Consider the following 57,671-nt stretch of genomic DNA (forward strand, 5'->3'; position numbering starts at 1 on the left):
GCTTCGGCGTTCTTGACGAAACCGGGCGACTTGCTCTGGACCACCATCACCTGGGGAATCTCGGAGGAGGCCAGGGTGATGTTCATCTTGTCCTCGTAGGACGCGTTGGGCGTCCACGTGATGCTGACGTCCTTGCCGGTGAGCTCCTCGAACTTCTTCTGCACGGCGCCGTCGGCGCCCGGCGGCTGGGCTTCCAGGAACGGCGCCATGATGGTGATCTTCGACGGGTCAGCCGCGGGCGCTTCGCCCCCGCTGCAGGCGGTGAGGGAGAGGGCCGTGGCGGTCACGACGGCGGCCGCGACGCTAAGTCTTCTGCGGATCATGGTTTTTCCTTTTCCACTTCTTTGGGGTCGGTTTGCTTGGTTAGGCGTTGGGATGTGCGGTGGCTAGTGCGGTGGCTAGCGGGGAAGTTCGCTGAGTTCCGAACGGCGGCCAGCCCACCGGGGTGCTCCTGGCGGCCCGATCAGTTCCAGGCACAGCATCACGTTAAGGCTCCATTGGGAGGCCCAGTTGGTGGACAGGCGGGGGAACTCCCGCACCGGCTGCCAGGTGTGCGCCTGCTTGAGGGACTCGGCAAACGGGACATCCAGTCCGTCCTCGGCGTCAGCCAGGAGGATCTCCCAGACCTTCGCGGCGAGCCCTTCGTCCCGGTAGTACCAGGCACCGTAGGCCATCATGCCGCTGGCCATCGAAGGCCAGCTGAAGTGGCCGTCGTCGAGCGTCCCGCCGGTGAGCCGTTGCTTTTCGGCCTCCGGAAGTGCGTAGAAGCGGCCGAAGTCGGCGATCATCCGGCGGAAGCCCTCAAGGTCCAGGGCCTCGGCCACCTCCATCCAGACCTGCGGGGCGCCGAAGGCGATGATCATGTGGAAGCCGCCGGCTGTTCCGGTGAACATGTGGTGCAGGTCCAGGGCGGCGGCGTTGAACTCCAGGGTGGGGCCGGAGAGCAGCCCGTGGGGCATGGCCTCAAGCTGGCCGATGCCCTTGGTGATGCGGTCCCGCCAGCTGGAGTCGCCCGTGCGTTCCCATTCGCTGAACCAGTTCGAGACCAGCGCGGACCAGTCGGGGCCGATCCTGATGTGGGTCCGTTCCGGCGTCCGGTCGTAGAACTCACGCATGGGGTCGAGCCGGTCCAGGGCTTGCTCTGCGTCCCGGACCTCGGAGAGCAGCTCGCCGATCCGTTCGTCGCCGGTGAGGAAGTAGTAGTAGCGGTGCAGCCCGGCCATGCTGATCCGGACTTCCTTGCAGCCGCAGCCCCAGTGCACCACGTTGTGCCGCGAACCGAGCTGCGAATACTCGCCGAAGTGGTGCCGGTCCACTTCGGCGCTGTGCCAAGTCATGGCTTCCGCCAGCCGGTAGGCGCGGGCATCGCCGGTGCGCAGGAAATACTGCCAGAGCCACATGTTGGGGGCAAGCTCGTTGTTTGCCCAGGCGAAGCCGCCAAGGTCGTAGCGCCACTGGTGCCGGTACTGGTCGTAGCTGTGCATGAAGTCGCCGAAGTTCCAGTAGCCGTACCAGCCGCGCTGTTCCACTTCTGCCGTATAGAACTCCAGCAGCCCGTCGAGCCGCCGCTCCAAAGCGGCGGCCGACCCGCCGTCGGACGCTGCAGCAGACCCGGTTGAACCGGTCCCGCCCTCCGGCAATCCCCAAGTGGTTCCTGCGGCGCGGGAGGAATAGTAAAGGTCCGGCGCGCAGACGGCCTGGGCGGGATTTTGGCGTTCGCGGGCAAGGTCCCAGAGCCACTCGTCCGTGGGGCTGGCAGCCAGCAGCTCGAAGCTCACGTGCGACGTGTTCGCTACGCCCTCGGGGTGGAACGCATCTCGTCGAAGCCTTCGTAGGCACTGGGGACGTAGCAGTCGTCGGAGTAGTGGCGCAGGTCCATGGGTTCCACGGATTCGGCCCAGGACCAGGCCGTGAACGTGGCGGTGTCCCCATCCATGCCGCCGACTTCCAGTGCCGCCGGGTATTTCTGCCAGAAGCCGCGCAGGGTGACGGCCACGCCGCCGTCGGGCTCCCCCGCATACAGCAGCCCCTGCGCACGGTGGCCTTTGCCCATCCGGACGGGAAGCAGCCGTGCACTGGTCTGCTTCTCCAGGCGGAAGTAGTCCTCCGACTCCTGCGTGACGCGGAAGTCCGCCCAGACGGCGTTCTGCCGGCCGACGGCGAACAGCGCTTCCGTGCCCGGCGTTTCCGCCACCGGCAGGCCGGCCAGCTGGCGCGCGTAGTCCGGATTGTCGGCGCTGAACGGCCGCGTATAGAGGGACTGCACCGGCTCGGTGTAGACGGCGGTATCTCCGGCGATGCTGACGCGGCGGTTCAGCAGGTCGCCCTGGAGCACGCGGTCCAGTTGCAGGCCGAGACCCTTGATGACGCGGTCCTGGGCGGCATCCTGGAACAGGATGGTCTGAGTGATGTCCAGGGTGGGGCGGCCCGCGAAGAACGTGAGCCGGACAATAAACCGCAGCAGCTCCGTTTCCCGGGAAACGACGGTGCCCTGGACCTTCACCACGGTGCGCACGGCCCCGGGCGTCTCCACTTCCGCGGAAGTGACGGCCACCTGCGCGTCCGGCGCGCCCACCACCAGGCGCAGGCCACGGGCGAGTTCGCGGCCGTCCGGGCCAAGCAGCGGCCCGGTGAGCCTGCTCCCCGAGTTGGCGATGGTTGCGGTGAACACTCCGGTGTCCACCCGGATGCCGTGGGGGCCGGGCGGGCGAGCAGCTCCGTGGCCGGAATGTCGGCCTCCGGCTGCCGGGGGGCCGGCTTCCGGGGGGCGAGGCGTGGCTCGAGCCCTTCGGCGTCCTGCCCTTCAGCCACGACGGCGGCATGTGCTGTCCATTTGATGCTGCCGTCCGGCCAGAAGGCCAGGGGGCGCGCTTCGTGCAGGGTGTCCGCGTCACCAAGGACCATCCGGCCGACGTCACCGGCTGCCAGCTCGCCCTGCGGCCACGGCCGGCCGAAGCTCAGCGCGGTGTCCACGCGGGGTGCCTGTTCAAGCCATTTCATCGGGAGGTCTCCTTTGTCATTTCTTCCAGAACCAGGTAGCTGTACCGGGCGAGGGTGTGGGTGCCGGCGGGCAGGGTGACACCGGTCCGGGAGCGCGGCCGCGGGTGATGGGAGGCCCGGGATCGGCCGGCGTCCGGGCCTGCGTCGTGGCCCGGAGCTTCCTGACCTGCCGCGGCCTGGCCGACGGCGCCCTGAGCTGTGGCACGCTGACCTGTGGCACGCTGAGCTGTGGCACGCTGACCAGGGGTGCCGCCGGCGCCAACAATGTCCGCGGGTGAACCGTTGAGTCCGTCGTCGTCCCTGGCCAGCAGAGTGCGTGCCGGCCGGGCCAGCCGGAAACCGGCCGTTCCGCTGCCCATGTTGACCAGCCAGTGCTGCAGCCGCCCGTCCCGCCAGCGCAACCACGCCGTCGCCGGCCGTCCGGACGGCCGGCAGCGTCCCCGCGCAGGCGTACTCGACCATGGCTGCGAGGGCGGCGCCGTCGTCATGCCCACCCGCACGACCGGTGTCCCCCTCGTGACCCGAGTGCCCGGCGTCGAGCGAGACGGGGAACGAACCGAGCAGGATCATCCGGCCGGCACCGATCCGCCGTTCGGTAGCGAAAGCGAGACCTTCGGCCGGCCCGGCCGTCACGGCGCCCAGCACCTGGGCTCCGGTGACCGCTGCGCTGTCCGCGTTCACGCGGAAGAACGTGCTCATCCGGGTGAGTCCGACGTCGTGCCCCAGGATGGTGCCACACGAACCGGAGCCGGTGGCCGGGAACTGGAACACGGACTCGACGCCGGCGGCATCCTCGAGTCCGTCGAGTGCCGATTCCCCGTGCCAGGTGTGGTCCTCGGTGCGGTCTCCGGTGAGGGGCCCGCACACCCAGGTGCCACCGTCGTGCACCCAATCAAGGATGCGTGCACGGTGGTCGTCCGGGAGGTGACGGACGAACGGAGTGAACAGCACGCGGAATCCGGCCAGCGCCCCCTCAACCGGCAGCAGCGCGCGGCTGGTTCCCGCCCGCACTAGGCCGGCGTGGAACGCGGACACCAGGCTGCGGTAGTCCGTGCCTTCGCCGGATTCCGTGGCCAGGAAGCCCTTGGCGTGGTCCGAATAGTGGAGTGCGACGGCCGGCTGAACGGGCCGGCTGTGCTCCAGCAGCGGGCGGATCCGCGGCAGCAGCTCCCCGATTGCGGCGGCACTTGGGTAGCCAATAGTGGGCTGGCCCCAGCTGCTGACCACAGAGCCGTGGGGCTGCTCGCTGCCGCCGCGGTGCTGGCGGAACAGCCAGAACAGGAAGCCTGCCGAACCCGAGGCGAAATTGGCGAAGGCCTCGGCCTCCACAAAGCCGTGCGGATGCGGGCGCCCATATTGCCGGACGGTTCCGCCGTGACTGGGGCTGGTTTCCATCAGGACGGTTCGCCGCGCTTTGCCGAGTCGCGGGAAATAGTCCAGGTTCATCAGGAACGCGGAGTAGTTGTCTGCCGCGGGGTAGGTGTCGAAGCTGGAGAAATCAAGGTCCGAGTAGAGCGCCGGATTGTCCAGGTCGAAGCCGAAGCCGCTGTTGTGCGTGACCGGGATGCTGCTGTGGGCGCGGATGATGGCCGCCTGCTCCCGGGCAAAGCCGTTGATGGAGGCCTGGCTGAACAACCGGAATTCATTGACTAGTGAGGTGTTGTGCAGGAACGGTGTGGGGCCAGGCATCGGCACCTGGACGAAATTTTGATACGTTTCACTCCAGATCGCGGAAAGCCAGCTCTCGTTGAGGATGGCGACCTCCAGATAGCGCTTTTCCAGCCATTCGGCCCAGAGTTCCGCGCACCCCGCACAGTGGCAGCCGCCGACGTGGGACTTGAATTCGTTGTCCAGTTGCCAGGCGACCACCCGGGAGTCATTTCCGACGGCGGCAGCCAGCGCCTCCGTGACCAGCGCGGCCCGCTCGCGAAAGACGGGGCTGTTGGTGCAGACGTGCTGCCGGGAACCGTGGCCCAGCGGAGTCCCGTCGGCGTTGTGGTGGAGCCGCTCGGGATGGCCGTGCGTCAGCCAGACCGGCGGCGTGACGGTGGGAGTGCAGAGGATTGCGGCCAGGCCATTGGCGTCGAGGACCTGGAGGGCGCGGTGCAGCACGTCCAGGCGGACGTCGTCGCGGTCCGGTTCCAGCGCAGCCCACATGAACTCGCCGATGCGCGCCGTATTCATGCCGAGGTGGCGCATGTGCGCGGCGTCGGCGGCGAAAGTCTCCGCGTCGACGACCTCCGGGTACACGGCGGCGCCGTAGAGGAGGCGTCCGTCTAATAGCTCAGGCAAGCGGGGCTCCAACCGTCGCGGCGGTGCGGTGGGGACGGACAGCGGCGTCGCCGGACGCGCTGGCGCGCCGCCCCTGGACAGCGGCGTCGCCGGCTGAGGCCTCGAATGCCCCGGCCAGGGACTCGTCGTTGGCCGTGAAGAAACGGTCGCACAGCCAGCCGGTCACATACAGCCATGCACCGACGCTGAAGAAAGGAATCAGCCCCGGCAGCGCCTGGCTGGCGAACAGGGCGGCCGCGGTCACGAACAGCAGGATCGCGGTGCCGGCGAGGTGCCGGAGGGCAAACCGGGAGGACATCAGGAGATACTGCGCAAGCGGCAGCTCATAGCGGGCAAACATGGGGAAAAGATGGCAGGCCACAGCCGCCAGGAAGATCGCAGCGACGAACACTCCGGCGGCCATCAGCTGCGGGAGGAGGTCACCGGACCTGGCGAAGTAGTTCCAGTTCAGGGCGAGGGCTGCGCCGGCCAGCATCACGGGGAGCGCCAGGCCATTGCCGCGGGCAAAGTTGCGGCCGTATTCCCTGACAAAAAAGCGGATCAGCGGGGCAGCCTCACCCCGGACCCTGCGGCGCACCAGGATCTGCGCGGCCGCAGTCGCGGGGCCGACGCCAAACACTCCCAGGCCCGCAAGGGTGAAAACGATCCAGAGCAGATTCAGGCACGCAATCCACAGCAGGGTGTCGAAGAATGAATATGCTTTTGCGCTAAAACTTCCTGCCGGCACGCTTGGCCTCCGATCTCTCCATCGTTGCAGAAACGGGGGCCGCAGTGGTCCACGTCACCTAAGTAAGCGGTTTCTCGAAAATCTAGACGCTTTTGACTCGGCGGTCAAGGCGTAATTTGAATCGTTACACAATCCGCGTGGCCGGGTTAGACTGTTGGCGACAGCAGCTTGGAAAGCGCTTACCATGGGTAATAACCGAGACACCCCGGCCTACGCTGATGGCAGAGGTCCAGGGCCCTGTTTGGGCTCATGGGCCCGGCGATTTCCGGCAACAGACACCGACGTCAAGCACCCCGTCCCGGGGACAGAAGAGGAGAGCCATGGGCACCCTGTCCGAGCCCGTCCCGGAAGAACGCAAACTCCCCATAACTTCACCGGCCAGGGTGGCACTTGTTGGGGTCCATGGCTTCGGCACGCACCACCTCCGCAACCTCGAACGGCTGCAGGCCGGCTGCGCCGTCAGCCTGGTGGCGGTGGCGGACCCGAATCCCCCGGCCCCGGGCGACCTCCCCTCCGACACCGCGGTGTTCGGCAACCTCGACGACCTCCTGGCGGCAACCCCGGCACTCGACCTCGTGATCGTAGCCACGCCCATCCAGACGCACGCACCGCTGGCGCTGGCTGCCCTCCCCCACGCCGACCTCTACCTGGAAAAGCCACCGGTCGCTTCGCTGGCCGACTTCAACCGGCTGCAGGACGCCGCCGCCGAAGCCGGACGCAGCGTCCAGATCGGCTTCCAGAGCCTCGGCTCCCACGCGCTGCAGGCGATTGAGGATCTGCTCGCGGCGGGCGAAATCGGCACGCTCCTGGGGATCTCCGCCACCGGGCGCTGGGTGCGGGACCGGGCGTACTTCAAACGTTCACGCTGGGCGGGCAAGCGCAGCCTGGACGGAGTCGACGTCGTGGACGGTGTGGCCACGAATCCGCTGGCGCACGCCATCGCCACGGCCCTGAGGATCGCCGGCGCCCGGACCCTGGACGATCTCGCCTCGGTGGAAACGGACCTCTACCGCGCCAACGACATCGAATCGGACGACACCTCCGTGATCCGCGTCCGCACCGCATCCGGTCTGCCCGTCACATGCGCCCTCACGCTGTGCGCCACCGAATCCGTGGAACCGTACATCACCCTTCAGGGCAGCGAAGGCACCGTAGTGTTCCACTACACCGAAGACCGCCTCAGCGTCAGGACTGCCGACGGCGAGCGCAGCCAGGTCTTCGGCCGGGACGACCTCACCGAGAACCTGCTGGAACACCTCCGCCGGCGCCACTCGCCTGACACGCAGCCCCAGGCTGCACCCCTCATCAGCCCGCTCGCAGACAGCGGCGCGTTCATGCGCGTGCTGGAAGCCATCCGCACCGCCGAGGCTCCGGCACTGATCCCCGCGCAGTACCTCGATTGGGAAGGCGAAGGAGATTCCGCCCACGCCGTGATCACCGGCATCGAAGATGCACTGGAACGCTCGACGGCGGCGCACGCCACGTTCAGCGAGCTTGGCCTGCCCTGGGCACGGCCTGCGGCCGACGCTGCCCGGAAGCCGCGGCTCACTGTCCGGGATGCTGGCCAGCACGCTGGCGAACGCAGCGACGGCGGCCAGCACGACGGCGGCCCGGTGGCCGGTGCGCCAAGCGGCGCCACCACGGTGGCTACCTTGCAGGACGGAGCCGCCATCGCGGCAAGGCTCTCGCCGCGGCCCTACCTGCATCCGGTGCGCACGCTCGGCGGCGTCACCGTCACGGACCACCTGCCGGCGGACCACCCCTGGCACCTCGGCGTGGGCATTGCCCTGCAGGACGTGAACGGCACCAATTTCTGGGGCGGCAAGACCTACACCCGCGCCGCCGGCCGCTACGAAGAGCGGCCGGACCACGGCCGGATCGTGCAGCTCTCCGCAGCCTCGGAGCCCGGGGCACCGGACAGTGACTCCCTCCACCAGGAACTCCGCTGGCAGGCACCGGATGGCAGCGAACTCCTCCGCGAGCGCCGCAACACCCGGTCCACGTGGGTGGACGCCCGCACCTGGCGGCTGGACCTGACCACTGAACTGACCGCCGTCGTCGACGCCTCGCTTGGCGGTCCCGGCTCCAACGGGGCCGCCGGAAGCGGCTACGGTGGATTCTTCTGGCGGCTTCCGGCGTGCGCGGGAGCCGATGTGTTCACGGCCGAGAGGCAGGGTGAAGCCGAAGTCCATGGCTCCGTATCGCCTTGGCTTGCGTGGACGGCGGACTTCCCCGAGGGCCCCGCAAGCTTGGTGTTCGCGGCTCCCGCCGAGGCACCGGATCCCTGGTTCGTCCGGCAGTCCGGCTACCCCGGAGTGGGCCCAGCGCTGGCCTGGGACAGGCCTGTGAACCTTGCCGCAGGGGAAGCTGTGGCACGCGCCTTCTCGGTATGGATCTCGGACGGCAGACTGACTCCGGCTGAAGCTGCGGCATTGGCTGCAGAACGGTGACCGGCCCGCTTTCCGCGGCAGCGCTCCTCACCGACGGGCTGGAATCCTGCCTCACGGCATCACGGCGCCCGCACTTCGGCTGGCAACTGGTGGGCGGGGGAAGCGATCCCTCGGCCAGCTACCAGGGCGCGTACGAACTGCGGCTCAGCGACGCGGCCGGCACGCTGCTTTGGGATTCGGGCGTTGTGCCCTCCGGGGGCCAGCACTTCGTGGCCTCCGGTGGCCCGGACCTCGCGCCGGACACCGACTATCGCTGGTCTGTCCGGGTCCACGACACCGCGGGCCAGCCCGGGCCGTGGTCGGCAGAGCGGGGATTCAGCACCGGCCTGGACGCGCCGGCCTGGGACGCCGAGTGGATCCGCCGCAGACCCGGCGGCCGAGCCCCGCTGGAAGTTCTTGACGGTGCATTGCGCGTTGCGGGCTCACCGTTCCTGCCTCTCCCGTGCCCACCCGTCCGGCACTTCACCGTGGAGGCGCGCCTCCGGCCGGCGATGGGCTGGGCCGGCATGCTCCTGCGCTCCACGGGCGCCGGTACCGGCCTGCTGCTGGAACTGGACACCGTCGGCAATGCGGTTCTGCGGCGCGCTGCCGGGTGGGAGATTCCGGCCGCCGCGGTGCCGCCTACGGAGATCCTCGCCAGCGCCCAGCCGGAGCGTCATACCCGCCCAAACCAGGAACGGCTTCCCGGCAAGGACCCGGTCCCCGGCACCTGGCAGGATCTCAGGGTCACGGACGACGGAGAGTCCATAACGGTCTCCCTCGACGGCGTGGAGCTCTTCACCGTGGCCGAGCCCGCCCCAGCCGGATTCCGCGGAATGCTCGCCCTCCATCAGGGGCCGCGCAGCCAGGCGGAGTACGCCTCGCTCCGGGTCACGAAGGCCCATCCCGCGGATCAGCACGTCCGCCCGGACGGCACAGATGGCCAGGACGGCAAGGCGCCCGTTAGACATCGGCTCCTTGACCACCGGTTCGACGCCGGAACGGACCGGGCCCATGCGTCCCTGGATGACTGGGACCGCACAACTGCCCACCGCCAGCCTGACGAGTGGACGCTGGCGCGCACTGACGTTGAGCTTTCCGGCAAGGTGGTGCGCGCCAGGCTCTTCGCCGCCGCGAGCCACCACGCCGTATTCAGTCTTGACGGCGGGGCCTGCCTGGAGACGTCCTCCTTCGGTTATCCCGGCGAGGGATATTACGACGCCGCCGACGTCACTTCGCTGCTTCAGTCCAACCACAGGCACGTGACTCTCTCCGCCCTGGTCCACTGGTACGGACCGGGCCAGGGCCGGGCAGCGGGAGTTCCCGGGCTGTTGGCCCAGCTCCACGTCGACTACGACGACGGCCGCCGGGAAGTCTTCGGATCGGGTTCCGACTGGCAGGTGGCAGAGGGCCCCTACCGGCAGTCCGGCTACCGCAACGACGAAGGCGATCCGGTGGAACACCAGGACGCCACAGCCCCCGGGGCTCCGGGTGCCGCGGAAACAGCCATATGGGAGCAGGCGACGTCGCTCGGCAGGCACCCGATCGCGGACTTCCCTGCAGTACTCCCCCGCCGGACCTTCCTGGCCAGGACACCGGTCGCTGCGGAACGGCTGCTGACCGCTCGGGACGGCACAGTGGTGGCCGACTTCGGACGGGTGCTGCCCGCCCGGCCGGTGGTGGACTTCGCCGACGGGGAGGCCGGCCGCACCGTGATGATCCGGGCCGGCTACAGCCTCGGGCCGGACGGCCGGGTTGACCGCGGCAAGTCAGCCAGCCAGAACACGGACATGCCCTTCCCCTATACACAGGCCGCCGGCCCGCAGCGTTACCAGGCGGCCGTCCACCTGGGGTTCCGGTACCTCGAAGTGCCCGGCGTTCCGGCGGGCGAAATCGCCGCGGTGGGCGGCGTCGTCGTACATTCCGGGCATGAGCAGGAAGGCCATGGGCAGGAAGGCTCCTTCAGCAGCTCCGATCCGGTGCTTGACGCCGTGTTCGGGCTGCTGCGGGACTCCGCCCTGTACGGCGTGCAGGAGCAGTTCGTGGACACCCCCACCCGCGAAAAGGGCCAGTTCCTGGGCGACGCCGTCAATATCTCGTACGCCACCATGGCACTGTTCGGCGAACGGAACCTCACGGCGCAGGCCTTGCGGGAGTTTGCGTCGTCGGCCACCAGGTACTGGGCAGAGGGCGACGACCACGGCCGCTACAACGCGGTCTACCCCAACGGGGACGGCAAGCGCGACATCCCCGATTTCTCCCTGATGATGCCGGAATGGGTGGAGGACTACCACCGGAACAGCGGCGACACCGCGCTGGTGGAGGAACTGCTGCCGGCCCTCTGCGCCACGGCGGGCTACGTGCTCCGGCACATCCCGGCGGAGGGCCCGACGGCGGGACTCGTCACCCGCCTCGGCGGCGGCTCCGGCCCTTACCTCCACGGGATCGTGGACTGGCCGGCACCGGGGCGGTTCGGCTACGACATGGACTGCGCGGCAAAAACCACTGTCAACGCCCAGGCCGTCTCGGTCCTGGACGCGGTCTCCCGGCTCTGCAAACTGAGCGGCAAGTCCGGACCGGCCGAGGAATACCGCCGCCGGGGCCGCCGGACTGTCCGCGCGATCAACGCCCGGCTGCGCGTGGACGGCGTGATGGTCGATGGCCTGCACGCCGACGGTTCCCCAGCGGCCACGCTTCCCAGCATGCGGGCTCGTTTCCGCTGTCACTGGGATCACGCCGGCTCAATTCGTGCCCGCGGACGGCCGCCGGCTGGCAGCGATGGGGATGCGCCAGGGCCCCATGACGGTGCACCGCCTGGTGCGGGCCCTGCTCGCTGCCGGGCTGGTGGACGAGGTGCTGGACCTGCTCACCAACCCCGGCAACCGGCTGGGCGCGCCTGCTGGAACGCGGGGCGAGCTTCACCTGGGAAGCCTGGAGCTGGATGAGGGCACCGACTACAGCCAGTCGCACGCGTGGTCCACTTCGGTGGTCCGGGAAATCCTCGGACACCTGCTCGGCATCCGGGTTACCGCCGGCGGCGCGGAAGTGTCCATCGGGCCGCCGGCTGCCGGCTCGACCATGCCCGTGGAAGCGTCCCGCTTCAGCGCGGGGTGGTTTCGGCTGACTGGCACCGCGGCGCCGCGGGGATGGAACTCGGCTGCACGGTCCCCGCTGGTGTCCGTGCGGAAGTGGTGCTGCCGGCGGGCCGCTACACGGTGAAGGGCCCGACGCCGGGTGTCGCCGTCGTCGCGACGGCCGAGGCCGTCACGTTCCGGATCCACCCGGGGACCTGGCACTTTCGGCCGGAATGACGCCTCCGGCCGCAGCCATAGGTCAGTCGTTTTAGGCCAGGACTAGCTCAGCCCGCTCTTGAGCTCCTCGATCACCTTCTTCGCAGCTTCCTCCGGGCTGATCCGGCCGAAGTGCACGTCGCTCGAGAACCGGGTGATGATCTCGCCGGCCGGGCTTGAACCGGCCGGGGGCACGCCGGGGAGTCGCCCACTTCGTCCGCAATGTCGTCAATGAAGGAAGCGGTTGCCGCATCCACGGCGCTGAGCTTGGGCGTGATGGCGGCCCGGACCTCAGAATTGCCGGGGATGCCTCGGTCCGCCAGCGCGATCTCTCCGGCTTCGACGCTGTTGGCGAGGAAGTCGATGAACTCCTGGGCTTCCTTGGGGGTGCTTGGTGCGCGAGCTGGCGGACCAGAACTGGGATGCCTTGTAGTACTGCTGGCGGACTTGGCGTTGCCGTCGGTGCTCGGCGGCCGCTTGATTTCCAGCGGCTGTCCGGAGGCCTTGGTCAGGCGCCCAGCTGGTTGGACCACATCCAGCCGAGGGCAAACCTGTTGGTGGCCATGCCTGTCTGGTCCAGCGGAGCGCTTGCCTCCTCGGTGAGGACTGACGCCAGCGGGACGGACTTTGCGTCCCGGAGCTCGCCCTGGAACTCGAAGAAACCCTTGGCGTCGGCTTCATCGAATCCGAGCTTGCCGTCCGAGCTGAACAGCGATTTGCCTGCTGGCGCAGCCAGAGGTTGAAGGATGCGTCACCGGTCACCGGTCCGGAGCCGTATGTGCCGGGCTTTCCCTTGGCCGTGATGTCTGCGGCTGTCTTCTCGTAGTCCTTCCAGGTCCAGGACGTATCGTCCGGCAGGGTGACGCCGCTGGGGACACCAGCGATGGGTTCGTCAGCACCACCAGGGCGTTCATCCCGCAGTGACAGCGAACTGCCCGTCCGGCGTTTTTGCCTGCGTCGGCCGCGCTTTGTCGAACTTGGACAGGTCCACATCCTTCAGGTCCAGGAGGGCGCCGCGCTTGGAGTATTCACCGAGGTACTGCAGGTCCATCTGGATGATGTCCGGGGCCTTCTGCGAGGCCACCTGGGTGGCGAGCTTGTCCCAGTAGCCGGACCAGTCCCCGTATTCGCCTTCGATCTTGACGTTGGGTGCTTGGCCTCGTACGCGTCGATCAGCTTCTGGGTCATCTTGTGCCTGACGTCCGAGCCCCACCAGGTGAAGCGCAATGTCACCGGCCCGCCGGCGTCGGGCTGCGCGCCGCCGCCGCAGCCCGACAGGGTCAGGGCAAGCACGGCCGCAACCGCCGCGATCTTGGGAGTTCGGCATTTCAGGGCGCGCAAAATCATTCGGTGTCCTCTTGACGGCTAGGTTTAATGAAGTGAGAAAACGCTTTCTCGAATACACTAGATGTGCGCCACATCACAGTCAAGGACCCTGGATCATTCAGTGAGAAATCGCTTACTCCAGCCTGCCGGAACACCGGCAGAGGGGCGTAGCCAGTCAGGAAGCCGCGGCCCGCCGTCGTGCGTTCAGCCACAGCAGCACGCCGATGACCGCAGCGGAGAGCATTCCGAGCGCCCCTGTGACCACCAGGCCGGTGCGGACGCCGAATTCTCCGTCAGCCAGCCGGCGAGGAGCCCGCCCAGCGCGTGCCCGCCCAGCAGCAGCGGCAAGTAAAGGGCCATCACCCTGCCCCGGATTTCGGGCCCTGCCTCCATCTGGACCGCTGTTGCCGCGCTTGTCAGGAACAGCAAAGTCATCAGCCCACCACCACAGCATGGCCACGAAGAGGATCAGGTTCGGCATCAGCGCGGCCACCAGCTGCGAGAGCCCGAAGAGGCCACGGCGGCAACAATCCCCTTGCGGCCCAAGGTCCGGAGCCGTGCCGCCAGCAGCGCACCGGCGAGGGCGCCGATGGCACCGACGGTGTTGAACATCCCGAAACCGGCCACGCCGTTGTGCATACCCGTTCCGCAAAGGCGGCCAGCACCACCGGACCGTTCATGCCGAACGCACCGAGGAGGCCGGCCAGCGCAATGGTCAGCAGCAGGACGGCCTGTCCCTGACGTAGCGGAATCCCGCCAGCAGCTGGCCCCGCCCGCGTGCCGCGGGAGTGCCGGCGTGCAGCAGCGCGGGCCGGATGCCGGCGATCATCGCCATGACCAGCAGGCACAGGACGGCGTTGGACGCGAACGCCGCGGCGGAACCGGCCATGGCAATCACCATGCCGCCAACCGCGGGACCGGCCATGGCACCCAGCTGGCCAATGGCGTTGTTGAGGCCGATCGCGGGCCGAAGTCCGGCGTCGCCCACCACTTCGTTGACGAACACCTGGCGGGCAGGACTGTCGATGGCGGACGTCACCCCCAGCGCGATGCAGCTCCCGTAGACGGCCCACACCGTGATGCTTCCGCTGGCATCCCAGGCAGCGAGCCCCACGCAAGCAGCGCGATCACGCACTGGCAGACCATCATGATGCGGCGTTTGGGAAAAATGTCCACGAGGAGGCCGCTGAGCGGGCCCACTATCAGCATGGGCAGGAACTGCAGGGCCACAGCGACGCCCACGGCGGCCGGGCTGCCGGTCAGCTGCAGCACCAGCCAGTCCTGGGCAAGGCGTTGCATCCACACCCCCGTGCTGCTGGCAAACGTCATGCCCATGAACAGCCGGTAGTTGTGCTGCGTCAGCGGGTGATACCAGCGGACCGGGCCGCCGGACGTTCGGAGGGACTCTGCGGACTGGGGGCGGTCGGAAGACACGTCTGACTCAACTCGGTAGTAAGGGGGAACTGCAGAGGAATTCTTAGGCGCGGGTGGAGCGCATTTTGATCGAGGCCGCCGCGAGGATCAGCGTGCCCGGAACCACTACGAAGAGGGCCGCAAGCATCCATACGAACACGACGGCGGCAAAGAGTGCGGCCGCCAGAAGAAGGGAGCCGGTCCAGTCGCGGAGGGACAATGCCTTGGCAGCTTCCAAGGCGGCGGGCCAGGCGCTGGATCCTTTGGCTGCGGTGCCGGTTCCGGCGGCCGGAGCGGCGGAATGGCCGGAAAAATCGGACCACGCTGCCGCGGTGCGAAGGAGCAGGATCCCGGCCGCCACCGCGAGGACCAGCGTTGCGGGAAGGACCACAGCCTGGCCCGGCAGCTGCCCCACCATGGTGAGCAGCAGGTTCAGGACAATCACGACGGCGGCCGCCGCCGTCGTGATTCCCAGTTTCCAGCTGCCCGGCAGGGCGGAGCGGAAGGTGCCCCAAAGGGCACGGAGGGAGTCGTCGCGGCCGGAGAGGTGGCGCTCCAGGTGGGCGATGCCCGCGGCATAGGCGGCGGGGATGGTGACCAGCGGATGGACAGCACCAGCACCAGCACTCCGGCCAGCAGGGTCTCGGAAAACAGGGCGAAGCGGTTTACCGGGATCCGGTCGTCGCGGCCGGAGGCGGGTGTGGTGCTGTCCATGATGCTCATTTTCTGTCGCAGTCTTCCGTCGCCATTAGCCCTTGAGGCCCTGGGTGGAGACGCCTTCAACAATGTAGCGCTGGAATACCAGGAAGAAGATCAGCACCGGGAGGAGTGCCAGGACGGACATGGCGATCATGGCTCCATAATCCGAGCTCTGGGTCTGGTCCACGAAGAGGCGCAGGGCCAGCGGCAGCGGGTACTTTTCCGGGGTGTTCAGGTAGAGCAGCGGGCCCAGGAAGTCGTTCCAGCTCCAGATGAAGGAGAAGATCGACGTCGAAATCAGGGCTGGCTTCATCAGCGGCAGCATGATGGAACAGAAGATCCGGACGTGGCCGGCGCCGTCAATGCGTGCCGCCTCATCCAGTTCGGCCGGCAGGTTGCGCATGAACTGGACCATCAGGAAGACGAAGAACGCGTCCGCGGCCAGGAACTTGCCGATCAGCAGCGGGACGTAGGTGTCCACGAGGCCCAACTGCTGGAAGATGATGTACTGCGGAATGATCACCACGTGGAACGGCAGCAGCAGGGTGGCGATCATCATACCGAAGAGCACGCTGCGGCCCGGGAACTTGATCCGCGCGAATGCGTAGGCCGAGACGCTGGCCGACAGGATGGTGCCCACCACGGCGCCGATTGCGAGGACCAGTGAGTTGGTGAAGAACTGCAGGGTGGACACCCCGCCGATCCCCTCCATCGCCGTGGCGAAGTTGTCGAGGCTGAAGTTGTTGGACCACAGGGAGGTGTTGGTGCCGCCGATTTCGGCATTCGGCTTGAAGGACGAGGCGACCATCCACAGGGCCGGGTAGAGTACGACGGCGGTCAGGGCCAGCGCCACGATGTGGAAGATGACGCTCTTGGCGCGCTTGGCGACCACGGACTCGGACTTCGGGTTGTATTCCGGTGCCGGAGCCTCGGCTGCCGGCTTGACGGGTGTTGCCATGGTTGTCATTTCGAATCACCGCTGTAGTGGACCCAGGACTTGGATGTGCGGAAGAAGATCAGCGTGATGATGCCGACGACGATCACCAGGAGCCAGGCCATCGCCGAGGCGTAGCCCATACGGAAGTCGCTGAAGCCCCGCAGGTACAGGTAGAGGGTGTAGAAGAGGGTGGAGCCGGCCGGGCCGCCTTCACCGTTGGAGATGATGTAGGCCGAGGCGAAGATCTGGAACGCGTGGATGGTTTCCATCAGCAGGTTGAAGAAGATCACCGGGGAAAGCATGGGCCAGGTGATGCTGAAGAACTTGCGCACCGGGCCCGCGCCGTCCATCGAAGCGGCCTCGTAGAGATCGGACGGGATCTGCTTCAGGCCGGCCAGGAAGATCACCATCGGGGCGCCGAACTGCCAGACGGTCAGCAGGATCATCATGGGCATGGTCATCGACGGGTTGCCCACCCAGCCGCCGAGGTTGATGCCGAAGAAGGACAGGCCCTGGTCCACGGGACCGGAATCGCCGAACATGGCCTTCCAGACGATGGCGATGGAGACGCTGGCGCCGATCAGGGAGGGTGCGTAGAACGATGAACGGTAGAAGCCCTGGCCACGTCGCTTGCTGTTGAGGAGCATGGCCACGGCCAGTGCGGCAGCCAGCTTGAGCGGCGTACCGAAGACCACGTAGCTGAGGGTCACGCCCACCGACTGCAGGAACCGCTCGTCCTGGAGCAGGGTGGTGTAGTTGTCCAGCCCGATCCACTTGGGTGGTTCGAAGAGGTTGTAGTTGGTGAAGGACAGGTAGAGCGAGGAGATCATCGGGCCCACGGTGAGGGCGATGAATCCCAGCAGCCAGGGCAGCAGGAAGGTGTAGCCGGCGCGGGCATCCGCTCCCCGCTGCCGCGATTTGCGCGGCAGCGGGGGATCGGACTGCGTCGAACGCCTGCTCAGGGTTGGGCTTTGAGTCACGAGTTCATTCCGTCAGTTGGGGATGTCGGGCAGACAAGACGCTGCTCAGGCGTTCTGCTTGATGAGGTCTTCGGCTTCCTTGAACCAGGCGTCGGCTGCACCGTCAACGGTGAGCTTGCCGTAGTTCAGGTCCGAGCTGATGCGCTTGAACGACGCCTCGAGCGTACCGAAGCCGACAATGGGCGGCTCGGGAGCGTCCTTGAGGTACTTCTCGATGGACTTCTCGTAGTCCACAACAACCTTGTCGGTGCCCTCGAAGGTGGTTCCGTCGCGCTGCTTCTTCGACGCGGGGACGCCGCGGGAGGTCTTGAAGATCTGGCCCACCTCGGGGTCGTTGATCATGAAGTCGATGAAGCGCGCCGATGCGTCCTTGAACTTGGTCTTCGCGCTGGCCACCATGAGCATGGACGGCTTCAGGAACAGGCCCAGGTTGTCCGGATCGTCGGATGGAACGGGAACGATTTTGAGTTCCTTGGCGCCGCTGTCCGCGAGGTAGCCGGCCATGAAGTTGTCCCAGGTGTTTTCGGCGACGGTCACGTTGGAGCCGAACGGGGACTTGGGGGCCAGCTGGGTGGTCCGCTCCTCGGAGACCAGGGCCGGGGTGCCGCGCAGATCTGAAGCCATCTTCCACCAGGTCTTCAGGTCATCCTTGCTGAAGCCGAGCTTGCCGTCTTCGGTGAAGGCCTCGATGTTCTTCTGGCGCAGCCAGATGTTGAACTGCCACCAGATGGAAGTGAAGTCAGTGGAGCCGAAGATAGCGCCGTTGCCCTTGGCGCCGACCTCCTTGAGCCAGGACTTGTATTCGCTGTAGGTCCAGCTGCCGTCCGGTTCGGCTACGCCGAGGGCCTTGAGCTTGGCGGGGTCGTAGTAGACGGCAAAGGCGTTGGTGCTGGTGGGGATGCCGTAGGTCTTGCCCTTGATCTGGCCGGAAGGCAGCAGGGAGGTCTCGAAGCCGGAGGTGTCAATCTTTACCGTGCCCAGGTCCAGGAGCTGGTTGCGCTGTCCGTAGTCGCGCAGGTACGACAGGTCCCACTGCATCACATCGGGGAGGCCGCCACCGGCGGCTTCGGTGGCGCGCTTCTGCCAGTAGCCGGCAAAGTCGGTGAAGTTGCCGTTGACCTTGATATCCGGGTTCTTGGATTCGAACAGGGCGATGGCCTTGCGGGTGCGGGTGGCGCGGTCGTCGTTGCCCCACCAGGTGTAGTTGATGGTGACCGGGTTCGCCGCGGAACCCGTCTGGGACGGCGCCGGCGACCCGCAAGCAGCCAGGGCGGCAGCCGAAACGGTGCCTACTGCCACGGTGGTAAGAAAATTCCTTCTGCTGATCATGAGAGCCTCCTTGCTCGGTTGTGTAAGCGCGATTTCCTGTGATTCTCTACAACGAGCAGTGACTTGGCTTACACGCTTTCTGAAACGATACAATATCGTCATTCCGGCAATCGGGCAAGCGTTTTCCAAAGAACGGTTTACATGCCCGCAATGTGCAGCCCACAAGACGAAGGAGTCCCATGTCATCCCAGGAACAAACGGCACCGCCAGCAGTGTGGCGCAATCTCGACGGCATCGCTTACGGGGGCGACTACAACCCCGAGCAGTGGCCGGCCAGCGTCCGGCTCGAGGACCTGGAGCTGATGAAGGAAGCCGGGGTCAACTTCCTGAGCGTGGGGATATTTTCCTGGGGATTGCTGGAACCGTCCGAGGGCGAATATGACTTCGCCTGGCTGGACGAGGTCCTCGACAATCTGGCGGCGGCCGGCATCAAGGTGGCCCTCGCCACGGCCACCGCCTCTCCCCCGGCCTGGCTGGTCAGAAAACACCCGGAAATCCTGCCGGTCACGGCGGACGGAACCGTGCTGGGGCCGGGCTCCCGGCGGCACTACACGCCGTCGTCGGCCGTTTTCCGTCGTTACGCAACAGGCATCACCAGCGTGCTGGCCGAGCGGTACAAGGACCACCCGGCGCTGGCGCTGTGGCATGTGGACAACGAGCTTGGCTGCCACGTTTCGGAGTTCTACGGCGACGAGGATGCAGCCGCGTTCCGGGCGTGGCTTGAACGGCGCTACGGGAGCATCGATGCACTGAACGCCGCGTGGGGCACGGCCTTCTGGTCCCAGCACTACTCTTCGTTTGAGGAGATCCAGCCGCCGCGCGCTGCCCCGTCCACGCTCAATCCCGGCCAGCAGCTGGACTTCCAGCGATTCAGCTCCTGGGCCCTCATGGACTACTACCTGGCGCTTCTGGCCGTGCTGCGCGAGGTGACGCCTGGGGTGCCCGCCACCACCAACCTCATGGTTTCCAGCGCCACCAAGTCCATGGACTACTTCGACTGGTCCAAGGACCTGGACGTGATCGCCAACGACCACTACCTCGTGGCCGCGGATCCCGAGCGTCACATCGAGCTGGCGTTCAGTGCTGACCTCACCCGCGGCGTCGCGGGCGGCGATCCGTGGATCCTGATGGAACATTCGACGTCGGCGGTGAACTGGCAGCCGCGCAACCAGCCCAAGATGCCCGGCGAGATGCTTCGCAATTCTCTGGCGCATGTGGCCCGCGGCGCCGACGCCGTGATGTTCTTCCAGTGGCGGCAGAGCTTCGCCGGGTCGGAGAAATTCCACTCCGCCATGGTGCCCCACGGGGGGCGCGAAACCCGCGTTTTTCAAGAAGTGGTCGGGCTGGGTGCTGCGTTGCAGAAGCTGGCGCCGGTGCGCGGATCCCGGGTGGAATCGCGCGTGGCCATCGTGTTCGATTACGAGGCGTGGTGGGCCACCGAACTGGACTCCCACCCCAGCCAGGACGTGAAATATCCGGAGCTGCTGCGTAGCTTCCACCGCTCGCTGTTCCTGCGTGGCGTTTCCGTGGACTTTGTGCACCCTACTGCGTCGCTGGAGGGCTACGGGCTGGTGCTGGTGTGCACCCTCTACAACGTCGCCGACGCCGTCGTAGCCAACATCGCTTCTGCAGCGCGGGCCGGCGCGACCGTCCTGGTCAGCTACTTCAGCGGGATCGTCGACGAACAGGACCACGTGCGGCTTGGCGGGTACCCGGGCGCGTTCCGTGAACTGCTCGGGGTACGCGTAGAGGAGTTCCACCCGCTACTGGCCGGGTCCACGGTCAAGCTCAGCGACGGTGGGGTCGGTTCGGTGTGGAGCGAGCACGTGCATGTGAATGGGGCGGATGCTATTTCGACGTTCACCGAGTATCCGCTCGACGGCATTCCCGCCCTGACGCGGCGCCCGGTGGGCGCCGGCTCGGCCTGGTACCTGGCGACATTCCCGGACGGGGACGGCATCGAGGCGTTGGTGGACCGACTGCTTACTGAGGCGGGCATCTCCGCGGTGGCTGAAGCGGACCACGGCGTCGAGCTGACCCGCCGCCGCGCTGAAGGCAGGAGCTTCGTGTTCGCCATCAACCACTCGCGCGCCGATGCCACGGTCCGGGTGGCCGGCGCTGACCTGCTGACCGGCGAGCGGTACACGGGCAAAGTTCCTGCGGGCGGCGTTGCGGTGATCGAGGAGGACTAGACGATATGACCACGGAGGTTGGTGACGCGGCTGGCTGGTGGCTATGAGGGGTGCGGGCGCTGAGTTCAAGGCATCGGCGGGACATTCGCTCAACCCAAAGACAGTCGCCCAATAATGTCTGACCCCCTTGGCAGAGTTATCCCATGGAAGCCGTTGGAGAACTCGCCCCGAACCAGGCCACGCGCCTAGGGCAGTATTCCGGCGCGCAGTTCGTGCCGGAGCCGCTGAGGCGGACTCTGCGTGCTGTCCCTCCGGCTGGCCGCCTCGGCAGCCGGCCGGAGTCCGACGGCGGGCAGCCGGCTTCAGGGTCCGACGGCGGCGGGTCCGGTGATCTGGCCCGGAGCCTTGAGCTTCTGAAGAACCTGGGTTCGACGGCGGCCGCCGACGCCGCGTTGCGCGGCTTCCGTGAGGCTGCTGACTTCGCCGCCCGCGTCGAGGAGGTCTCCCGGGCGGTCGAGTATCTGCAGGTTGTCGCGGCCGGGGCTGTGGACCGGACGCGGCGCCAGACCACCTCAGCTGTGCGTGCAGGGTCGGGCTCGGGCGCGGGCGGGTCGGGCGCGGCGGTTGGCTGGGTTACGGGATGGGGTGAGACTGCCGTGCGCGAGCCGGTGGGCTGGGTCACCGGGAAAGCCGGCCAAGCCGAGAGCGGGCCTGGCGACAGCCAAACCGGCCCATCGGGAAGCGGGCCTGGCGCCAGCGGTCCGGCGGCCAGCGGCGGGCCGAATAGTGATCTGTCGGCTTGCGGCGTGGGCGTAGGCCCGGTTGCCAGCGGCGGGCCCGGATCCGCCCCGCCGGATCCTGCGGATGACGGGTCCCGGAACGCCACCGAGTTCCTCCGTGCCCGGCTGCGGATCAGCGCCGCTGAAGCACGCCGCCGGATCACTCTCGCCGCGGCGGTGCTGCCCCGGACAGGGTTCACGGGCCACACGGAGCCCCCTGAGCGGCCCGAACTCGCCGCCGCCCTCGCCGCCGGGACCATCGGCTCCCGTCCCGCGACCATCATCACAATGGCTTTGGACCGTGTCCGGCACCACGCCCCCGAAGAGGCCCTGGCCCGGATGGAACATGCACTGACCCGCACCGCGGCCGAACGCGACACCGACTTCCTGACCCGCATCGCCCGCCAGTGGACCGATGCGATCGACCAGGACGGTTCGGAGCCTTCCGAGGAAGAACTCCGCCACCGCCAGGGTGCGTTCCTCCGCCCGGCCCGCCGCGGACTGCACCACCTGGAAATCTTCGCCACCCCCGACCAGTACGAAAACCTCCTCACCGTCATGAACACCGCCACCAACCCCCGCACCCGGGCAGGTACTACTGAGGGCAACGACGCAGGAGGCGCCCCTGACAGCGGTGGCGGGACCGGTGATGGCGCCGGGGACAGCTGCGATGAGACCGGCGGCAACAGCAGTGCACTTGATGCCGATCTGGACAGGCGGACCCGCCCGCAGCGGCTCCTCGACGGCCTCATCGGCGCGTGCAAGGCAGCCCTCGCCACCGGCACCCTCCCGGCCGCGGGCGGGCTACGGCCCCAAGTCATGGTCACCATCGACTACCGCGACCTCCTGGACCGCCTCGAACACACCACCAACCAGGGACCCCGCTACCGCTCCCGAACCGCAGACACCAGCTCCGGCTTCCACGGCGACGGAAGCGCTACAGCTGAGCACCACGGGCCCACCGGGATCCCGGGCACCGGGTCGTTCACGTTCACCGGCCCGGTCCCTGCGTCCACCGTCCGGAAGATCGCCTGCGACGCCGACATCATCCCCGTCCTGCTCGGCAGCGAAGGCCGCATCCTGGACATCGGCCGCACCACCCGGATCTTCCCGCCCCACATCCGCAAAGCCATCACCGCCCGCGACCAGGGCTGCGCCTTCCCCGGCTGCACCATCCCCGCACCCTGGTGCGAAGCCCACCACATCACCTACTGGTCACACGGCGGACCCACCAGCACCGACAACGGAACCCTGCTCTGCTCCCATCACCACCACCTCATCCACAAAGAACTGTGGACCATCCAGGTCAAAACCGGCATCCCCTGGTTCATCCCGCCACCCCACATCGACCCCCACCAACAACCACAACGAAACAGGTACTTCAGATGCTGACCGGCGCTCAAACGCAGAAGTGCCCCCAAACGGAATCAGAAGATCCGTTTGGAGGCACGTTCTGGCGGTGGCATCGGCGGAATGGCCGCTGCCGGCTAGCTGATGGCGGACTTCATTTCATCCACAGCCTTCTTGCCGGCTTCTTCGGTGGAGAGCCGGTCGAAGAGCACCTCCGACGTGTAGCGCTTGACGATCTCCTGGATGGCGCCGGCACCCTTCGGCGGCGGGGCCGGAGCCTCCCCGAGTTCGCCTTTGATCTGGTCGATGAACTTGACCACCTTGACGTCGGCGGGGGTTAGCTTGGACGCGATTGCTGCCCGGACATCCGAGTTGGGGTAAACGCCACGATCGGCCAGGAGCGCTTCGCCGGCCTTGGTGTTGTTGGCCAGGAAGTTGATGAACTTCGCAGTTTCCTGAGGGTGCTTGGTGCGTGAGGACGCGGACCAGAACTGGGACGCCTTGTACCAAAGGTTTGCATCGGCAGAACTACCTGTCTTGGACGGGAACCGCAGAATCTGCAGGTCACCGCCCGCGGCCTTTTCCAGGGCTGGCAGCTGGTTGGACCACCAAAAGGCGAGTCCGTTCTTGCCCGTAGCCAGGCCGCTCTGGTCCAGCGGTGCGGCTTCAGCTTCCACCACCTCGGAAGCGGTGGGCACGGCCTTCTTCTGGCTGAGCTCCTTGAGGAATGACCACCACTCGGCAATATCGCCCGGCTCAAAGCCAAGCTTGCCGTCCGATGTGTAGAGAGACTTGCCGTTCTGCCGGAGCCATACGCCGAGCGAAGCCTCGTCCGTGCCGTAAGCGGCCGCACCGTAGGTACCCTTTGGCGACTTCGCGGTGACCTCGGCGGAAATGCGCTCGAAGTCCTCCCACGTCCACTTGCTGTCGTCCGGAAGCGCGACGCCTGCGGCCTTGAAGACAGCAGGGTTGGCCAGAATAGTGGCCGCGTTGATGCCTGCTGCAATACCAGTCAGGCCGTCCTCGCTCTTGCCAGCGTTCAGGGCCGCTTCGTCCAACTTGGAGGTATCGATGTCGTACTTGGACAGATCCAGCAGGGCGCCGCGGCTCGAGTACTCCGTGATGTACTTCTCGTCCATCTGGATGATGTCCGGGGCATCGTTGGCAGCCACCTGGGTGGCGAGCTTGTCCCAGTATCCGCTCCAGTCGCCGAACTCGGGCTTTATCTTGATGTTCGGGTTCTCGGCCTCGAACGCGGCAATGGCTGCCTGCGTCAGCTGCGCCCGCTTGTCGCCACCCCACCACGAGAAACGGAGTTCAACCTTGCCGTCTGCACTCTGCGGGGCGGCTCCCCCGCCGCAGGCACTGAGTCCCAGGACGACGGCGGCAGCTGCGGCGATTGCGCCGGTTCGGCGGAACTTTCGCCCGGGCTTGCTGGATTGTGCCTCTGCGGCGCCAGGACTGGCGGCGGCGGCAGGACGGGAAAATAGCGGCACTGGATTCTCCGATCTTCTTTGATCTTGAAAGCTGATGGGTGAGCGATGTTGAGATGGAACCCTTGAATGCTGATGGGTGAGCGATGTTGAGATGGAACTCTTGAAAGCTGATTGGGTGAGTGACGTTGGGAATGGAACCAGTTGGCGTGAAAGCTGCTTCGGCGGGTCTGCCGGACCGGAAGCTGCTGACTTCCAAGCGAATCGAGAAAGCGCTTTCTCAAAACTGAGCATACAAGCAAGATACTTGTACTACAAGATGTTTCCGGCTTCAATTTTGGCCGGCAGAACCAATCCCGGCTGACTTGGAAAAACAACAGGGGCCGGACGGGTACCAAACACCCGCCCGCCACCGGAGCGGCCCCAGAACGCCCCCCTCCCCAAAAAACGGCCCCGGAAAACGCACTGCAATTCTTCGTGGACCCACGCCTCCCCGAGGCGGAACCCAAGGCCTCACACCGGGATGCCTACTTGATGCCCGTCGTAGCGATTCCCTTGATCAGGAAGCGCTGGCCAAAGAGGAACACCAGGAACACCGGCAGCAGCGACACGATGGACATCGCGAAGAGCGAGCCCCAGCTCGTCGCGGACTGCGAATCCACAAACGCCCGCAAAGCAACAGGCACGGTGAACATTTCCGGATCCGTAAGGTAGATCAGGGCGCCGAAGAAGTCGTTCCAAGTCCAGATGAACGTGAAGATCGTGGTGGTGGCGAGGGCCGGCACCATCAGCGGCAGAATGACCCGCAGGAAGATGCGGGGGTGGCCGGCGCCGTCAATGCGCGCGGCTTCATCGAGTTCCTTTGGAATGCCGCGGATGAACTGCACCATCAGGAACACGAAGAATGCATCCGTGGCCAGGAGCTTGGGCACAATCAGCGGCCAGAACGTGTTCACCCAGCCGATCTGCGAGAACAGGATGTACTGCGGCACGATGATCACGTGGAACGGCAGCATGATGGTCAGCAGCATGACGCCGAAGAACAGCTTCTTGCCGCTGAACTGCAGCCGTGCGAACGCGTAGGCGGCCATGGAGCAGGAAATCAGGTTGCCCAGGATGGAGCCGATGACCACGATCGCCGAGTTGAGCATGTAGTGGCCGAAGGGGTGGGTCAGTGCGGACCAGCCGTCGGTGTAGTTGCCCATCTCGAGGCCGTTCAGCCACAGGCCCGGTTCGCGGAAGATCAGGTCGTTGGGCCGCAGCGATGAAACTACCATCCACAGCAGCGGGTAGATCATGACGCCGCCGGCGATGATCAGCACGGCGTGCTTGGCCAGGGCCTTGATCCGCGCGCCGCGGCTGAAGGCCAGCGTTCCCCGGGATTCCCGCTTCCTGCTGCCGCCTTTGGGGCCCTTGGCCCGCGCTTTCCCTCCGGAGGACGGCAGTTTCTCCGGGGCCGGCAAGGTCTGAAGTTCAGTCATCGTAGAACACCCAATACTTTGAAGCGATGAAGTTGATGGCCGTAAATGCGCCGATGATCACCAGCAGGAACCAGGCCATGGCGGAGGCGTAGCCCATATCGAACTGGCCGAATCCCTTTTGGTACAGGTACAGCGTGAAGAACATCGTGGAGTCTGACGGTCCGCCGTTGCCTCCCGAGACGATGAACGCCTGGGTGAAGGACTGGAAGGAGCCGATGATCTGTAGGACGAGGTTGAAGAAAATGATCGGGCTGAGCATCGGCAACGTGATCCGCCAGAACTTCTGCAGCGTGGTGGCGCCATCCACCTCAGCTGCCTCGTAGTACATGTTCGGAATCTGGCGCAGGCCGGCCAGGAAGATGATCATGGGGCTGCCGAAGGTCCACACATGGAGCAGGATGATGGAACCGAGGGAAGTGGACGGGTCCGAGATCCAGCCCGGTCCGGTGATCCCGAACATTGCCAGCACCTGGTTCACCAGGCCGGAGGTTCCGAAGATCTGCTTCCAGAGGATGGCCACGGCAACTGAACCGCCGAGCAGGGACGGCAAGTAGAAGATGGACCGATAGAACGGCAGGCCTCGAAGGCCCTTGTCCAGCACCAGGGCAATCAGAAGTGCGACGGCCAGCTGCAGCGGAACTCCGACCAGCACATATGTGAAGGTCACGCGGAGTGAGTTGTGGAGCCGCGCATCCCCCAGCATGCGGGTGAAGTTGTCCAGCCCCACCCATTCCGGCGGCTGCAGCAGGTTGTAGTCCGTGAAGGACAGGTAGAGGGACATGATCATGGGGCCAACGGTGATGGCCGCCAGGCCGATCAGCCAGGGCAACAGGAAAACGTAGGCCGCTTTGTTGTCGCGGCGGTTGGCGCGTTTTTCCTCGGCTGTCGCCGGGCCTTTGCGCCGGCTTATGGAGGACAGTTCGCCGATAGCGCTCATTGCTTCCCCCTCGGTTGACGAACGCCTACCGGCGTCCCTGGGTGATGCTGTGCGGCCATGTGGTCTCCTTTGGTCATCGTGGCCTTCCACGGCGTGCTGGCGTGAAGTGCTTTAGCCGTCCCGGGCCGTGCCCCGAAGTTCCGGCACCACCCGTCCGTGGGCTTCCGGAGTGACCGGACCAACAGCGGCTTTGTACCAAAGTAAACGGTTTCTTGACCGCTGTACACCCTTTTGCTAATTTTTGAGAAAGCGTTTTCTGGAATCCGGCAATTTGCGGATCAGAGCAGCTGCGAGAGGCAGGACAACGATGTTTGCACCCGGCAGGCCCGGCCGATGAATTCCGGCTCAACAGATGCCGCTCCACGGCCGAGCGCCATTGGCGGCTACGAAGACTGGCCCGCCTACATCCGCTCTCATCCGCGCCACATCGCGGACGCCCTCGGCGTGCCCGATGTTCCGGCGCACCCTAACGCGGTGCTGGAGTCGGAGGAGACGCACGACGGCGTCACTACTTCACGGGTCAGCTGGCAGTTGGGCTTTGGTCCCCGCACCCGTGCCTGGTTTCTGCGTCCGGCCGGCGTGACCGGCCCCCTGCCGGGAGTCCTTGCGCTCCACTGCCATGCCGGCATCAAGTCCCGCGGCGCGGACCGCCTGGTGGATGCGCGCCTGGTGGATCCGCGCCTGGTGAAAGCAAACCCTGTCGGCGACAACCTGGTGCATCCGCGGCTACAGGCAGCAACCCCGGTCGAAGCAGACCCGGTGAACGCAAACCTCCCGGACCGGCACACTTCCACCGGCCCGTTGTCCGGCGACCGCGCCGCCGCAGCTGCAATATCTGCCCTCCAGCGGCGGCTCTACGGCGGCCGCCCCCTTGCCACCTGGCTCGCATCGCAGGGCTTCGCCGTCCTGGCCCACGACACCTTCTCCTGGGGCAGCCGCCGCTTTGACCTCAGCACGCCCCCGTGGCGGACGTCCGCCGTCGTCGAGGGCCGCAAGGCGCTCTGGCGGGAGGCCGGCGTCGTGCCTTCAGAAGCGGACCTTTACGACGCCGCGGCGGCGACGCACGAGGACACGGTGGCGAAAGCCGCCGGGGTCCTGGGCACGAGCTACGCCGGCATGGTGGCGCACGACGATCTGGCAGCCCTGCGCGTCCTGGCGGGCCTTCCGGGAGTGGACGGCAAGCGGGTGGGCAGCATCGGCTTCTCCGGCGGCGGCGGCCGGTCCCTCACGCTGGCCGCCCTCAGTCCGCTCGTCCGGAGTTTTGTGGTGACGTGCATGATGACGACGTACCGCTCACTGTTCCCGTCGTACCTGGACGCGCACTCGTGGCTCCTGCAGACCCCCGGGCTGGGGCGGCTGGGCGAATACCCCGAGCTCGCGGCACGCTCGGCGGCGGACACCTTCCTGGTGCAGTACGCACTGGCAGACGAGCTCTACCCGGAGGCCGGCATGCGCGACGCCGATGCCATCCTTCGCGCGCAAACCGTGGCGGGCCGCTACTCCGGCAGTTTTTGGCCGGGCGGACACGCTTTCGTCACGGACATGCAGGTGGAAGCGGCCGGTTTCCTCCAGCAGTCCCTTTCCCCGAATCCCCGGGTCTTCGCCCGTCAGAACGGACACTCATGACAGCCGACACGTTCAGCTCCGCGGCTACCAGCCAGCGTCACCGGACATCAACCGGGGCAAGGGATCACGGCCTCCCTCCGCGGGTCGCCCTTGTCGGCGCGCATGGCTACGGGGCGCGGCACCTGGAAAACCTGGCCCGTCTTGCCGCACTCAACCTCGTGGAGCTGGTGTCGGTGGCGGACCCGCGGCCGCCGGCGGAAGGGACCTTGCCGGCAGGAGCTGCTACGTTCCCGTCCCTGGCGGAGCTCCTTGCCGCCGGGCCGGCCCCGGATGTGGTCATCCTCGCTACCCCGATCCAGACCCATGCGCCGCTGGCCCTTGCTGCAATCGCCGCCGGGGCTGACGTGTACGTGGAGAAGCCACCCATGGCGTCCCTGGCCCAGTTCCACACCGTGCTCGACGAAGCCGAAGCAAGAGGACGGCTGGTCCAGGTGGGGTTCCAGAGTCTCGGCTCGGATGCGCTGCCCGCCCTGGACCGGCTGGTGGCGTCCGGCGCAATCGGCGAGGTCCGCGGCGTCAGCGCCGTCGGCACCTGGGTGCGGACCAGGGGCTACTTCAAACGCTCCGGCTGGGCGGGCAAACGCAGCCTGGACGGCACGGACGTGGTGGACGGCGTCGCCACCAATGCCCTGGCGCACGCCGTGGCCACCGGGCTCAGAATCGCCGGCGCGGCATTGGACGACGACGTCGTCTCCGTTGAGACGGACCTGTACCGGGCGCAGGCAACCGAAAGCGACGACACCTCCGTAATCCGGGTGCGCACCACCGGCGGCAGGGTCCTGCTGTGCGCGCTGACCCTGTGTGCCGACGAACAGACGGCACCATCAGTCATTGTGCACGGCACGCTCGGGCGGGCCGAATTCTTCTACACCGAGGACCGGCTGGCCATCACCACGCCCGACGGCGAGCGCACCGAAACCTTCGGCCGCTCGGACCTGCTGGAGAACCTCCTGGCTGCCCGCAGGTCCCCGGGCAGAGGGCACGAACTGCTGAGCCCGCTGGTTCGCAACGGGGCCTTCATGAAAGTGCTGGAAGCGATCCGGACGGCGGAGCCTCCCCGCGCTATCGGCGCCGGGCACGTGACATGGAAGGGCGACGGCGACGACGCCCACCCTGTTGTCCGCGGCATCGGTCAGCTGGTGCGCAGGGCCGCTGCGGCGCAGGCAACCTTCGCCGAGCTCGGCGCACCCTGGGCCCGGGACCTGTACGCGGCCGGGCCGCAGCCTGCGTTCACGGTACACGGCCGGGCGGTGACACGGGCCTCCGACGGCTGCCGCGTCACGCCCACGTCGTCACCCCGCCCGTACCTCCATCCCGTCAGCACCCTGGCCGGCACCGTGGTCACGGACCACATGCCCGAAGACCACGTGTGGCACCTCGGCGTGGGGGTGGCCATACAGGACGTGGACGGTGTGAACTTCTGGGGCGGGCGCACCTTCACCCGCGATGCCGGCGCCTACATCTGGCGCGGGGACCACGGCCGGATCGTCACCCTGGCGGTGGAATCAAGTGCGGCGGAATCGGGCGCTGCGGCGGAAACCGGGGAGGCTGGCGGCAACAGCGGCGGTTGGCGGACTGAAAGCCTCAGCTGGCTGGCACCCGGCGGCTCCAGCGGGTTCGGCGGCTCCCCTGCACCCGGCGACTCCAGCGAACCCGCCACTCCCCTGCTCAGCGAACGGCGGAAGTGGACGTGGGCCGCCGTCGATCCCGCGACCTGGCGGCTGACGCTCGATTTCGAACTCACCCCCTCCGGACCGGACCCGGTCAGCCTGGGCAGCCCCGGCTCCAACGGCCGGCCACAGGGCGGCTACGGGGGCTTCTTCTGGCGCCTGCCGCGGGTCGAAGCGGCGAGGGTTTGGACGGCCACCGCGGAAGGCGAAGACGCCGTGCATGGCACCCTCCCCACATCCGCTGCCCCCTGGCTGGCGTTCTCCGGCAACTTCGGCAGCGAAGACGGCGACTTCGGAAACGCGGAACGCAACGCCGGGCCGGCCACCGTGGTCTTCCTGCCCGTCAATCCCGATCCCTGGTTCGTCCGCATGGCGGGGTATCCCGGCGTCGGCCTGTCCCTGGCCTGGGAGCATGCGGCGACAACCAGCCTCGCGGACCCGCTGCGCCGAACAGTCACGGTGCTGGTGGCCGACGGTCTCCTGTGCACCCGCGACATCCAACAGCTCATCAATACATTGGGGGAATCCAAATGAACACCACCGCCAGCACGGATCCGGCCTGGGGCGACACCGGCACCGCAACTGCGGTCACCGCAACTGCCGTCACCACGACAGCCGCACGCGAATCTCCCCCGCCCGGCAACCCGGCAGACCGCTCCATAAAGAGGCAACGGCTGCTGGACATCCTGAACGCCTCCGGCCGGGACTCGCTCCTGCTCACGAGCAACACCGCATTGACCTGGTACCTGGACGGGAGCCGGGTCCACATCAGCCTCGCCGGTGACCCCATCGCGGCGATGCTGGTGGACCGCCACGGCGACCATCTGGTCACCTTCAACAACGAGGCTGCCCGGATTGCCGCGGAGGAACTGCCCGACGGCGTCGCCCTCCACTCGGTGCCCTGGCACGGCCAGTTGCATGCCGCCGCAGCCATGCTCGCCCCCGGCGGCAGCCCGCTCGCCGAGTCCGACGTCACCGCTGAGCTGAGGGCGGCCCGGCAACGGTTCCTGCCCCGGGAAAGCGCCCGGTATGCGCGGCTCTGTGCCGATGCCGCCGCGGCAATGACGGATGTGCTGTCCGAGGCGACGCCCGAGACCACGGAGTTTGGCGTGGCCTCTGCCCTGGCTGCGCGGATCGTCGCCATGGGAGCAGAGCCGCTGGTGCTGCTCTGCAGCGGTGCCGGCCGCAGCGGATTCCGGCACCCGCTGCCCACGCACGCGCCGATCGGACGGCGTGCCATGGCCGTTGTGTGCGCCCGGCGGAACGGGCTGGTGGCCAACGTGACCCGCTGGGTGCGGTTCGACGCAGGAATCGCTGCGGAGCTCGAGGCCGAAGCCCGGATAGCCGCAGTGGAGGCGGACATCTTCGACGCCACCGTCCCGGGTGCCCGGCTGAACGGCGTCTTCACCGAAATCCAGGAAGCATACCTCCGGCACGGCTTCGGTGCGGACCAGTGGACGCTGCACCACCAGGGCGGCCCGGCCGGCTACGCAGGCCGGGACCCCCGCACAACGCACGGCACCAGCGACGAAGTGGTCCTCAACCAGACGTTCACCTGGAACCCGTCTGGTCCGGGAGTGAAGATCGAGGATACGGTACAGCTGACAGAGTCGGGGATCACCGTCCTCAGCATGGATCCCCGCTGGCCAACCGTGTCCGTGAACGGACTCCAGCGTCCCGTGACACTGCAGCTCTGACAGCTCTGGTGCGCAAGTCCCTGCCGCGCATTGCCCCACGGACTCTACCGGCGCGTGTGAGCGCTCATATTTCGGCCCTCACACACGCCGGAACCAAGTTCCCAAAAATCCTGCGCAACACAGCGTCACCGGTATAGACCATTGCGCTCAGATCGCGGTTTCCGACAGGGAAGTTTCCTGCTGAGAATCGTTTTCAGCACACTTTGGTCTGGATTTGACTTGAAACCCGAGTCGCATTCGGTGGGGCCGCCTCCGGCTCCCAGCTGCGGGGCGAGAGGCCTGAGACAGGTTCCTCCAAACGGGGGTATTTGGCCGACATTACGTGGCCTGAAGCAGCTTTTCGCGTGTTTTATCTCACCACCGGATCCCTTGCGGGCCGAAGCAGGGCGTCAATAGCGTGGCACGGGACCGCGACGCACCAGCGAAAGACTGCAATGCCAAAAGCACCCGCCATGGCGGATCCGCCCACCCCGGCCGACCCCGCGCCGACTGACACCACCCCGGCCGACCAGGACGGCTACGCTGTCCGGCCCGGCAAGCCTGAACCGCAAGGTCCCAAATCCCTCAGGACGTTCCTGGCTGCCGGACTCCGCTGGGACGTGCCGGCTTCCCTGGTGGTGTTCCTTGTTGCCGTCCCGCTGTCCCTGGGAATCGCCGCAGCCTCCGGTGCCCCGGTCATGGCCGGCCTGATCGCGGCCGCCGTGGGCGGGATCGTGGCAGGCAGCCTCGGCGGTTCGCCCCTGCAGGTCAGCGGACCTGCAGCGGGCCTTACTGTCATCGTTGCCGGCTTGATCGAACAGTTCGGCTGGCCGGCTACGTGTGCCATCACGGCGGGGGCCGGGGTGCTCCAGGCGCTGCTGGGGGTGGCCAAGGTGGGGCGCGTCGCGCTGGCCATCGCGCCGGTGGTGGTGCATGCCATGCTCGCCGGCATCGGCATCACCATCGTGCTGCAGCAGGTGCACGTGATGCTGGGCGCAGAGTCTGCGAGCGAGGCCTGGGAGAACATCATGACCATGCCGGGCAGCGTATTAGCCGCGGACATCGCCGCAGCTGCCCTGGGCACGGTTGTCATTGCCCTGCTACTTGGGTGGAAGTACCTGCCCGCGGCAATCCGGCGGATTCCCGGGCCGCTGGTTGCCGTCATCGCTGCCACCGCACTGTCCCTGCCGTTCAACGTGGACAGGGTTACCTTCGACGGCTCCCTGCTTGGGGCGCTGTCCCTGCCTGAGCTTCCTGACGGGAACTGGACTGCCGCTGCCATCGGTGTGGTCACCATCGCGCTGATTGCCAGCGTGGAATCCCTGCTCTCCGCTGTCGCCGTTGACAAGATGCACCATGGCCCCCGAACGAATTTCAACCGCGAACTGCTGGGACAGGGCGCCGCCAACGTGACTTCCGGGATGCTGGGAGGACTCCCTGTCACCGGGGTTATTGTCCGGAGCGCCACCAACCTGGAGGCCGGCGCCCGGACCCGGAAATCGGCCATTCTCCACGGCATCTGGGTCCTGGTGTTCTCCCTGCTGCTGGCCGGCCTGATCCAGCTGATTCCCCAGGCTGTGCTGGCAGGGCTGCTGATTGTCATCGGCTCCCGCCTGGTCCGGACGGCCGATATCAGGACAGCCCGGCGGACGGGCGACCTGACGGTCTACGGCGTCACGCTGTTCTGCGTTGTGTTCGTCAACCTGCTTGCAGGAGTTCTGACCGGCCTCGTCCTGGCGGTCGCACTTGTCCTCTGGCGGGTCGCACGTGCCAGCATCCACGCGGAGCCGCTCGGCACCGGCGACGGCGACCGCTGGCGTGTGGTCATCGACGGATCGTGCAGCTTCCTGTCGCTCCCGCGCCTGAGCACGGTGCTGGCTTCGGTTCCGGCCGGATCGCACGTCACGGTTGAGCTGGAAGTGGACTTCCTGGACCATCCTGTCCATGACACCCTCGACGCCTGGCGCAGCAGGCACGTGGCCAATGGCGGCACTGTGGCCATCGAGGAAAGCGGCACCGCCACGCTTCACGACGCCCAGGCCGGTCCGCCGAGCCGCGGCAGCTCCCGCTCCGCGCTTCGCGGCGGTTTTGCCCCGTGGCGGAGCTGGCAGCGCCGCCTCCTGCCGGGGCACGCGGGTGCCGGCCCGGAGGTTCCGGCGCCGCTGCGTTCGGTGCTGGACGGTGTGGACAACTACCACCGGCGCAACGCCCACCTGGTGCGTCCCCATGTTCAGGAACTGTCGTCCTTCCAGGATCCGGGAACGCTCTTCGTGGCGTGCTCGGACTCCCGCCTTGTGCCGAACCTGATCACCAGCAGCGGACCCGGTGACCTTTTCACGGTCCGCAACGTGGGCAACGTGGTGGGCGACGACGGCCGGGACGCCTCCATTGAGGCCGCCCTTGAGTTTGCCCTCGACGTGCTGTCAGTGGAGTCCATTGTGGTCTGCGGGCACTCCGGCTGCGGGGCCATGACCGCTCTGTGGGCCGACCCGGACGCGTCCGGGGAGCAGGGCGCCATCGAGATCTGGCTGGACCACGCCAGGCCCAGCCTCGCCGCGTTCCGCGACGGGCATCCGGTTCAGGCGGCCGCGGCCGATGCTGGGTTCGGCGCCGTCGACCAGCTGGCAATGGTTAATGTGGCTGTCCAGCTGGACAGGCTCCGGCGCCACCCCGGCCTGCAGGAGGCGCTACAGGCAGGACGCGTGCACGTGGCCGGGCTCTTCTATGACATTGCCACCGCCCGGGTCCTTCAGGTCATGCCTGACGGCATCAGCCACCTCGACCCGCTGCCGCAGCTGGCCGCCAGCAGCTAGCGGAACCCGCCCGAGCCCAGCGGAACCCACGTGAGCCAGCGGAACCCACGGAACAGTTCTCCTCGGCCGCGGCAGCCAGTGCGGCTGCTAGCCGGCCGAGGAGAACCAGACGACGTGGGGTTCGCGCCTGGGAGCGCGCGGAGCCGTGGCCCGCTCTCCCCGGACGACTTTTTCCACGTGGCCGGTTTCAGTAAGGACAGCTTCAGTGCAGACAGCCTCCGTGCGGAGGGCGTCAGCGCGGACAGCTTCAGCAGGGACGGTCCTTGCAACCCGGACTATTTCCAGGGCCTCCACGTCCAGGAGCTTGCGTGCCCCGGTCCGTGAGTCCACAATCCAGAACAGGTCCGTTGACGGGATTGTTTCGGCCACGCGTCCGCGGTGGAACAGACGCCCTTTGTGCCAGGCCTCGATTTCCTCACCGGCCGACAACTCCGAACAAGTCCGGACGTTTGAATTCGTGCCTGCATCCATAATGAGCCCCTCCCCTAGCGCTGTATCAGCTGATTCCAGTTATCAGGACAGACCGGCAATCACCCTGGGATCAGCATCCCCCTGCAAGATTGCAGCAACGTTTCCGTAGGGTGATTTTCCTGTGTCGCCTGCCAGCCCGCCCACCGGCCGGGCAAGTGACCGCCCGGCTGACGGTTGGCTGGCACCACCAGCAATAGCTAGGGCAGCACCAGCACGCCGTCAACGCGGCGCGGGATGCCCAGCGGGTTGGCCTCCCGCAGCGCCGGGTGCAGCACCGTTTCGGGAGCGTCCTGGTAGGCGACTGGCCGCTGGAAGCGCCGCACCGCCGTCGCCCCCACCGAGGTGAACAGTGAGGTGGTGGCCGGGTACGGGCCGCCGTGCTGCTGGGCCCAGTTCACGGCAACACCCGTGGGCCAGCCGTCGAACAGCACGCGTCCGGCCAGGCCGGACAGCTGCTCCACCAGCGCGGTCACGTCCTCGCCCGGCTGGGCATGGACGGTGGCCGTCAGGCTGCCGGGCACCAGGGCAAGCGCCTCGCTCAGCTCGTCCGCTCCCGAGCACTCGATCAGCAGTGTGGTGGGGCCGAAGCACTCCTCCAGCAGCTGGTCCGGGCTCTCCAGCACGTTGGCGGCGGTCGACGTGAAGATCACCGGCGCCGCTCCGTTCAGCGTGGCGTCCTGGTCAACCGAACCGCTGACAACGTCGACGGCAGGCTGTCCCGCCGCCGTACGCAGTGCAGCCACCGCCCGTAGTCCGTCCGGGTACGCATCGGAAATGCGCTCGGTCAGCATGGGGGCCGGGGCCTTGTCCTTGGCGGCTTCGGCCAGCAGTGCCGGGAAGTCGGTGCCGGCCGGGATGAAGGCCAGCCCCGGCTTGGTGCAGAACTGCCCGGCGCCCAGGGTGAAGGACCCCGCGAGGCCTGCGGCCAGCTCGCCGGCACGGGCCTTCAACGCCTCGGCAGTGATCACTACGGGGTTGAGGCTGCCCAGTTCGCCGTAGAACGGAATGGGCTCGGGCCGGGACACGGCGAGGTCGAACAGTGCCCGGCCGCCGGGAATTGACCCGGTGAAGCCCACGGCCTTGATGGCGGGATCCTGCACCAGTGCGGTACCGGCATCCCGGCCGCTGACCAGGGCGAAGATGCCCGCCGGTGCACCGGCAGCGGTCAGTGCCTCGGTGACGATTTCCGCCGTCCGCTCGGACAGGCGGAGGTGGCCGGAGTGCGCCTTCACAATGACGGAACAGCCGACGGCGAGCGCCGACGCTGTGTCGCCGCCGGCCACCGAGAAAGCGAACGGGAAGTTCGACGCCGAGAACACCGCCACCGGCCCGATCGGCTTCAACAGCCGCCGCAGGTCAGGTTTCGGCGGAGTCGCGGACGGATCGGCGTGGTCGATGACCGCTTCAAGGTAGGAGCCTTCGGTAATCACCCCGGCGAAGAGCCGCAGCTGTCCGGTGGTGCGGGCTACCTCGCCGGTGAGCCGTGCGGCACCCAGCCGGGTTTCCGAATCGGCGATGGCCACCACTTCCGTCACGTTGGCGTCCAGCGCATCGGCGACGGCGTTCAGCCAGGCGGCCCGTTCGACGTCGGACGCGGCTGCAGCGGCTTTGGCCGCCTTGGTAGCGGCGGCGGTAAGGGCGGTGAGCTCAAGGGTTGCTATGGTCACAGTGAATTCCTGTTCTGATGATCGGAGGACGGCCCGCGGAAGGCGAACCCCAGCCCTGGCCGGTCCGTGAGGGTGAGCCGGCTGTCGCGGACCTGCACCGGTGACGGCGCGTCCAGCACGCCGAGCTGTTCAAAGGAGGCGTCTTCGACGTCCTCCACCAGCGTGGGTTCGGCCATGGTCAGCGCGAGCTGGCCGGAGAGCTCCGGCAGCAGGTGCGGCAGGACCCTGATGCTGTGAGTGCGGGCCAGCTCCACGATGCGGCGGAAGGGCGTGATGCCGCCGACGCGGATGATATTGGGCTGGATGATGTCCACTGCTCCCGCCTCGATGAAGTCGCGGAAGCGGTAGATGTTGTGCAGGTTCTCGCCCAGCGCGATGGGCACAGGAGATTGTTGACGCAGCCTGCGGTAGGCCCAGAGGTCGTCCGCCCGGAGGGGTTCCTCCAGCCATTCGAGGCCGAACTCCCCCAGCACCTCCAGGGCGCGGAACGTGGCGGGCAGGTCCCAGCGCTGGTTGGCGTCGATCATGAGTTTCCGGTACGGGCCCAGGACCTTGCGGACCGCAGCCACGCGTTCGGCGTCCTCCCGGATGTCCGGCTTGCCCACCTTGATCTTGACGGCGTTGTGCCCGGCCGCCACCCAGCGTTCCGCCTGCGCCACCAGCTCCTCGAGGGAATAGTGCAGGTTCACGCCGGAGCCGTACACCTCCACCGAATCCTGGCGCTGTCCCAGCAGCCCGGTCACCGAGGTCCCGGCGCGGCGGGCCTGCAGGTCCCACAGCGCAAGGTCCACACCGGCCATGGCGATAGTGGTGAGCCCCCCGCCGCCGGCCTCGTGCAGGCGCTTCCACAGCTGGTCCCACACTCCCTCGGGGTTCGCGTCGAGCCCGGTGATGAAAGGCGCGACGTCGAAATCCAGGAGCGCCCTGACCGCCTGCGGACCGATGGTGGGGGTCCAGGAGAAACCGTGGCCGGTGCCGCCGTCGTCCGTTTGTATTTCGGTGACGATCACATGGTTTTCCGGTGCCTCCGCACCCCAGCTCCGCAGCAGCGGAACCGTGAGGATGCGGCTGGAAAGTCCGGTGATCCGGGGCAGCGTCCGCTCTTCGGCAATTGGCGAACCCACTAGCGGCCGGCCAGCTCGTAGCCCTTGGCCAGGATGGACTTGAGCTGGACCAGCTGTTCCTCGGTGGGGTCAACCAGCGGGGCGCGGACCGAACCAACCGGCAGGCCCGCCAGTCGCAGCCCGGCCTTGATCAGGGAGACGCCAAACCCGGGGGTCTGGTCGCGGAGGCGGACCAGCGGTGCGTAGAAGCCTTCCAGCAGGGCGTGCCGGCGGTCCTCATCTCCGGAGATGTAGGCGTCGTAGTAGGCCTTGGCGATTTCCGGTGCCATGGCGAACGCGGCCGAGGAGTAGAGCGGGATGCCGAGGCCTCGGTAGGCGCCCTGGGTCAGTTCCGCGGTGAGCAGGCCGTTGAAGAGCAGGAAGTCTTCGCGGCCGGTGGCTTTGATGGCGCTGACGATTTCCTGGGCCAGGCCAACGTCGCCCAGACCGTCCTTGAAGCCGATCACCTTGGGGTTGGCCGCCAGACGGGTCATGGAAGCGGCCGTGTACTTGGCGTTGCCGCGGTGGTAGACGATCACAGGCAGGCTGCTGGCCGCGGCCACCGCCTCGATGTAGGCCACGAGGCCATCGGTGGGGCCGGTTACGAGGTACGGCGGCAGGACCAGGAGGGCGTCCGCCCCGGCTTCCTCGGCCACCCGGGCGGCGGCGAGCGCGTGGCCCAGCGGTCCGCCGGCACCGGCAACAACCGGAATCTGACCCGCTACGGCCTCGACGGCGGCAGTCACCACGGTGCGCACCTCTTCAATGCTGAGCGCATGGAATTCGCCGGTGCCGCAGGCGGGGAACACCCCGCCCGGGCCGTATGGCAGTCGGGAGGTGATGTGTTCCTTGAGGATGTCCACATCCACGTGCCCTTCCGGGGTGAAGGGTGTGACGGGGAAGAACAGTACGCCGTCGAATTTCATGGGGTCTCCTTGGATCCTGTGCCGGCCGCGACCAGCGCGGCAGGGGTCTCGTCGTTGAGGGGTCCTGCGGTGTGCGGCCGGGCCAGTTCGGTCCGCCAGCTGCGTTTGGGCTCCCAGCCCAGCAGCTCGCGGGCCTTGGCGATCGAAAATGCCGGACTGGCTCCCGTAAGTCCGGCGGCCAGCTCCGAACTGCCGGGAAGGAACTGCGGCAGCAGTTCCGCAAGCGGCGCGGTGGCCAGGGCGTCGGCGGCCCCCACGAAGAAGGTCTGGCCGTTGGGGATGGTGTCCATCTTTGCCAGCAGCAGGTCCAGGAAGTCAGCCACATCCCGTGCGTCCACGTAGTTGAAGAGCGCCGGGGCGGACAGGGCGGGATCGGCCAGCCGTTCGCGGACGGTGTGGCCCTGCTGGGTGGGCGCGCCCGCCCATTCCTCCGGTGAAATCACGTAGCAGGGCCGGAAGGCCGCGTAGCGGATGGCGTCCCCCTGGGCGGCGGCGAACATCCGCACGGTCTGTTCGGCAATGAGCTTGGACAGTGCGTAGGCGTTCCAGGGCCGCGGAGTTGCCTCCTCGTCCACCGGGAAGCTGTCCGGCAGCCAGCCTGCGGGCGAGCCATAGCCGAGGACGGTGGGGCTGCTGGCCGTGATGATCCTGCCGATGCGCAGTTCCGTCGCCGCGCTGATGACCGCGTACGCCAGCCTCGTGTTGGTGCTGAGGATGACGTCCTCCGGCGCGCTGAAGGGTACGGCGATCGCCGCAAGGTGGACGACGGCGTCGGGCGCTGTTTCCCGCAGGAGGCGCAGGGCCTCCCCCGGCGCCAGGAGGTCGGCAGTTTCCTGCTCGACGCCGTCGGGCACCTGCGCGGCCGGCACCGCGTCGCGGTCCACCGAGACGACGTGGTGGCCTGCGGCGGCGAGGCCGGCAACAACGCTGCGCCCCAGCCGGCCGGAACCGCCGGTGACAAAAATCCTGCTCATGGTTATCGGGTCCTTATTCGGGTCTGTCGGCGCAGGTCACTGTGCCCGGGTCACTGGGGTTCGGCGGAGGTCGGCGCCGAGTCCCAGGTCCGCGGTGCGGACCGGAAGCCCGGATGCGAGGGACTCGTTGCCGGCGATGCCGACGGAGACCGAGCGCAGTCCGTCCAGGTAGCCGGAGGGCCGGTCCAGCGGGTCCTCGCCGGGGCCGTTGAAGAGATCGGACAGCAGGAGCTCGTCGCCGCCGCCGTGGCCGCCTTCGCCGTTGACGATCGGCACCTCGTAGGCTGCCTCCCAGTGGCGCTGCACAATCAGGCGTTCGCCGTTGCGGCGCACGGCGTCCTCTTCTTCGACCGGCGTGGCGGAGGGGTCCACCACCGTATTCTTGTCGGTGTTGTTCAGCACCGCAGCACGCTCCACCACTTCAAGTTCGGCCCGGCCCTCGGTGCCGTTGACGGCCACGCGGTAGCCCTCCCACGGGCTGTGGGCGTTGAGCGAATAGCTGAGGATGGGGCCGCCCTGGTAGTCCACCACCAGGGCCAGGTTGTCCTCGATGGTGATCCCGGAGGTGAAGACGTCCTGATCGCGGCGGTAGCCGTCGAAGCGCTCGTTTTCGTAGTAGAGCTCACGAAGCTTGTCGTCCTCGCGCAGGTCCAGCACGAACGGATCCTTCACTGCGTCAGTGCCGGTGTCCTGGGTGCCCCGCTCGGGGCGGGCACCCAGGCCCCGCTCGGCAGCGTTCTTGTCGCCATAGAATTTCAGGCCGCCGGAAGCGTACACGCGCTCCGGAACATCGTTGATCCACCAGTTCACGAGGTCGAAGTGGTGCGACGCCTTGTGGATCAGCAGACCGCCCGAGTTCTCCTTTTCACGGTGCCAGCGGCGGAAGTAGTCCGCACCGTGCACTGTGTCCAGGACCCAGCTGAAGTCAATGGACGTGACCTTGCCGATCACGCCGCTCTGGATGATTTCCTTGAGCGCGCTGTTGCGCGGCGAGTAGCGGTAGTTGAACGTGACCACCACATTGCGCCCGGTCCGTGCCACGGCGTCGGTGATCCGGCGGCAGCCATCGGCGTTGATGGTCAGCGGCTTCTCCACCACTACATCCGCGCCGGCCTCGAGGCCCTCCACAATGTAGTCGGCGTGCGTGTAATCGGGCGTGGTGACCACAACGCGCTCGATTGCGTTGTCCTGGATGAACGCCGTCAGCTGGCCTGGCTCGAAGGACCTGACCGGCTGGGCCCCGCCGAGTTCCTGGATGAGCTTCCGGTAGTACTCCACGCGGCCCGGGTTGACGTCGGACAGGCCCACCAGTTCTGCCGTGTCGGCGTGCTTGCCGTAGATCGCCCGGATGTACATTTCGGAACGGCCGCCCGTGCCGATCAATGCGATCCGTGCCCTGTGGACAGCACTGGCGGGAGCAGCTGCGCCGGCTGTTGTGTCGTCGGCGGTGACGGTGCTGCCTGGATTGACGGTGTTGGCTGTGTTGCCCATTGCGGTGTAACCCTTTCGAAAGGCAGGAACGCTGGCCGCTTGACGGCCGGTGGCGGTGCCGTGAGAATTATGAGAAAGCGTTTTCTCGGAGCGTTATAAGCTTTGTATCAAGACTCTGGCGTTCACGTCAACCATCGCTCCGAACGGGAACGCCCACAGGGGAAGACAAAACGGTGAGGAGTCCGGAGAAGCCCGGAAAGGGCCACATGGGCAGGAGAGCCACTACCCGGCGAATCGGCATTGCCGACGTCGCACTCAAGGCTGGCGTTTCACATGCGACGGTGTCGCGTGTCATGAACGGCAACTTCACAGTTGACGCCACTATCGCCGCACGGGTCCGGGAAGCGGCCACCGAGCTGAACTACCAGCCGAACCCGGTTGGGCGGAGTCTTGCCCTGGGCAAAACGGACACCATCGGCATCGTGGTGCCGGACCTCTCCAACCCCACCTTCCAGGCGATCCTCCGCGGCCTCAGCATGGCCGCGGCCCAGGACGGCTATCGCGTCCTGATCGCCGACTCCTCCGAGGTCTCCAGCGAGGAAGCCATCCTGGCGGGTGAGGCGCGGCGCCGTTGTGACGGCCTGGTGCTGTGCGCGCCGCGCATGAGCGATGCCGAACTGGAGGAGCTGGCACCGTCGCTCCACCCCATGGTGCTGATCAACCGCACCACCATGGACACCCAGGCCCCCAGCCTCATGGTGGACTACGGTCAGGGGATCCAGGAACTGGCCGGGCACCTTGTAGGCCTTGGCCACACCAGGCTGGCTTTCCTGGCCGGGCCCGCACGGAGCGCCTCGAACGCCCTGCGCGTCCTGGGGCTGGACAAGTTCAAGGCATCCCACCCGGAAATCGAGCTCCAGATGATCGACGGCGGCTCCAGTTTCGAGGCCGGCCACGAGTCGGCGGACGCGGTCCTGGCCAGCGGGGCCACTGGCGTCCTGGCCTTCAACGACCTCGTGGCCATGGGCCTGCTCAGCGGGCTCCACGAACGGGGCATCCGGGTCCCGGAGGACATCTCGGTCACCGGTTTCGACGACATCCCCTTTGCCCGCTACACCACCCCCACGCTCACTACGGCCGCTGTGCCCATCACCGAGCTGGGCCAGCAGGCGTGGCACCGAATGCGCGACCTCATCCGGCACGTCCCCTCCGACGCGGGGACCGAAGGGCCCACGGTGTTCCAGCCGCGGTTGGAGACCCGCAGCAGCACGGGACCGGCGAAAGGCTAGCCCCCCAGGCCGGCTCAGGCCGCGGGCGGTAGGTTGTGGGCTGAGGCCGCCGGCTGAGGCCCCGGGCCTCAGCGGCCGGCTCAGGCGGCGGGCGGCGCCAACAGCACGTCGACGAGCTGCGTCAGGCCATCCGCCATGTCCACACTCTTGTCGTAGAGCCACTGCAGCTGCAGGCCGTCGAAGGCTGCCACCACCAGCCGGGCGAGCATCGTGGCAGGCACGTCCGTGCGCACTTCGCGTGCCGCCTGGCGCCGGGCGATGTCCTGGGCGAGCTCCTCCACCACCTGGGCGTAGCGGTCCTGGAAGTACGCGTGGGAGTCATGCCCGGGATGATTCGCGGTGGCCGAGGCCACGGCATAAAGGGTCGTCAGGCCCGGCTCCTGGCGGTTCCGCTCGGCGATCGGCGCCAACAGCCGGAGGCCTACTTCCTCCTGGTCGCTGGCGGCCAGGCCGCGCCGGTCCCGCTCAGCAAGGACCGCCGTCAGCAACTCCTGCTTGCCCCGGAAGTAATGGAACAGCGTTGCTTCCTTCACGCCGACCAGCTCGGCCACCCGTTTGAGCGCCGTACCCTCGAAGCCTTCCGTGGCAAAAACATCCGTGGCCGTCTGGATTATTTGTTCTCTGCGCTCCGCCCCTTTTGCGTAAGGGCCGCGTGTCTTGGTCGGTGGCATTGAGTCAGTGTATTTCACTCCGTTCCCTAAAAATCTAGTCAGACTTGGTTTTTGTGGATACGATGATTGTCAGGACCCAACGGAGGGTCGGCTTTTGTCAGGAGGCAGTGCGGCCATCCCGGCGAAGGCGTTCGGGCATTACGACGGCGGCTGGCAGTTCGAGCCGGGCGGGTTCCGGCTGCTGGTGGGCCGGCACGCGGCGCACGATTTCCGGGCGCTGGACATAGAGCTCCGCTGACTCCGGCTTCACACGCCCTACTGCCGGGCTGGGTCCGAATCCTTCGGGCCCAGCCCGGCTTCTTTGTAGTACCCCTCGATATGGGCAGCCACAAGCCCGGCCGCCTTGCCGCCGTCGTGGTTGTTGATGGCAGCGAGGATCTCGCGGTGTTCGGCGCGGAGGCGGGCGGCGGTGGCGTCCCAGTCCGGCAGGTTGGCCGTGAGTTTTCCGGCGTAGCTTTGGATCGCCTCCCGCAGCGAGCCCATCATGGCGCTGACCACGGCGTTGCCCGCGGCCTCCGCCAGCGCCAGGTGGAAGCGGACATCCAGTGCCAGGAACTCGTCCGTATCCGGGCAGGCGTCCATCTTATCCAGCAGCCCGGCAGCTTCGGCAAGGGCCGGCGAATCCGTGCGGGCGCGGGCCGCTGCCCAGGATTCGAGCAGGACGCGGGTTTGCACGATGTCGGCAACGGGGAGGTGGGTGGTGGCCACGTGGAGGCGCAGGGCCGAGCCGAGGGCCGCCGTCGGGTCCGCGATGACCACAGTGCCCGCTTCGGGACCCGACCCCACACCCGCGCGCACCACGCCCATGGCTTCCAAAACGCGGATGGCCTCCCGGACGGAGGTGCGCGAAACCTGCAGCTGTTCGGCCAGCGTCCGCTCCGCCGCCAGCCGGCCGCCCAGGGCCAGTTCGCCGCTGGAAAGCTGGTTCTCGATCCACTGAAGGACCAATTGATGGGTGCGCATAGGCCAATGGTACTTGATGTGGTTGGACCACATCCTTTAGAGTGTGGTTAGACCACAGAACATCCTGTCCAGAGCCCACAGCCCTATGCCCCGGAGGCAGCAATGACGCACACCATCCAGCCCAACAACCCGGAGACCACGCCGGCCCCCGAGACAACGGACGCACCGGCCGCAGAAAACGTACGTGCCGATGCCTCCGCCGCAGGCACGTCCCTGGCTGGCGCCGTGAACCGGGCGGCCGCCGCGGTGCCCGCCGCGCTCAAGCGCCGCGTGCCCAAATATTCGGACCTCGCCCCGCTGATGCAGTTCAAGAAGCCGGAGTTCAGCCGTGCCGCGAAACTCCAGCGGGCCAGCACCATCTGGGAACTGCGGGACATGGCCAAGCGCCGCACCCCGCAGGCGCCCTTCGACTACACCGACGGCGCAGCCGAGGCCGAAATCACCCTGCGCCGGGCCCGGGAAGCGTTCCTGGACATCGAGTTCCGGCCGGGCATCCTCCGGAACGTCTCCAGTATCGACCTGAGCACCGACATCCTGGGTAAGCCGTCCCGGCTGCCCGTCGGCATCGCGCCCACCGGATTCACCCGGATGATGCAGTCCGAAGGCGAGTACGCCGGGTCCCAGGCCGCCGAGGCCGCCGGGATCCCCTACACGCTCTCCACTATGGGCACGGCGTCCATCGAGGACGTCGCCGAGGCCGCACCCAACGGACGGAACTGGTTCCAGCTGTACCTGTGGACGGACCGTGACCGCTCCCTCGAACTGATCGAACGCGCAGCCCAAGCAGGCAACGACACCCTGATGGTCACGGTGGACACCGCCGTTGCCGGCGCCCGCCTCCGGGACGTCCGCAACGGCATGACCATCCCGCCGGCACTCACGCTGAAGACCGTGCTGGACGCGTCCTACCGCCCGGCCTGGTGGTTCAACTTCCTCACGCACGAGCCGCTGACGTTCGCGTCGCTCTCGCGCTACACGGGCACGGTGGCGGACCTGATCAACTCCATGTTCGACCCCACGCTGACGTTCGAGGACCTCGACTGGCTGCGCGAAACCTGGAAGGGCAAGCTGGTGGTCAAGGGCATCCAGACCGTCGACGACGCCCGCAAGGTGGTGGACCACGGTGCCGACGGCGTGGTGCTCTCCAACCACGGTGGCCGCCAGCTGGACCGTGCGCCCATCCCGTTCCACCTGCTGCCGGGCGTAAAGGAAGCCTTCACCAAGGACAACTCCGGCGCCGCCATCATGCTCGACACGGGCATTATGAGCGGGGCGGACATCATCGCGGCCCTGGCACTGGGCGCCGACTTCACGCTGATCGGACGCGCCTACCTGTACGGCCTCATGGCCGGTGGACGGGCCGGCGTGGACCGCGCCATCCAGATCCTGGAGAAGGACATGACCCGCACCATGGCCCTGCTCGGCGTCAGCAGGCTCTCCGAACTGACCCCGGACCACGTGCGGCTCCTGGGCAAGTAAACCTGCCGCGCCCGGTCCCGCTTTCGAACGCCCCACCCAACTAACTCGCATTTAACCCACCCAAAACGGGTTTTGACAACTGCTTTGACAAACTGTTTTGACAACGTTAAATGCAAGCCAGTTGGGTGAGTGGCTACTTTTTGCGGCCGAACTTGGGCAGGTTCGCGATGAGGTCCGCGGCCTTCGTCGCGGCGCGGCCCACGGTGCGGCCGATTTGCTGCGGCACAGAGTCATCTCCCGCGGTGGCCACCGGAATCGCCACGGCCGGGCTCAGTTCCCCTCCGGCGGAGCGGCCCGGCACCTCGGCGGTGCCCGGACGGAACGTCCCCGCACCGGCAGGAACGGGCGACGGCGACGCGGCGGCCTCCGCTTTCTCATCAGCTTCTGCCGGCGGGCTTACGACGGCGGCCCGCGGCCCGACGTCGAACGTCTCCAGCCAGCTGGCAACGCCCGCGAGGGGTTTGGGGTTGAGCGCGTAGTAGCGCTTTTGGCCCTGGGCGCGCATGCTGACGAGATCGGCCTCGCGAAGGACTTTCAAATGCTTGGAAATGGTGGGCTGGCTGGCGTCCAGTTCCTCGACCAGCTCCCCCACTGCTTTGTCCCCCGAGCGGAGGGATACCAGAATGTCACGCCGGGTTGCCTCAGCAATGACGGCAAATACGTCGTCTGTCACCATGTGATCCACCCTAGCGACATATACGCCGGATGGCATCCACTATTTCGCCCCGCGCACAAAGGCCATTGCCCCGTACCGGCCGCGGTGCTAGAACGGACTCACGGTTGGCCCGGGCTGTCCGGCTGCAGCCGCACAAACATGAGGGGTGGGTGGCCATGGATTTCCTGCGCCAGCAGCTGTTCAACATCATCGCTTTTGTGTTTCTGGGCCTGTTCGTGGCCGTCTGGTCCTCCGTTCTTCTTCGCGTCGGGTTCTGGGTGCCGGACGGCAGGACCGTCGCACCGCCGCTGAATGGAGCCCTGGTTACCGCCGCAGGCGTCCTCGCGACGTCCATGAGCTCGCTGACGGCCTCGGCCCTGGGCTTCACCATTGCGGAGGTGCGCCGCGACGAAGAAGCCCGCCGCGAACTCTCACCCGGCCATGCGGACACCGGCGTCGCCTTCAACCCTGCCGAGGTTACGGCCAGGCTGTCCGGGCGGATCGTCGCCGCGGTGGTGGTCTACCTCGCGGTGGGGCTGCTGGTCCTGCTGCTTTGGCTGGTCAAGGGAACAGCGTCCACCGACTTGATCGGCGCCTTCGCGCTGTCCCTGCTGGGCTGGCTCATCGGCGCTGCCGGAGTGGTCTTCCAGACGGAAAAGCCGCTCACCTAATAGAAGCAGGCGCCAATCGAACCAGGCGCTAGTCGAACGAGGTGCTAATCGAACCAGGGATCCAGGCCATAGAGCGGAAACACTTCCTTGCGGGTGGCCATCACGGTTCGGTCCACCTCGTCATTGGGGTCGAAGCCGACCTCCCATGAACGCCACCACAGGTCCACGTCGTCGCCCATGGCTTCGGGCGCGGACACGCCGTACTTCGCGCCGTACTTCTCCTGGACGTATTGCCGCCAGTCCTCGGGCACGGGCGTGCGCAGCGGTACGGGCCGGCCGGCTGCGATGGCGATCAGGTGGCTCCAGGAGCGCGGCACCACGGTGATCACGTTGTAGCCGCCACCTCCCGTGGCAATCCACCGGTTGCCGCAGTAACGCGCCGCGAGATTCCCGACGGCGGTGGCCGCCTCACGCTGCCCGTCAACGCTGATGTTGAGGTGTGTGAGGGGATCCAGCCGGTGCGAATCACAGCCGTGCTGGCTCACGATGACCTCCGGCTCGAAGGCGCCGATCAGCTGCGGCACTACCGCATGGAACGCCCGCAGCCAGCCGGCGTCGCCTGTCCCGGCGGGGAGGGCCACGTTGACCGCGCTCCCCTGGGCGTTCGGGCCGCCGATCTCGTTCGCGAAGCCCGTTCCCGGAAACAGCGTCAGCCCGGTCTCGTGCAGCGAGATGGTCAGCACTCGCGGATCATCCCAGAAAATGTTCTGCGTCCCGTCGCCGTGGTGCGCGTCGACGTCGATATATGCCACTCGCTGCACGCCGCCGTCGAGCAGTTTCTGGATCGCCAGGGCGGCGTCGTTGTAGATGCAGAAGCCGCTGGCCCGTTCCCTGGCCGCGTGGTGCATTCCGCCACCGAAGTTAACGGCCCGGACGGCGCTGCCGTCCAGGATCGCGGCTGCCGCGAGCAGCGAACCACCGGCAAGCCGGGCGCTGGCCTCGTGCATCCCGGCGAAGGCGGGGTCGTCCTCGGTGCCCAGACCGCGCTCAAAGTCCGTGAGGTCCGGGTTCGCGCTGACGCGGCGGACGGCCGCCACGAACCCTGCGCTGTGGACGGTGCGCAGCTCGTCGTCGCTGGCCACCTCCGGTGCGGCCACAGTGACGTGGGCCAGGTCCAGCAGCCCCAGGCTTTGGGCCAGGCGGGCGGTGAGCTCCATGCGTTCGGGCGCCATCGGGTGCCCGTGCCCAAAATTGTAGGCAGTCATGGCCATGTCCCACACCACCGTCGTCGGCAGTGCAGGCTGGGAGAGACCTGGCAGGAATGTCATCAAGGACAGGCTACCTGAGCCGGACGGCCCGTTTTCCCGGTCATTGCGCGGAATATAGTGGTTTACTACTGAAGGAAGCCGTTTCAACCGAGGAAAATCCGCCCATGACGCAAAGCCAGCCGAGGTCCATGAGCCCGGCTAACTGGCACCCCGGCATGCCGGAGCGTGAGGGCCTATGGATCTTCACGGGCATCCGCGACTTTATCGACAACATCGCCAACACCTCACCCGCGCGGCTGGCGCTGACTGCGTTCGGTGTAGTGATCATCGTATTCACCGCGCTCTTGTCGCTGCCGGCGTCATCGGCCACCGGCGACTTCACTCCCCTGCACCAGGCACTTTTCACCGCTGTGTCCGCAGTCTGCGTCACCGGCCTGACTGTGGTGTCCACCGCCATGCACTGGTCCTTCTTCGGCCAGATGGTCATCCTCATCGGTATTTTCGTTGGCGGCCTGGGCACCCTGACCCTGGCCTCGCTGCTGGCGCTCATGGTCAGCAAGAAGCTCGGCGTGCGCGGCAAGCTGATCGCCCAGGAAGCCATGAATAACGCCGGCCGCCTTGGCGAAGTGGGTACCCTGCTGCGGATCGTCATCACCACTTCCGTGGTGATTGAGGGGGTCCTCGCACTTGCCCTGATCCCCCGCTTCCTGACGCTCGGCGAAAGTTTCGGCCAGTCGGTGTGGCACGGTGTCTTCTACGCGATATCGTCGTTCAACAACGCCGGATTCACCCCGCACTCGGACGGCATCGTCCCCTACGAAACCGACCTTTGGATCCTGATCCCGCTAATGCTGGGCGTTTTCCTCGGCAGCCTGGGGTTCCCGGTTGTGATGGTGCTGCAGCAGAACGGCCTCAACTGGAAGAAATGGAACCTGCACACCAAGCTCACCATCCAGGTGTCGTTCATCCTCCTGGCGGCCGGCACCGTGCTCTGGGGGGTGATGGAGTGGGAAAACATGCGGACCATCGGTTCCATGAACGTCGGGGACAAGATCACGCACTCGCTTTTCGCCTCCGTCATGACCCGGTCCGGGGGCTTCAATCTGGTGGAGCAGAACCACATGGAGCCCACCACCATGCTCCTGACTGATGCCCTGATGTTCGCCGGCGGCGGTTCGGCTTCCACGGCCGGCGGCATCAAGGTGACCACAATCGCGGTGATGTTCCTGGCCATCGTTGCCGAAGCCCGCGGCGACGCAGACGTAAAGATCTACGGCCGCACCATCCCGCAGGGAACCATGCGGGTGGCCATCTCGGTGATCGTGGCCGGCGCAACGCTTGTGTCCGTCTCCGCGCTCCTGCTCCTGCACATCAGCGGCGCTTCCCTGGACCGGGTGCTGTTCGAGACCATTTCAGCCTTCGCCACGGTGGGACTCAGCACCAACCTCAGTGCCGAACTGCCGCCGTCGGGCGTGTATGTCCTGTCCATCCTGATGTTTGCGGGCCGTGTCGGCACCGTAACCCTAGCCGCTGCGCTGGCCCTCCGCCAGCGCAGCCAGCTTTACCACTACCCGGAAGAGAGGCCCATCATTGGCTGATCCCTCAGGCGCCGTAAATCGCCCCGCCCACAATGCCCCCGTCCTGGTGATCGGGCTGGGCCGTTTTGGCTCTTCGACCGCCGAACAGCTGGTCAAGCAAGGGCGCGAAGTGCTGGCTATCGAGCGCGACCGCAACCTGGTGCAGAAGTGGGCCCCGGTGCTCACCCACGTCGTCGAGGCCGATGCCACCAACATCGACGCCCTGCGCCAGCTCGGTGCGCAGGAGTTCAGCTCCGCCGTCGTCGGAGTCGGCACGTCCATCGAATCTTCGGTGCTGATCACCGTGAACCTGGTGGACCTGGGGATCCAGCACCTCTGGGTCAAGGCCATCACCCCGTCGCACGGCAAGATCCTCACCCGGATCGGCGCCAACCACGTGATATACCCCGAGGCAGACGCCGGCGTCCGTGCCGCGCACCTGGTGTCCGGACGGATGCTGGACTTCATCGAGTTTGACGACGACTACGCGATCGTGAAGATGTACCCGCCCCGGGAAACTGTCGGGTTTACGCTCGAAGAGTCCAAGGTCCGGTCCAAGTACGGCGTGACAATTGTGGGTGTGAAGACCCCCGGCGAGGACTTCACCTACGCCCGGCCGGAGACCAAGGTGTCATCGCGGGACATGCTGATTGTTTCAGGCCACGTGGACCTGCTCGAAAGATTCGCCGCCCGGCCGTAGCCGGAGCCCGCCTACGCGAGCTGGGAGGTGATCTCGGCTGCCCGTGCTGCGGCTGCCCGGGCGCCGTCAGCGATGATCGCCGGCATGCCGCGGTCATCGAACGTCGCTATGGCCCGTTCCGTTGTGCCGTTCGGGCTTGTCACGGCCTTGCGCAGCGCGGTGGGGTCTGCCCCGGGTTCGGCCAGCATCAGGCCCGCGCCGGCGACGGTTTCCCGTGCCAGCAGGAGCGACAACTCAGGATCCAGGCCAAGTTCGACGCCGGCGGAGGCCATGGCCTCGGCCAGGTAGAACGCGTAGGCCGGGCCCGAACCGCTGATGGCGGACAACGCATCCACCTGCTCTTCGGGCACCTCCACTACGGTGCCGGCGCCTTTGAGGACGTCCTTGGCCAGCTGCAGCTGCTCTGCGGTGCAGCTGGTTCCCGGCGACACAGAGACGACGCCGCGGCCAAGTTTGGACGGGGTGTTCGGCATGGTCCGGATCACCGGCTGGCCGGCCGGCAGCGCGGCCTCCAGCTGCGCGATGGACACCGCGGCGGCCACGCTGACCACGATGGCAGTCGGGGACAGCGACCCGCTGATCTCACGGGCCAGGTCGGCGATGCCCACCGGTTTGACGCCGAGAATCACGACGGCGGAGCCGGTGGCGGCTTGCTTGTTGTTGTCCGGCTCCTCTTCGCCGGCGATGGCCGTGATGCCCGGGTGGCGCTGGGCGAGTTCTGCGGCACGCTCGGCGCGCCGGACGGTGGCCACGACGTCTGCCGGGTCTGTTCCGGCCTCCAGCATGCCGCTCATGATGGCCTCGTTCATGGACCCACAGCCAAGGAATGCGATTCGGTTGCTCATTGGTCCATCATTGCAGTTCGGCGTGCGGCGCCGCATCCGCAGTCTGCGCCCCGGACATCCGCCACCGGTCCGTGGGCCCGTGAACCGGGCGTGTGCCGGGCCGGGCGGGCGGCATTCACAGCTTGCTCACATGGTCGCCGCAGCTTCTACACAAACTCGGCCCCTAACGTAGTTATTACCTCATTGAGGGTGCGAGTGATGAGGCAAGCATGGGGATGCTTGCCCGGCACCGGTGGTCTGCAGCAGGTTTCCCCCATTTTCCTGCCAGGGCCGCCGGTGCCTTCGCTTTTAAGCCGCACAGCTGTAAGGCACGCAGCACGCGTGGCCCACTCTGCAGGCACCGCGGGAGCAGGATTGCCAGCCAACGCACAGGGTAAATGCCTGAAACACACAAACTGTATCTGTAACTTGGAAAGTGCCTCATAGGTGCGAGTGATGACAGCCGGTTCCACGGAACCGGCGTGGCGCCGGGCGGCTGCGGAAGGGTTCCCCCAATTCCTTCCGCTGACCCGCCCGGCGTTTTCCCTTTTAAGTCCCCGCCGCTAAGCCGCGCCCGCCAAGCCGCCCGGCTAAGTCCCCGCGGAACTCAGTCCCCCGCCGGCAACTCCTGCAGGCGCCCCTCCAGGAAACGCCGCTCGGCAGCATTTCCGGCCAACGCCAGCGCTTCCCGGTAGGCCGACGCCGCTTCGCCGATCCGCCCCAGGCGTCGGAGCAGGTCGGCCCGCACGGCATGGAACACCCCGTAGTCAGCAAGCTCCAGCTTGTCCACCAGCGCAAGGGCCTGGGCGGGGCCCTGCACTTCGGCAACGGACACAGCCCGGTTGAGTGCCACCACGGGGCCGGGCGTGGCCAGGAGGAGCTGGTCGTACAGCCGCAGGATCTGGTCCCAGTCCGTTGCTTCGGCGGACTGGGAGTCACTGTGGACCGCATTGATGGCGGCCTGAAGCTGGTACGGTCCCGGCCGGTTCCGCCGGAGGCACCGGCGGACAATCGACTGGCCTTCGGCAATAAGCTCCCGGTCCCACAGCTGCCGGTCCTGGTCCGCCAGCAGCACCAGGCCGCCGTCGGACGTCATCCTGGCAGCGCGCCGTGACCCGATCAGCAGCATCAGGGCCAGCAGCCCCTGGGCTTCGGGTTCATCCGGCATGAGCCCGACAAGGAGCCGGCCCAGCCGGATGGCCTCTGCGCAGAGGTCGTCGCGTACCAGTGCCTCCCCCGAACTCGCGCTGTAGCCCTCGTTGAAGATCAAATAGACGACGGCGAGCACGGCCGCAAGCCGCTCGGGGAGCTCGGCGCCGTGGGGCACCCTGTAGGGAATCCGGGCATCCCGAATCTTTGCCTTGGCCCGGACCAGGCGCTGGGCCATGGTCTTTTCGGGAACCATGAAGGCCCGGGCAATCTCGGCTGTGGTCAGTCCGCCGAGCAACCGGAGCGTCAGGGCGACGCGGGCTGCGGGTCCAAGGGCCGGATGGCAACACGTGAAAATCAGCCGTAGGGTGTCATCACGCACCACTGCCTCCTCGGTGAGCTCGTCCATCAGCAGGTCTTCCGGCGCCAGGCCCGAAGACTCCCCTGTGCGGAATTGAAGAAGGTCGGCCTGGGCATATTTGTCGGCTCGGGCGGCGTCCCGCCGGAGCCTGTCAATGGCCCGGTTCCGGGCTGCGGTGATGATCCACCCCGCCGGGCTGGGCGGAATTCCTGCGGACGGCCAGCGCTCAAGGGCAGCTGCGAAGGCGTCCTGGACGGCGTCCTCGGCGATGTCGATGCTGCCGAATACCCGGATCAGGACGGCGACAGCGCGGCCGTACTCCCGTCGGAAGATGCGGGCGATCGCCGCTTCCGCAGTTGCGCTGTCCGCAGTGGCACCGTACGCAGCGGCGGCGGCCGAATCAGCCCCCGCCGTTGAACCGGCTCCCGCTGTGGAACCCGCCCCCGCTGGGGAACCAGGCATGGTCATCCGGAGCCGCCCGGACGACTAGTGCTGGAAGGGGCGGACTTCGACGGGCAAGGTGACAGCCTTGGCCAGTTTGCGGCCCCAGTCCAGCGCGGCATCCAGGTCATCGACATCAATGATGGTGAATCCGCCGAGGTGCTCCTTGCCCTCGGTGAACGGACCATCCGTGATGAGCACGTCGCCGCCCTGCGGCCGCAAGACTGTGGCGGTGTCCGCGGGATGGAGCCCTGCGGCGAACACCCAGGCGCCGGCCGCCTTCATTTCCTGGTTCAGGGTGTCCAGGTCACGCATGATCGGCTCCAGGAACTCCGCGGAGGGAGCGGGACCGTCAGGCTGGTAAATGCTGAGCAGGTACTGTGACATTTGGTTTTCCTCCTTGAGGATTCGGCCGGCCCGGTGCCGGCGTCTCACCTTCTATACGAACAGCCGCCGCCCGTATCGACATCTCCCCGACTTCGCGGAAAAGTCCTTCCTACGCGTCCCTGGCGGCCACCAGCGGGTGACTCAGGTGCTGGCGCGCGAACGTGAGGGTTTCGTTCAGCCACTGTTCGCGTTCCCCGGCGAATTTGGCTCTTCGGGTGGAGATCTCCGCCACCACCACACCGTCGAATCCGTTGCGTGCCAGGTGCTGCAGCGCCTCCGCGCAGCCCTGGTTGCCGTGCCCGGGGATCAGGTGTTCGTCCTTTCCGGAGCCGGTTCCGTCGGTCAGGTGGATGTGCCGGAGTTTGCTTCCGAGTGCCTTGATCGCCTCAACACTGTTGGCCCCCGCAGTGGCGGCATGCGAGAAGTCCCACGTGACGTCGTCGTAATCCTGGCCCAACGGGTCCCAGTGCGGCAGATAAGCGACAGTGTCACGGCCGCGAACGCGCCACGGGTACATGTTTTCCACGGCGATCCGCACCTGGTACATGTCGGCGAGCTGGCGGATGCCGGCGGGGAAATTCTCCGCGTAGTTGCTCTGCCAGCGGAACGGCGGATGAACAACCACGGTGCCGCAGCCCACTTCCCGGGCCATCCGGCAGGACATCTCGATCTTGTTCCAGGCCGCCCCCCACACCTTCTGCGTCAGGAGCAGCGTGGGTGCGTGGATGGAGACGATCGGCTGCCGGTAGCGGTGGCTGAGCTCCAGGAGGGAGTGCGGGCTCTGGCTGGTGGCGTTGTTGGTGACCATCACTTCCACGCCGTCAAACCCAAGGTCCTGTGCCACGGCGAAGGCGTCGTGGACGCTCAGCGGGTAGACGGAGGCGCTGGACAGCGCCACGGGGATCACGCGGTCTTCTTCAGCGGAAAGTTCGACGCCGTTGCTCATCTCAGCCGGCCCTCCCGCCGGCCGCGGTGGCCGGGGCCGCTGCGGTGGCAACGTTCGGGGTGCTGGCGGTATCGGGGGCCGCCGTTACCGGTGGCAGCGCTACGTGGGACGCCGGCTCCAGGGGCCCCTCGAAAATCAACTGGTCGAGCCGACGGAGAATCAGTCCTTCCCGGAGCGCCCACGGGCAGATCTTGACCTTCTTGAATTCGAAGAGTTCAAGGGCCGCCTCAGCCACGAGCGCTCCGGCGAGGAGCTGGTTGGCGCGGGCCTCCGAAACGCCGGGAAGGTGCAGCCTGTCCTCAGTCTTCATAGCCGAAATCCGCTGCGCCCAGATACCGAGATCAGTGGCGCCCAGTTCGCGCTTGACGTACGGCCCGGCTGCGCTCGGCGCTGCCCCGGCGATCCGGGCCAGCGAGCGGAAGGTCTTGGACGTTCCCGCCACCACGTTGGCCCTGCCCAGTTCGCCGAAGCTGCGGACGGCAGGTTTGAGGGTAGCCCGGATGTAGCGCCGGAGTTCCTTGACGCTCTTCGCGGTGGGAGGATCCTCGTGCAGCCAGTCCCGGGTGAGGCGGCTGGCTCCCAGCGGCACGGACGTGGCCAGTTCCGGCAGCTCATCCTGGCCCAGGGCCATTTCGAAGGAACCGCCGCCGATGTCCAGGTTGAGGATGGGCCCCGCGCCCCAGCCGTACCAGCGCCGGACGGCGAAGAATGTCATGGATGCTTCTTCGCTGCCCGTCAGTTCCTGGAGGGTGACGGTGGTTTCATGCTTGACCCGGGCCAGCACCGCGGGTCCGTTGGTGGCCTCGCGGATAGCTGACGTACAGAACGCCAGAAGATCCTGCGCCTTGTGTTTGGCGGCAAATTCCCACGCTTCGAGGACGAATTCGATGAGTTCGTGCTGGCCGGCGTCGTTGATATTTCCCTCGGAGTCGAGGAACTGGACGAGTGAGAGCGGACGCTTGTGCGACGCGAACGGCACGGGCCGCGCGCCAGGATGCGCGTCAACCAGGAGCAGGTGAACGGTGTTGGACCCGATGTCGAGGACGCCTAGACGCATTCTGCCATTATTCACCGATAGCAAGCCGCCGGCGCAACTGCGTCGGCGGCTTGCTGCTCCAAGACGGGATTACGGTACGGGCTACTCGCCGCTCGCGCCGTCTGAATCCTCGGACGGCTGGTCGGCCCGTTTGAAGTCGCGCCGGATGTTGGCCACACCCTCGGGATCGATCTCGAAGCCGAAGGCGCTGCCAGGGTTGATCACCATGCCCAGCTCATCGCCGAGGTTGCCGATGATGGCGGCGCCCTGGGTTCCCAGCACGTTCGGGGCGGCGTCGAGAAACTGCTGGTCCACGCGGCTCGGGTGGGAAAACACTGCCAGCACGGGCTTACCCTCGGAGTTGGACAGCACCAGGGGCTCAACCTGCGCGTCTTCACCTTCCAGGGCATCGGAGCTGATGATGTAGACCTCGTTGTTGAGGAAGGACAGGATGACGTCCACCGGGTTGGCATCCGGGTGGTCACCAGTGGCGAGCTTCTCTTCGAGGTCGTTCAGGGGCTGGATTTCCGCGGGTGCAGGCTGTTCAATCATGCGTCTACTCGATCACGTTGCGGGGCGGGGCGCAATTCCTATCACCGGCCGCCTGCCGGATGGGAGGAATCCGGCAGCAAGACGTCAAGCGTGGGCCCACACCGTCCGGGTTCCCTGGCCGAGCTTGCGAGGCAAGGGAGACGGTGGGGCGAACGAGCGAGCACGCCGAGGATTTCTCCCATCCGGGCCTCCCTACTTCTTGGCGACGGCTTTCTTCTTCGCCGGGGCCTTGCGGGCGGTGGCGGGACGCTTGGCCGGACCCTTGGCACGCTTCTCCGCCAGGAGCTCGATGGCCTGCTCGCGGGTCAGTTCCTCAAGGGACGTGGCACGCGGAACGGTGATGTTGGTGATGCCGTCGGTGATGTACGGGCCGAAGCGGCCTTCCTTCACCACGATGTTCTTCTCCGACACGGGGTCCGGGCCGAACTCCGCCAGCGGCGGAACGGAGGCACGTGCACCGCGCTGCTTGGGCTGCGAGTAAATCTCCAGCGCCTGCTCCAGCGTGATGGTGAAGATTTCCTCTTCGGAGCCGATGGAACGCGAGTCCGTGCCCTTTTTCAGGTACGGGCCAAAGCGGCCGTTCTGCACCGTGATCGGGTTCCCCTCGGCATCCTGGCCCAGGACCCGCGGAAGGCTCATGAGCTGCAGCGCCTCGTCCAGGGTGATGGTGTCAACGGCCATGGACGCGAAAAGCGAGCCGGTGCGCGGTTTGGCCTTGACGGGCTTCTTCGGCGGTTTGGGCTTGCCGTTCTTGTAGTACTCCACCGGCTGGTTGGCCAGCTGCTCCTCGGTCATCTCCGGAATGATCTCCGTGACGTAGGCGCCGTAGCGGCCGTTCTTGGCCACAACGGTGTGGCCCGTGTGCGGGTCGTCGCCAAGAACGCGCTCTTCGGGAGCAGCGGTTTCCATCAGCTCCCTGGCCTTGGCGGCGGTCAGCTCATCCGGGGCCAGGTCCTCGGGGACGTTGGCCCGGGCGGACTCGACCACTTCGCCGGTCTTCGGGTCCACCGTGGGGACGGAGCTTTCGAGGTAGGGTCCGAACTTGCCGACACGGAGCGTGATGCCCTCGGCAATGGGCACCGAGTTGATCTCCCGGGCGTCAATCTCGCCGAGGTTATTGACGATGCTCAACAGGCCGGGATCGGCATCTTCGCCGTAATAGAAGTGCTTGAGCCAGGCAGCGCCCGCGGCCTGGCCGTTGGCGATCTTGTCCAGGTCACCTTCCATGTCCGCCGTGAACTCGTAGTCGACATAGTCATGGAAGTGCTGCTCGAGCAGCCGGATCACCGAGAATGCGATCCAGCTGGGGACCAGTGCGGAGCCCTGCTTACGAACGTAACCGCGGTCCTGGATGGTGGAGATGGTGGAAGCATATGTTGACGGGCGCCCGATGCCCTTCTTTTCCAGCTCGGCCGTCAAGGAGGCTTCCGTGTAGCGCGGCGGCGGCGAGGTCTCGTGGCCCACGGCGATGATGTCCGCCGCGGTGAGGGAATCGCCCTTGGCCACGTTCGGCAGGCGCCGTGCTTCCTCGGAGTCGTCATCCCCCCGGCTTTCGTCCTTGCCTTCCTCATAGGCAGCGAGGAAGCCCGGGAAGGTGATGACGGTGCCCGAGGCCGAGAACTCCGCATCGCGGCCGTCTGTTGCCACCGCGCCGAGGCGGATGGTGGCCGTGGAGCCCTTGGCGTCGCCCATCTGGGAGGCGACAGTGCGCTTCCAGATGAGCTCGTAGAGCCGGAATTCGTCGCCGGAGAGCTGTTTGGCCACCTGCGCCGGGGTGCGGAAGGAGTCACCTGCGGGGCGGATGGCCTCGTGGGCTTCCTGCGCGTTGGCTGCCTTGCTGGTGTACACCCGGGGCGACCGGGGCACGTACT

The 57,671-nt window shown here is 67.0% G+C and carries 45 protein-coding genes and 3 pseudogenes (2 of these 48 running past the window's edge); 16 read left to right on the forward strand and 32 right to left on the reverse strand.

Going from position 1 to position 57,671, the window contains the following annotated elements:
* From FCN77_RS21015 to FCN77_RS21030, 5 genes and pseudogenes are all read right to left on the reverse strand, one after another.
* Positions 1–323, reverse strand: partial view of an extracellular solute-binding protein gene (locus FCN77_RS21015; protein WP_137323827.1) — the 5' portion only. 1,210 nt of this gene lie to the left of the window's left edge; only the first 323 of its 1,533 coding nucleotides appear in the window; the start codon lies at positions 321–323; its stop codon lies off the left edge, out of view.
* A gap of 75 nt (positions 324–398) precedes the next feature.
* Positions 399–1,778 carry a hypothetical protein gene (locus tag FCN77_RS21020; protein ID WP_137323828.1) on the reverse strand — a complete coding sequence of 460 codons (1,380 nt, stop codon included), beginning with the start codon at positions 1,776–1,778 and terminating at the stop codon, positions 399–401.
* Positions 1,779–1,792: 14 nt separating this feature from the next.
* Complete coding sequence (locus tag FCN77_RS27120; protein ID WP_254678670.1) at positions 1,793–2,671, reverse strand: hypothetical protein; 879 nt, start codon at positions 2,669–2,671, stop codon at positions 1,793–1,795.
* 185 nt (positions 2,672–2,856) lie between these two features.
* Positions 2,857–5,199 (reverse strand): annotated as a pseudogene (locus FCN77_RS21025) (beta-galactosidase); the annotation flags it as partial.
* Between the two features lie 85 nt (positions 5,200–5,284).
* Positions 5,285–6,019 (reverse strand): YesL family protein, encoded by a 735-nt coding sequence (locus FCN77_RS21030; RefSeq protein ID WP_254678671.1) that lies wholly within the window; start codon positions 6,017–6,019, stop codon positions 5,285–5,287.
* 320 nt (positions 6,020–6,339) lie between these two features.
* Between FCN77_RS21030 and FCN77_RS21035 the strand changes: the two genes are divergently transcribed.
* Genes FCN77_RS21035 through FCN77_RS27125 form a run of 3 tightly spaced genes read left to right on the forward strand, consistent with a single transcriptional unit; the run spans position 6,340 to position 11,759 of the window.
* A complete protein-coding gene (locus tag FCN77_RS21035; protein ID WP_137323830.1) occupies positions 6,340–8,469 on the forward strand; it encodes a DUF6807 family protein in 2,130 nt (709 codons plus the stop codon).
* On the forward strand, positions 8,466–11,393 hold the full coding sequence (locus FCN77_RS21040) for a family 78 glycoside hydrolase catalytic domain (protein WP_254678672.1): 2,928 nt from the start codon (positions 8,466–8,468) through the stop codon (positions 11,391–11,393). The genes FCN77_RS21035 and FCN77_RS21040 overlap by 4 nt, the downstream gene beginning before the upstream one ends.
* A 27-nt stretch (positions 11,394–11,420) precedes the next feature.
* A complete protein-coding gene (locus FCN77_RS27125; protein ID WP_254678673.1) occupies positions 11,421–11,759 on the forward strand; it encodes an alpha-L-rhamnosidase C-terminal domain-containing protein in 339 nt (112 codons plus the stop codon).
* 42 nt (positions 11,760–11,801) lie between these two features.
* Here FCN77_RS27125 and FCN77_RS27425 read toward each other — a convergent pair whose 3' ends face one another.
* The 7 genes and pseudogenes from FCN77_RS27425 to FCN77_RS21070 all read right to left on the reverse strand — a co-directional run bounded on the left by FCN77_RS27425 (position 11,802) and on the right by FCN77_RS21070 (position 18,422).
* Complete coding sequence (locus FCN77_RS27425; protein WP_302646208.1) at positions 11,802–11,933, reverse strand: hypothetical protein; 132 nt, start codon at positions 11,931–11,933, stop codon at positions 11,802–11,804.
* A 715-nt stretch (positions 11,934–12,648) separates the two neighbouring features.
* Positions 12,649–12,951, reverse strand: coding sequence for an extracellular solute-binding protein (locus FCN77_RS27130; protein ID WP_254678674.1), 303 nt, complete (start codon positions 12,949–12,951; stop codon positions 12,649–12,651).
* A gap of 288 nt (positions 12,952–13,239) precedes the next feature.
* Positions 13,240–14,498: pseudogene (locus tag FCN77_RS21050) on the reverse strand (MFS transporter).
* Between the two features lie 43 nt (positions 14,499–14,541).
* Positions 14,542–15,200: pseudogene (locus FCN77_RS21055) on the reverse strand (Poxvirus protein I5).
* A gap of 25 nt (positions 15,201–15,225) precedes the next feature.
* Positions 15,226–16,143 carry a carbohydrate ABC transporter permease gene (locus FCN77_RS21060; protein WP_137323831.1) on the reverse strand — a complete coding sequence of 306 codons (918 nt, stop codon included), beginning with the start codon at positions 16,141–16,143 and terminating at the stop codon, positions 15,226–15,228.
* Entirely contained in the window at positions 16,140–17,093 is a 954-nt protein-coding gene (locus FCN77_RS21065; RefSeq protein WP_137323832.1) for a carbohydrate ABC transporter permease, read from the reverse strand. The genes FCN77_RS21060 and FCN77_RS21065 overlap by 4 nt, the downstream gene beginning before the upstream one ends.
* A gap of 45 nt (positions 17,094–17,138) precedes the next feature.
* Positions 17,139–18,422, reverse strand: coding sequence for an ABC transporter substrate-binding protein (locus tag FCN77_RS21070; RefSeq protein WP_137323833.1), 1,284 nt, complete (start codon positions 18,420–18,422; stop codon positions 17,139–17,141).
* A gap of 179 nt (positions 18,423–18,601) precedes the next feature.
* On the opposite strand from FCN77_RS21070, the gene FCN77_RS21075 reads away from it, so the two are divergent.
* The gene (locus FCN77_RS21075; RefSeq protein ID WP_137323834.1) at positions 18,602–20,614 is read left to right on the forward strand and encodes a beta-galactosidase; all 2,013 of its coding nucleotides are present in this window, start codon (positions 18,602–18,604) and stop codon (positions 20,612–20,614) included.
* 143 nt (positions 20,615–20,757) lie between these two features.
* Positions 20,758–22,725, forward strand: coding sequence for an HNH endonuclease signature motif containing protein (locus tag FCN77_RS21080; protein WP_137323835.1), 1,968 nt, complete (start codon positions 20,758–20,760; stop codon positions 22,723–22,725).
* 95 nt (positions 22,726–22,820) lie between these two features.
* Here the strand turns inward: FCN77_RS21080 and FCN77_RS21085 are convergent, their stop codons facing one another.
* Positions 22,821–24,179, reverse strand: a complete 1,359-nt coding sequence (locus tag FCN77_RS21085) for an ABC transporter substrate-binding protein (protein WP_137323836.1) — start codon at positions 24,177–24,179, stop codon at positions 22,821–22,823.
* 76 nt (positions 24,180–24,255) lie between these two features.
* On the opposite strand from FCN77_RS21085, the gene FCN77_RS21090 reads away from it, so the two are divergent.
* Positions 24,256–24,480 carry a hypothetical protein gene (locus FCN77_RS21090; RefSeq protein ID WP_137323837.1) on the forward strand — a complete coding sequence of 75 codons (225 nt, stop codon included), beginning with the start codon at positions 24,256–24,258 and terminating at the stop codon, positions 24,478–24,480.
* A gap of 163 nt (positions 24,481–24,643) precedes the next feature.
* On the opposite strand, the gene FCN77_RS21095 is transcribed toward FCN77_RS21090, so the two are convergent.
* Both FCN77_RS21095 and FCN77_RS21100 read right to left on the reverse strand, forming a co-directional pair.
* A complete protein-coding gene (locus FCN77_RS21095; RefSeq protein ID WP_137323838.1) occupies positions 24,644–25,597 on the reverse strand; it encodes a carbohydrate ABC transporter permease in 954 nt (317 codons plus the stop codon).
* Complete coding sequence (locus tag FCN77_RS21100; RefSeq protein WP_137323839.1) at positions 25,590–26,534, reverse strand: carbohydrate ABC transporter permease; 945 nt, start codon at positions 26,532–26,534, stop codon at positions 25,590–25,592. The genes FCN77_RS21095 and FCN77_RS21100 overlap by 8 nt, the downstream gene beginning before the upstream one ends.
* 333 nt (positions 26,535–26,867) lie before the next feature.
* On the opposite strand from FCN77_RS21100, the gene FCN77_RS21105 reads away from it, so the two are divergent.
* The 4 genes from FCN77_RS21105 (at position 26,868) to FCN77_RS21120 (ending at position 34,319) form a co-directional block, all read left to right on the forward strand.
* Entirely contained in the window at positions 26,868–28,160 is a 1,293-nt protein-coding gene (locus FCN77_RS21105) for a dienelactone hydrolase family protein (RefSeq protein ID WP_137323840.1), read from the forward strand.
* A complete protein-coding gene (locus FCN77_RS21110) occupies positions 28,157–30,364 on the forward strand; it encodes a DUF6807 family protein (RefSeq protein WP_137323841.1) in 2,208 nt (735 codons plus the stop codon). Before FCN77_RS21105 ends, FCN77_RS21110 begins: the two co-directional genes overlap by 4 nt.
* Positions 30,361–31,527 (forward strand): Xaa-Pro peptidase family protein, encoded by a 1,167-nt coding sequence (locus tag FCN77_RS21115; protein WP_137323842.1) that lies wholly within the window; start codon positions 30,361–30,363, stop codon positions 31,525–31,527. Before FCN77_RS21110 ends, FCN77_RS21115 begins: the two co-directional genes overlap by 4 nt.
* Before the next feature lie 434 nt (positions 31,528–31,961).
* On the forward strand, positions 31,962–34,319 hold the full coding sequence (locus tag FCN77_RS21120; protein ID WP_137323843.1) for a bifunctional SulP family inorganic anion transporter/carbonic anhydrase: 2,358 nt from the start codon (positions 31,962–31,964) through the stop codon (positions 34,317–34,319).
* 87 nt (positions 34,320–34,406) lie between these two features.
* Here the strand turns inward: FCN77_RS21120 and FCN77_RS21125 are convergent, their stop codons facing one another.
* From FCN77_RS21125 to FCN77_RS21150, 6 genes are all read right to left on the reverse strand, one after another.
* The gene (locus tag FCN77_RS21125) at positions 34,407–34,688 is read right to left on the reverse strand and encodes a hypothetical protein (RefSeq protein WP_254678675.1); all 282 of its coding nucleotides are present in this window, start codon (positions 34,686–34,688) and stop codon (positions 34,407–34,409) included.
* Positions 34,689–34,987: 299 nt separating this feature from the next.
* Entirely contained in the window at positions 34,988–36,457 is a 1,470-nt protein-coding gene (locus FCN77_RS21130; protein WP_137323845.1) for an aldehyde dehydrogenase (NADP(+)), read from the reverse strand.
* Positions 36,454–37,581 (reverse strand): mandelate racemase/muconate lactonizing enzyme family protein, encoded by a 1,128-nt coding sequence (locus tag FCN77_RS21135; protein WP_137323846.1) that lies wholly within the window; start codon positions 37,579–37,581, stop codon positions 36,454–36,456. The genes FCN77_RS21130 and FCN77_RS21135 overlap by 4 nt, the downstream gene beginning before the upstream one ends.
* Positions 37,581–38,486 carry a 5-dehydro-4-deoxyglucarate dehydratase gene (locus tag FCN77_RS21140; RefSeq protein ID WP_137323847.1) on the reverse strand — a complete coding sequence of 302 codons (906 nt, stop codon included), beginning with the start codon at positions 38,484–38,486 and terminating at the stop codon, positions 37,581–37,583. The genes FCN77_RS21135 and FCN77_RS21140 overlap by 1 nt, the downstream gene beginning before the upstream one ends.
* On the reverse strand, positions 38,483–39,460 hold the full coding sequence (locus tag FCN77_RS21145; protein WP_137323848.1) for an NAD(P)-dependent oxidoreductase: 978 nt from the start codon (positions 39,458–39,460) through the stop codon (positions 38,483–38,485). Before FCN77_RS21145 ends, FCN77_RS21140 begins: the two co-directional genes overlap by 4 nt.
* Positions 39,461–39,496: 36 nt before the next feature.
* On the reverse strand, positions 39,497–40,951 hold the full coding sequence (locus FCN77_RS21150; RefSeq protein WP_137323849.1) for a Gfo/Idh/MocA family protein: 1,455 nt from the start codon (positions 40,949–40,951) through the stop codon (positions 39,497–39,499).
* Between the two features lie 206 nt (positions 40,952–41,157).
* On the opposite strand from FCN77_RS21150, the gene FCN77_RS21155 reads away from it, so the two are divergent.
* The gene (locus FCN77_RS21155; protein ID WP_137323850.1) at positions 41,158–42,180 is read left to right on the forward strand and encodes a LacI family DNA-binding transcriptional regulator; all 1,023 of its coding nucleotides are present in this window, start codon (positions 41,158–41,160) and stop codon (positions 42,178–42,180) included.
* Between the two features lie 80 nt (positions 42,181–42,260).
* On the opposite strand, the gene FCN77_RS21160 is transcribed toward FCN77_RS21155, so the two are convergent.
* Positions 42,261–42,851 (reverse strand): TetR/AcrR family transcriptional regulator, encoded by a 591-nt coding sequence (locus FCN77_RS21160; RefSeq protein WP_137323851.1) that lies wholly within the window; start codon positions 42,849–42,851, stop codon positions 42,261–42,263.
* Positions 42,852–42,945: 94 nt separating this feature from the next.
* Between FCN77_RS21160 and FCN77_RS26095 the strand changes: the two genes are divergently transcribed.
* Positions 42,946–43,089 carry a hypothetical protein gene (locus FCN77_RS26095; RefSeq protein ID WP_175417347.1) on the forward strand — a complete coding sequence of 48 codons (144 nt, stop codon included), beginning with the start codon at positions 42,946–42,948 and terminating at the stop codon, positions 43,087–43,089.
* A gap of 17 nt (positions 43,090–43,106) precedes the next feature.
* Here the strand turns inward: FCN77_RS26095 and FCN77_RS21165 are convergent, their stop codons facing one another.
* On the reverse strand, positions 43,107–43,814 hold the full coding sequence (locus tag FCN77_RS21165) for a FadR/GntR family transcriptional regulator (protein WP_137323852.1): 708 nt from the start codon (positions 43,812–43,814) through the stop codon (positions 43,107–43,109).
* A 102-nt stretch (positions 43,815–43,916) separates the two neighbouring features.
* Between FCN77_RS21165 and FCN77_RS21170 the strand changes: the two genes are divergently transcribed.
* Positions 43,917–45,293: an alpha-hydroxy acid oxidase gene (locus tag FCN77_RS21170; protein ID WP_302646220.1), complete on the forward strand. Its 1,377-nt coding sequence runs from the start codon at positions 43,917–43,919 to the stop codon at positions 45,291–45,293.
* 133 nt (positions 45,294–45,426) lie between these two features.
* On the opposite strand, the gene FCN77_RS21175 is transcribed toward FCN77_RS21170, so the two are convergent.
* On the reverse strand, positions 45,427–45,969 hold the full coding sequence (locus FCN77_RS21175; protein WP_137323853.1) for a helix-turn-helix transcriptional regulator: 543 nt from the start codon (positions 45,967–45,969) through the stop codon (positions 45,427–45,429).
* A gap of 155 nt (positions 45,970–46,124) precedes the next feature.
* Between FCN77_RS21175 and FCN77_RS21180 the strand changes: the two genes are divergently transcribed.
* A complete protein-coding gene (locus tag FCN77_RS21180) occupies positions 46,125–46,619 on the forward strand; it encodes a hypothetical protein (RefSeq protein ID WP_137324899.1) in 495 nt (164 codons plus the stop codon).
* A 44-nt stretch (positions 46,620–46,663) separates the two neighbouring features.
* Here the strand turns inward: FCN77_RS21180 and FCN77_RS21185 are convergent, their stop codons facing one another.
* Positions 46,664–47,887, reverse strand: coding sequence for an acetoin utilization protein AcuC (locus FCN77_RS21185; RefSeq protein ID WP_137323854.1), 1,224 nt, complete (start codon positions 47,885–47,887; stop codon positions 46,664–46,666).
* 104 nt (positions 47,888–47,991) lie between these two features.
* Between FCN77_RS21185 and FCN77_RS21190 the strand changes: the two genes are divergently transcribed.
* Together FCN77_RS21190 and FCN77_RS21195 are read left to right on the forward strand one after the other, a co-directional pair.
* Positions 47,992–49,425: a TrkH family potassium uptake protein gene (locus tag FCN77_RS21190; protein WP_137323855.1), complete on the forward strand. Its 1,434-nt coding sequence runs from the start codon at positions 47,992–47,994 to the stop codon at positions 49,423–49,425.
* Positions 49,418–50,104: a TrkA family potassium uptake protein gene (locus FCN77_RS21195; protein WP_137323856.1), complete on the forward strand. Its 687-nt coding sequence runs from the start codon at positions 49,418–49,420 to the stop codon at positions 50,102–50,104. Before FCN77_RS21190 ends, FCN77_RS21195 begins: the two co-directional genes overlap by 8 nt.
* A gap of 11 nt (positions 50,105–50,115) precedes the next feature.
* Here the strand turns inward: FCN77_RS21195 and proC are convergent, their stop codons facing one another.
* From proC to topA, 7 genes are all read right to left on the reverse strand, one after another.
* Complete coding sequence (gene proC, locus FCN77_RS21200) at positions 50,116–50,949, reverse strand: pyrroline-5-carboxylate reductase (RefSeq protein WP_137323857.1); 834 nt, start codon at positions 50,947–50,949, stop codon at positions 50,116–50,118.
* Positions 50,950–51,535: 586 nt separating this feature from the next.
* Entirely contained in the window at positions 51,536–52,900 is a 1,365-nt protein-coding gene (locus FCN77_RS21205; RefSeq protein ID WP_137323858.1) for an RNA polymerase sigma factor, read from the reverse strand.
* Positions 52,901–52,924: 24 nt separating this feature from the next.
* On the reverse strand, positions 52,925–53,266 hold the full coding sequence (locus FCN77_RS21210) for a YciI family protein (protein WP_137323859.1): 342 nt from the start codon (positions 53,264–53,266) through the stop codon (positions 52,925–52,927).
* Between the two features lie 109 nt (positions 53,267–53,375).
* Positions 53,376–54,212 carry a sugar phosphate isomerase/epimerase gene (locus FCN77_RS21215; protein ID WP_137323860.1) on the reverse strand — a complete coding sequence of 279 codons (837 nt, stop codon included), beginning with the start codon at positions 54,210–54,212 and terminating at the stop codon, positions 53,376–53,378.
* A 1-nt stretch (position 54,213) separates the two neighbouring features.
* Complete coding sequence (locus FCN77_RS21220; protein WP_137323861.1) at positions 54,214–55,269, reverse strand: Ppx/GppA phosphatase family protein; 1,056 nt, start codon at positions 55,267–55,269, stop codon at positions 54,214–54,216.
* A gap of 81 nt (positions 55,270–55,350) precedes the next feature.
* Complete coding sequence (locus FCN77_RS21225; RefSeq protein WP_137323862.1) at positions 55,351–55,800, reverse strand: SseB family protein; 450 nt, start codon at positions 55,798–55,800, stop codon at positions 55,351–55,353.
* Between the two features lie 192 nt (positions 55,801–55,992).
* Positions 55,993–57,671, reverse strand: the 3' portion of a protein-coding gene (gene topA / locus FCN77_RS21230) for a type I DNA topoisomerase (RefSeq protein WP_137323863.1). Its footprint extends 1,060 nt past the window's final position; only the last 1,679 of its 2,739 coding nucleotides appear in the window; the start codon falls outside the window, past its right edge; its stop codon occupies positions 55,993–55,995.

Origin of the sequence: Arthrobacter sp. 24S4-2, from assembly GCF_005280255.1 — a bacterium.
In the GTDB taxonomy this organism is placed as follows: Bacteria; Actinomycetota; Actinomycetes; order Actinomycetales; family Micrococcaceae; genus Arthrobacter.

Coding starts and splice junctions, on each gene's coding strand:
- FCN77_RS21035 (WP_137323830.1), top strand. CDS start 6,340: ATGGGCACCCTGTCCGAGCCCGTCCCGGAAGAACGCAAACTCCCCATA.
- FCN77_RS21060 (WP_137323831.1), bottom strand. CDS start 16,143: ATGACAACCATGGCAACACCCGTCAAGCCGGCAGCCGAGGCTCCGGCA.
- FCN77_RS21070 (WP_137323833.1), bottom strand. CDS start 18,422: ATGATCAGCAGAAGGAATTTTCTTACCACCGTGGCAGTAGGCACCGTT.
- FCN77_RS21075 (WP_137323834.1), top strand. CDS start 18,602: ATGTCATCCCAGGAACAAACGGCACCGCCAGCAGTGTGGCGCAATCTC.
- FCN77_RS21080 (WP_137323835.1), top strand. CDS start 20,758: ATGGAAGCCGTTGGAGAACTCGCCCCGAACCAGGCCACGCGCCTAGGG.
- FCN77_RS21095 (WP_137323838.1), bottom strand. CDS start 25,597: ATGACTGAACTTCAGACCTTGCCGGCCCCGGAGAAACTGCCGTCCTCC.
- FCN77_RS21100 (WP_137323839.1), bottom strand. CDS start 26,534: ATGAGCGCTATCGGCGAACTGTCCTCCATAAGCCGGCGCAAAGGCCCG.
- FCN77_RS21105 (WP_137323840.1), top strand. CDS start 26,868: ATGAATTCCGGCTCAACAGATGCCGCTCCACGGCCGAGCGCCATTGGC.
- FCN77_RS21110 (WP_137323841.1), top strand. CDS start 28,157: ATGACAGCCGACACGTTCAGCTCCGCGGCTACCAGCCAGCGTCACCGG.
- FCN77_RS21115 (WP_137323842.1), top strand. CDS start 30,361: ATGAACACCACCGCCAGCACGGATCCGGCCTGGGGCGACACCGGCACC.
- FCN77_RS21120 (WP_137323843.1), top strand. CDS start 31,962: ATGCCAAAAGCACCCGCCATGGCGGATCCGCCCACCCCGGCCGACCCC.
- FCN77_RS21140 (WP_137323847.1), bottom strand. CDS start 38,486: ATGAAATTCGACGGCGTACTGTTCTTCCCCGTCACACCCTTCACCCCG.
- FCN77_RS21145 (WP_137323848.1), bottom strand. CDS start 39,460: ATGAGCAGGATTTTTGTCACCGGCGGTTCCGGCCGGCTGGGGCGCAGC.
- FCN77_RS21150 (WP_137323849.1), bottom strand. CDS start 40,951: ATGGGCAACACAGCCAACACCGTCAATCCAGGCAGCACCGTCACCGCC.
- FCN77_RS21155 (WP_137323850.1), top strand. CDS start 41,158: ATGGGCAGGAGAGCCACTACCCGGCGAATCGGCATTGCCGACGTCGCA.
- FCN77_RS21160 (WP_137323851.1), bottom strand. CDS start 42,851: ATGCCACCGACCAAGACACGCGGCCCTTACGCAAAAGGGGCGGAGCGC.
- FCN77_RS21165 (WP_137323852.1), bottom strand. CDS start 43,814: ATGCGCACCCATCAATTGGTCCTTCAGTGGATCGAGAACCAGCTTTCC.
- FCN77_RS21170 (WP_302646220.1), top strand. CDS start 43,917: ATGACGCACACCATCCAGCCCAACAACCCGGAGACCACGCCGGCCCCC.
- FCN77_RS21175 (WP_137323853.1), bottom strand. CDS start 45,969: ATGGTGACAGACGACGTATTTGCCGTCATTGCTGAGGCAACCCGGCGT.
- FCN77_RS21180 (WP_137324899.1), top strand. CDS start 46,125: ATGGATTTCCTGCGCCAGCAGCTGTTCAACATCATCGCTTTTGTGTTT.
- FCN77_RS21185 (WP_137323854.1), bottom strand. CDS start 47,887: ATGACATTCCTGCCAGGTCTCTCCCAGCCTGCACTGCCGACGACGGTG.
- FCN77_RS21190 (WP_137323855.1), top strand. CDS start 47,992: ATGACGCAAAGCCAGCCGAGGTCCATGAGCCCGGCTAACTGGCACCCC.
- proC (WP_137323857.1), bottom strand. CDS start 50,949: ATGAGCAACCGAATCGCATTCCTTGGCTGTGGGTCCATGAACGAGGCC.
- FCN77_RS21205 (WP_137323858.1), bottom strand. CDS start 52,900: ATGCCTGGTTCCCCAGCGGGGGCGGGTTCCACAGCGGGAGCCGGTTCA.
- FCN77_RS21210 (WP_137323859.1), bottom strand. CDS start 53,266: ATGTCACAGTACCTGCTCAGCATTTACCAGCCTGACGGTCCCGCTCCC.
- FCN77_RS21215 (WP_137323860.1), bottom strand. CDS start 54,212: ATGAGCAACGGCGTCGAACTTTCCGCTGAAGAAGACCGCGTGATCCCC.
- FCN77_RS21220 (WP_137323861.1), bottom strand. CDS start 55,269: ATGCGTCTAGGCGTCCTCGACATCGGGTCCAACACCGTTCACCTGCTC.
- FCN77_RS21225 (WP_137323862.1), bottom strand. CDS start 55,800: ATGATTGAACAGCCTGCACCCGCGGAAATCCAGCCCCTGAACGACCTC.